We start from the raw sequence: 57671 nt of genomic DNA, 5'->3' as shown, positions 1-57671 counted from the left end.
ACTATCTACATTTGTGAAAGAAGATGAATTTGAGCGAGAAATAGACGTGGTTTTATCAACAAGTAAAGAAATCTGTCAACGTATTTTATCGAGTGATGTATTAAGTCGTGAATTAACAGATAAAGGAAAAAATCAATTTGAAAATATTGTAGAGTTATTTCATGTCGTCATGTTAGGGCATTTTCATGAGTTGCCAGACCATTGGAGTATAGAAAATGTAGAGCTTGCTTGTAAAGAGGTGCTGCCTAGTTTATTAGGGGAAGAGGAGCTTCAACTCGTTCCTGAAGTTTTGTCACATTACTTGAATATTGTAGGAGAAGCCGAAAAAAATTCTAATTATGAAATCATTGAGCAATGTGTTAGACGATGCTATTTATAAAAAAAAGATATCTTGCTTAGCAAGATATCTTTTTTTATTTTTTGGCATTTGGACGCTTGAAGATTAAAGATTGAATAATTGTCATAATTGATCCTGTTAAGAAATAAAGACCAAATGCAAATGGTGTTCCGATTGTAATAGAGAACATGGCAAATGGAAAATAGTAAGTCATAATTTTCATCATCATATTATTTGTTTGATTTTGTTGACCATTCATACTAGCAGCCATGCTCTTATTCATTAAACGTTGTGAATAAACTGTTAATCCCGCTACAACAAAGGCTAAGATATAATTTGGTACTGTTGCAGTAGCCCCTAAGTTGATTCCAAAGAATTCAGCAGCAGCAGCGTTATGAATGAGTGGATGACGAGAAATAGCTTGATAGAATGCTAAGAAAACTGGCATTTGTAAGAATGGAAGTAAGCATCCTGCCATTGGGTTATAATTATATTTTTTATAAAGCTCCATCATTTCTTGCTGCATTTTGACTTGTGAAGCTTGATCCTTTTTATTTTCATATTTCTTTTGAATGCGTTGCATTTGCGGCTGAATTTCTTGCATGACAGCCATTGATTTATTTGACTTTGCATAAAGTGGCATTAAGACTAAACGTACAATAGCTGTTGCTAAGATAATAGCGAATCCTAAGTTGTTAGATAATAACTTATAGAGTAAGGTAATAAAGCTAGCAAGCGGTAAGACGAATACCTTATCCCATAATCCCGATGCCGTTTCTGTTGTGATGGGTTCTGATGAGATAGCACACCCAGATAATAGTCCGGCGACTAGCACAAAACATAATACTAAACTTAACTTCTTTTTCAACGAAAATTCCTTCTTTCCCCTAATGTGTATTTTGTATATTGCTAAATAATAGACATATAAACAATATTATAAACCAAATAATGCTATAAAATACTAACAATAAGGGTATTATAAGTTAAAATAGAGTCTAATTCAATAAAAATTATGTGAAATTCAACTTAAAAGTGAAATTGCTTAAATTTAACATGATTCTCTACGTAATGACATATTATTTAAGTAGAAGGGGTTAAAATGGAAGTAGAGAGGATGATTTGTCATGGGGATTGCTACGAATTTTGAGTTACATAGATTGTACGAAGCGGCAATTGCTTTTAAGAAGTTGCAACCGTGGAAATGGATGTATGCCTCTCAAGTTTTTATCATTCATGATGACGAGAGAGATATAGATGGATTTTGTAGTATTATGGGAATGATGGGGGAATATTTTTCTTTATCAGTTTATTTAGGGGAGTCGGGGTATCAATCTTATCGTTATTTATACGATAAGGCTAGTCTTGCCTATATGGATCATATTTTTATGAAAGCAGAAGTTAAAAAAAACTGTTTAGTCGTTAATTTTGTCGATTACAGTGCATTAACGGAGCACGATGAGGAACAGGCAGAGTTTTTAGGCTATCAATTGAAAGGGGAGACGAAATGTCCTCAGTTTCGTTATCATCATCCGGGAATTTATTCCTGGTATTTAACCGATTCGTGGCAGTGTCGGTTTTTAACAAAGGCTTTAGAACAAGCAGTTGTTGTTGCTAGACTAGAGTTGACGAATAATTTACAAGTTCCAGAAGTTTATGATAGTAAGTATTATTTGAGATATTTTAGCGAAGATGAAGGTTGGAAAGGAACTTTTGTCGATTCTCATTTATATAAAAAATCACCGTCACCTAAAAAAACAATTTTTCAAAATGATTTATTAGCTTATCGTTTAAAGAAACTTCCGAAATTATTAATTACGTTGGAGGCCATTCAATTTTATTTACCTAATCCTGTTGTTGAAATTGGATCCGGTCAACCATTCTTTATGTTAGTCACCGCCTTAGTTGATTCTGAAGAGGGGCAATTGTTTTATTTAGACGTACAAGAGACGGCGGCTTTATATCTTTCGGATACGGTGACCGAGCTAGCTAAACAGTTTCTTGAATTGAAAATTCGTCCATGTGAAATTATAGCTGAAGATGAGGATACATACGCCCTATTAGAGGATATATGTAAACAAATTGATGTTAAGTTGTCGATTGACTCTCACGTTACGCGAGCCCATGAGTTTGCAGAATATATTTTTGAAGAATTACAAAATGCGACATCGTCTAATGTAAAGGTGATTGAGAGTGAACAAAGTGATATTGATAAATTAGTATCTTTTGCGGATCAAATTACCGATACGTTAACACTTCAAAATGCTTTAAATAATTTAAGTGAGCAAGCCCAGGCGCAGTATCGTTTAATTACACAGACATTTGTGTTAGCTATGTACACCATCCGGGATCAAATTCCGAGTGAATGGACGGGTGATGCTGTTAAAGATATTTGTCTAAATGTTCTGCCAGAACAGCTTGAACAACCCGTACTCTCTCAATGTAAACCGGTACTATCACATTTTTTAACGGCTTTAGGAGAAGATGATATTATTCCAAATTATCGATCATTGTTATTAGTTATTAATAATTGTTTGTAGGTTATTATCCTTATTATATATAAAAGAGGGACCGCTCCCTCTTTTTTTATATGCGTGTGTTTAGTTTTAAAAGATGTGATAAGATTATTTTTATTGCACCACGCGACTAACTTATGGAATACTACTATTATAAAAAAACAGCGTTCAAGAGAAAGGAAAGATTAAAATGAAGGAGATTTATCCGAAACTTATTTCATTTTTAGAAGGGGAACTCTCACAAGATACAAGTGGTCATAGTCTTGATCACGCACTGAGGGTGTACCATAATGCGAAAGCTATTTTAAGTGTGGAGGGCGGAGATGAACGAATCGTCCTTATTGCTGCACTTGTACACGATGTTATTGACCCAAAATTGTTTGACGATGTTGAAGAACAAGAGAAAAAGCTTATTGATGTTTTAAAGGCAATGGGTTGCGGTCAGGAGGAGATAGGATCTATTCAATATATTATTCAAAATATTTCTTTTAAAGGCGGACATGCGCAACCGCTAAAAAATCTTGAAGCAAAGATTGTTCAAGATGCGGATCGTCTTGATGCCATTGGGGCAATAGGTGTGGGAAGAACATTTATGTATGGTGGAGCAAAAGGAGCTAAGATGCATGATGATAAACTTCCGGTTATGACGTTTGAAAACGAATTGGAGTATCGTCGACACCAGGGGACGGTTATTAATCACTTTTATGAAAAATTATTTAAACTTAAAGACTTAATGAATACGGAAACGGCGAAGGAGATAGCTAATAATCGTCATCGTTTTATGGAGGTTTTTGTAGAACAATTTCTAAATGAATGGAATGGAGAAGCCTAAGTTTAGCCTCTCTTAGTTAAATGTCGTAAAAAGGTGAGATAGAAAATTTAAATTTCTACATGAATAGACATTGACTTTTATTACCTAATCTTCTATAATACTTGTGAAAGCTTTAATTCGGTCCCGTGAGGCTGAGAAGACACGTTTAAAAGATAATAGAATCTATTACCCAACTAGGGAATTCGTGTATCCTCTTTTAGCCTACCTAATAAAGCTAAGAGAGGATTTTTTTTGTTTTATTGAACGGTGAATCGAACAACTTTTTAGGCTTATCTAAGCGGGTATCTTAGGAGGTACGATAATGGAGAAGAAACTGATATTAGATGTTCATGAAAAGCCAAAGGTTGCACATTGGATTGCATTAAGTATTCAACATGTGTTGGCAATGTTTGGTTCAACGGTGCTCGTTCCAATGTTAACGGGATTACCGGTTAGTTTAGCATTAATTTCATCAGGAATTGGGACGATGTTTTACTTATTTGTGACAAAGGGGAAATCACCAGTTTATTTAGGATCATCCTTTGCGTATATTGCACCGATTACTTCTGCTTTGGCTCTAGGGGCTACTTTAAATGCACAAGGTGAAATGATAAGTGGTGCGAATTATGGGGCAGTTATGGGGGGGTTAATGATGGTTGGGATTGTCTATCTCGTCATTGCGATCATAATTAAATTTATTGGAACGGACTGGTTAAATAAGTTATTACCACCTGTTGTTATTGGACCTACCATTATGGTTATTGGGTTGAGTTTAGCTGGGACGGCAGTTAATATGGCGTCTGAACACATTTTAATTGCGTTAGTTACGTTATTAACCGCGGTTTTGGTTTCAGCCTATACAAAGGGATTGTTACAGTTGCTTCCTATTTTTAGCGGAATTGTTGTTGGGTATTTAGTAGCTATTATCTCAGGAGTGGTTGATTTTAGTGCTGTACATCAGGCGAATTTCTTTGAAATTCCATCGTTTGCCTTCTTACACTCAACACCCGTTTTTAATTTAGAAGTTGCATCAATTATGATTCCAGTAGCTATTGTAACAATCACAGAACATATTGGGGATCATTTAGTTTTAGGATCGATTGTCGGACGCGATTTAACAAAGAGCCCAGGATTACACCGAACACTGATTGGTGATGGAGTGGCTACATTCTGTGCCGGATTCATCGGTGGACCTGCTAATACAACGTATGGTGAGAATACAGGAGTGATTGGTTTAACTAAAGTTGCTTCAGTATGGGTGATTGGTGGAGCAGCGGTTACAGCCTTCTGTTTAGGATTTATCGGAAAGTTTACAGCGCTAGTACAAACTATTCCAGGTGCTGTCATGGGTGGGGTAAGTATCCTTCTATTTGGGGTTATTGCTTCATCTGGAGTTCGTGTGTTAATTAATAATCAAATCGATTTTGGCCGTCAACGAAACTTGATTATTGGGGCGGTCATCTTAATTGTAGGAATCGGTGGATTAACAATTAACATTGGAAAGATAACTTTATCTGGAATGGCACTAGCTGCAATTATCGGTGTTATCTTACATTTAATCTTACCAGATAAAGAAGCTTCTTACGGACAAAGTTCTTGTAAAACTGAATTAGAAGTAACTGATGAAGATTTAGTAAATCAGTTCACTAAACCGACGAAAAATGAAAAAGTGACATCTATTTAGGACAATATAAAAGGTCAGCTTTTATGCTGATTTTTTTATACCAAATTTCATAAAAAATATAGATAAATTTGTAAAAACAGGTGATGAAAGTGAAAGAAATTAAGCATTTAACACGGTTATCAGATCTTACAATTGATGAAATATTAGAGATTTTGCAGGTAGCAAATCGTTTAGCAAATGGTGAAACAACCTGTTCGTTAAGTGGTGGCGTAGTGGCTAACCTTTTCTTTGAGCCTAGCACACGAACACAGTATTCTTTCTTGATGGCTGAACAAAAATTAGGATTAAATACAATGGATTTTAGTGCACAAACTTCAAGTGTACAAAAGGGAGAGACATTGTACGATACAGTTAAGACATTTGAGGCTATAGGAGTTGACGCTGTCGTCATTCGTCATCCTCAAAACAATTACTTTGATGAATTGATTGGAAAAATCGACATTCCGATCCTTAATGGAGGAGATGGAAGTGGGAACCATCCAACTCAATCTCTGTTAGATTTACTAACAATCTATCAAGAATATGGACGCTTTGAGGGATTAAAGATTGCGATTGTTGGAGATATCGCGCATTCGCGTGTTGCGCATACGAATATTGAAGTAATGACACGTCTTGGGATGGATGTTCATCTGGTTGCTCCTGCACAATTTCAAGAGCCGGGATACGATTGGGAAGAATTAGATAAGGTATTAGAAGACATGGATATTGTGATGTTACTGCGAGTACAGCATGAACGCCATGATGGAATAATGGTCTTAACAAAGGATGAATATCATCAAAAATATGGTTTAACGGTAGAACGTGAAAAACGAATGAAAGAGGGAGCGATTATTATGCACCCAGCACCGTTTAATCGTGGGGTTGAGATTGCCGATGAAGTTGTTGAGTGTAATCGTAGTCGAATTTTCAAACAGATGAGTAATGGAGTATTCATTAGGATGGCTTGCTTACATCGATCATTAAAAAATAAGAAAAATTAGGATGAGAAATACGTTTTTAACTAATACTTATATGAAGGCCAATCGTATAAATTAATTTAACGGAGTAGGGAGTGTCATAGATGATTCTTTTAAAAAACGGATATTTTGTAAGTGAAGAAAATGATTTAATTAAGAGCGATTTTTTAATCAATGATGGAAAAATTTTAAAGATGGAAATAGGAATTGAATGCGACGAGGCAGAGGTTTATGATTTAGCGGGTGCCTTCGTCTCTCCGGGATTAGTGGATGTGCATGTTCATTTAAGGGAACCGGGGTATGAGAGAAAAGAAACGATTGAAACAGGGACATTAGCTGCAGCTAAAGGTGGATTTACAACCATTGCTGCGATGGCAAATACGATTCCTGTTCCAGATTCGGTTGAACATGTGACATACATTAACGATTTGTTAGATAAGTCGGCTAAAGTTAGGGTTTTTCCTTATGCAGCCATTACCATTGGTGAACGTGGTGAAGAAATTGTAGATGTTGAGACACTTGCTAACATGAATATTTTAGGATTTTCTGATGATGGACGTGGAATCCAAGAGGCTGGGGTGATGTATCAAGCAATGAAGCGAGCGAAAGAGGTGAACAAACCCATTGTCGCTCACTGTGAGGATGATAGTTTATTATTCGGTGGATACTTACACGACGGTGAATACGCCAAGGAAAACGGCCATAAAGGAATTTTATCGGTTAGTGAATCCGCGCAAATTGCTCGGGACATTATGTTAGCACAGGCGACAGGCGTTCATTATCATATTTGTCACATTAGTACAAAAGAGAGTGTGGAACTGGTTCGCTTTGCAAAACAACAAGGAATTCATGTAACCGCGGAAGTTTCGCCACATCATCTATTACTTTGTGACATGGATATCAAAAATGACGATACTAATTATAAAATGAATCCACCACTTCGCTCAGAACGCGATCGATTAGCGTGTGTTGAAGGATTACTCGATGGGACAATTGATGTGATTGCAACTGATCATGCCCCTCACCATGAAGATGAAAAAGCTAGAAATCTTTATGAAGCTCCATTTGGAATTGTTGGATTAGAAACAGCATTCCCACTCATGTACACGCATTTCGTTAAAACGGGAATCATGACCTTAAACCAGTTAGTTAATTGTATGAGTCGAAAGCCAGCAGATATCTTTAATTTACCTTACGGAAAGTTAGAAGTGGGTGCGATAGCTGACTTGACGATCATTGATTTGGAAAAAGAAATGAAAATTGATCCGCAACACTTTGTCTCTAAAGGAAAAAATACTCCATTTACGGGATATTGCGTATCAGGTTGGCCAGTGATGACATTAGTAGACGGAAAAATAGTTTATCAGGCGATGAATTTATAGGAGGGATAATTAATGTACAATCGTAAACTTGTTTTAGAAGACGGAACAGTATTTTTAGGAACGGCTTTCGGATGTTTAGACCCAGTAGCTGGAGAGGTAGTTTTTAATACCGGAATGACAGGTTATCAAGAGATTTTGTCTGATCCTTCATATTTTGGACAAATGGTGACGATGACATATCCACTAATCGGGAACTATGGAATCAATGATCAAGACTTTGAGTCATTTTCTCCATCGGCTTCAGCCTTGATTGTAAAAGAGTATTGCGAGGTTCCATCAAACTGGCGCGCATCAAAAACATTAGACGAGTTATTAAAAGCAAAGAAGGTTCCAGGTTTATGTAATGTAGATACGCGAGCGTTAACAATTAAGATTCGTGAGCATGGTGCGATTAGAGGGATGATTGCAGATATTAGCATGAGTGATGAAGAAGTATTAGAAAAATTGGCCACTATCCCAGTTTTAAACCGACATGTGGAACATGTTTCAACCAAAATGGTCTATTCAGCTCCAGGTAAAGGGCACCGCGTTGTTTTAGTTGATTTCGGGGTGAAAAAAGGAATTATCCGCGATTTAACGGCACGTGGATGTGAAGTGATCGTTGTTCCTTTTAATACAACGGCTTCACAAATTGACCAACTTAATCCAGATGGCGTTGTTTTAAGTAATGGACCTGGTGATCCAAAAGATGTGGTTGAGGCGTTACCAATGATTCGTGAAATCCAAGAAAAATATCCTTTAATGGGAATTTGCCTAGGGCACCAATTATTTGCTTTAGCAAATGGGGCGGATACGAAGAAGATGAAATTTGGGCATCGTGGATGTAACCACCCTGTTAAAGATCTAAAAACAAATAAAGTTCATATTACTTCGCAAAATCATGGATATGAGGTTTGTAAAGAGTCGATTGAAAATACACCATTAAATGTTACGCACGTAGCATTAAATGATAATACGGTTGAAGGTCTTGAACACAAACATTATAAAGCCTTTACGGTACAGTATCATCCGGAAGCATCTCCAGGACCAGATGATGCAAGTTATTTATTTGATCGTTTTATTGAAAATTTAAACTAGTTATTTTTACATAAAAAATGTTGTGACATCTAAGAGATAAGAGAGAATTAGGAGGAATCCCTATGCCAAAACGTACAGATATTCATCGTATTTTAGTTATCGGATCAGGTCCAATTATTATCGGACAAGCTGCAGAATTTGATTACGCTGGAACTCAAGCGTGCCAATCATTAAAAGAGGAAGGATATGAAGTTATTTTAGTAAACTCAAATCCAGCCACTATTATGACGGATACGGAAATTGCTGATAAGGTTTACATGGAACCTTTAACAAAAGAATTTTTAAGTAAGATTATTCGCAAAGAACGACCAGATGCGGTGTTACCATCGTTAGGTGGACAAACAGGGTTAAACTTAGTCGTGGAATTGGCTGAAGATGGAATTTTATCTGAATGTGGTGTTGAAATTTTAGGTACTGATTTAAAAGCAATTAAAAAGGCAGAGGATCGCGATATGTTCCGTGATTTGATGTATGAATTAAATCAACCGATTCCAGAATCAGTCATCGTTAATACGATTGATGAGGCGATTGATTTCGCTAACGAGATTGGTTATCCATTAATTGTTCGTCCAGCGTTTACGCTAGGAGGAACTGGAGGAGGAATTGTAGAAGATGAGGCCAGCCTACGTGCAACGGTTGAAAATGGATTAAATTTATCACCTGTGACACAATGTTTAATTGAAAAATCAATTGCTGGATATAAAGAGATTGAGTATGAAGTAATGCGCGATAAAAATGATAACGCGATTGTTGTTTGTAACATGGAAAACTTTGATCCAGTTGGAATTCATACGGGAGATTCAATCGTTGTAGCTCCTTCCCAAACATTAGCCGATCGTGAGTATCATATGCTCCGCCATGTTTCGTTAACTATTATTCGTGCATTAGGAATTGAGGGAGGATGTAACGTTCAGTTAGCATTAGATCCAAATAGCTTTAATTACTATGTAATCGAAGTAAATCCACGTGTTTCACGCTCATCAGCGTTAGCATCGAAGGCAACTGGTTATCCGATTGCAAAGATTGCGGCAAAGATTGCGGTGGGTCTGACATTAGATGAAATTATCAACCCTGTAACAGGAGTTTCTTACGCATGCTTTGAGCCTGCATTAGATTATGTTGTCGCTAAAATCCCACGTTGGCCATTTGATAAATTTAACTCAGCGAATCGTCGATTAGGAACACAGATGAAGGCGACAGGGGAAGTTATGGCAATTGGACGTAACTTCGAAGAGTCATTATTAAAAGCTGTACGTTCACTTGAAACAAAAGTTTATCACGTGGAATTACCAGCTTTAAAAAATGAAGAAAATGACGTATTATGGCAACGAACAAAGCATGCAGACGATGAGCGTTTATTCGTGATTAGCGAATTGATTCGCCGCAAAACATCAATTGAAGAGATTCATCAGGTAACAAAAATTGATTTATTTTTCTTAACGAAGTTAAAAGGAATTATCGATTTTGAAGCAATCATTAAAGAAAACGCATGGAATTTAGATATTTTACGTCAAGCTAAAAAAATGGGGTTTGCCGATATTACCATTGCAAATTACTGGAATACGCAAGAATTAAATGTTTATCAATTCCGTAAAGAAAATGGATTAATTCCAGTTTATAAAATGGTTGATACATGTAGTGCCGAGTTTGAATCAAAAACACCGTATTATTATGGAACCTATGAAACAGCAAATGAATCACATCGTACAGATAAACCAAGCGTAGTTGTTCTTGGATCAGGTCCTATTCGTATTGGACAAGGGGTTGAATTTGACTATGCAACGGTACACTGCGTGATGGCTATTCAACAAGCAGGTTATGAAGCAATTATTATTAATAACAATCCAGAAACGGTTTCAACTGATTTCTCAATTTCGGACAAATTATACTTTGAGCCATTAACAATTGAAGACGTAATGCATGTTATTGATTTAGAAAAACCAGAAGGGGTTATCGTTCAGTTTGGAGGACAAACAGCGATTAACTTAGCATCAAAATTACAAGAACGTGGAATTAAAATTTTAGGAACATCATTAGAAAATATTGATCGTGCGGAAGATCGTGATCAATTTGAAAAATTATTAAAGGATTTAGAGGTACCTCAACCGCTTGGAGCGACGTGTCAATCAGTAGAAGGCGCAAAAGAAATTGCGAATCGTATCGGATATCCTGTGTTACTTCGTCCGTCTTATGTATTAGGTGGACGTGCAATGGAAATCATTGATAATGATGTAGAAATTGAACGCTATATGAAAGAGGCATTAAAAGAAAACGGAGATAATCCAATTTTAATTGACCGATATTTAACTGGAAAAGAAGTCGAAGTTGACGCGATTTCTGACGGTGAAAATGTATATATTCCGGGGATTATGGAACATATTGAACGTGCGGGTGTCCATTCAGGTGACTCGATGGCCGTTTATCCACCTCAGACCTTATCAAAAGAAGTGATGGATAAACTCATCGACTATACGACAAGAATTGCACGTGGATTAACGATTATCGGACTTTTAAATATTCAGTTTGTTGTCACGAAAGACGAAGAGGTTTTTGTGTTAGAGGTCAACCCTCGTTCATCTCGTACCGTTCCGTTTTTAAGTAAGATTACAAATGTACCAATGGCAAATATTGCGACAAAGGCGATTTTAGGACAATCCTTAATTGAACAAGGATATGGAACAGGATACCATCCACATGCGGAAGGTGTTTATGTTAAGGCACCTGTCTTCTCATTCTCTAAATTGAGAAAAGTTGATATTTCATTAGGCCCTGAAATGAAATCAACAGGGGAGGCAATTGGAAAGGATCGTACGCTTGAAAAGGCACTTTACAAAGCGTTAGTGGCAGCGGGAATGAAGATGCCGACTCATGGACGCATTTTATTTACAATTGGAAATAAAGATAAGGAAGAGTCAGTTGAACTTGCTCGTCAATTAACTGAGATTGGTTACGAATTAATTTCTACAAAAGGAACATGTGAGTTCTTAAAGGAAAATGGAATTAAGGCTGTTTCTATCGCCAAAATAGGTGAAGAAGGAAAGACTGTACTTGATGTCATTCGTGGGCAACAGGTTCAATTTGTTATTAATACGTTCTCAGTAAGTAAGAAAGACAGAATTACAGATGGATTTTTAATTCGTCGCGAGGCTGTAGAAAATAACATTCCATGTTTAACGTCATTAGATACAGCACGCGCTGTATATAAAGTTCTTGAGTCAATGAGCTTCGCTATTGATGCCGCTATTTAATAGTCACAATCCAAATAATGTTTAAGTTTAAAAATGAGTATGCTTCACGCTCTAATCAAGCGTGGAGGATACTCATCTACGTATATACAGGTGAATGAAAGAGTATAGAAATGCACTTTTACATCGTCTTGTGTAGGAGATTAAGATAGATTTTTAACCGTAGGAGGCTACCCATGCGTAAAGTACAGAGGATGACGATTGTACGTCAAACATTAATTGCAAAAAATGTTTACGAGTTAGTATTGAGTGGTGAATTAGTTCAGGGAATGTTTCAGGCAGGGCAGTTCGTAAATATTAAGGTTAACGAAGTGGCCTATCCCTTATTACGCCGCCCTATTTCTATTTGTGAAATTAATCAAGATTTAAAGCAGGTAACCCTTATTTATCGTGCTGAAGGAGAAGGAACGAGGTTACTTTCTTTAAAACAATCAGGAGAGCAAGTAGATGTGTTAGGTCCGTTAGGAACTGGTTTTGATCTTTCAGAGGTTTTGGATGATGAAACAGTTGTGTTAGTAGGTGGTGGGATTGGAGTTCCACCGATGTATGAAACGGCCAAACGTTTGCATGCTAAAGGGAATAAAGTTATTGCCGTATTAGGATTTGCTTCAAAGCAAGACGTTTTTTACGAGGAACAATTTAGTCAATATGCCGATGTTCATATTGCAACAATGGATGGAAGTTATGGCTATCACGGTAATGTTGTGGAGTTAATTTTAAATAAAAATATAGCATTTGATCAGGTCTTTGGTTGCGGTCCTAAAGTGATGTTACAGGCGATTGATCGTCAGTTTGGGCAAACTAAAAAAGGATATTTATCATTTGAGGAACGAATGGCATGTGGGATCGGTGCATGTTATGCATGTGTATGTCAACTTAATAATGGCAAAATGGCACGTGTATGTAAAGAAGGTCCAGTCTTTAAACTTGGGGAGGTTGCATTATAATGAATCGTTTAGCCGTTGAATTACCGGGATTAAGTTTGAAAAACCCAGTCATCCCAGCGTCAGGATGTTTCGGATTTGGGCGAGAATTTGCTGAATACTATGATTTGTCACGTTTAGGATCAATTATGATCAAGGCGGCCACTGAAGAGGCCCGTGTTGGAAATCCAACGCCACGCGTCGCTGAGACACCGGGTGGAATGTTAAATGCGATTGGTTTGCAAAATCCAGGTGTGGATAAGATTATGGAGCATGAATTACCCTTTTTAGAACAATATGATCTACCGATTATCGCTAATGTGGCAGGAAAAACATTAGAAGAGTATGTGGCAGTCGCTAAGAAAATCTCGCGAGCTAAAAATGTTGCCGCTTTAGAAATTAATATTTCATGTCCGAATGTTAAAGAAGGTGGAATTGCTTTCGGAACCGATGCAACAGTTGCTGCACAGCTAACGAGAGCGATTAAAGAAGTTTCGACTGTTCCAGTTTATATTAAGTTATCCCCAAATGTCACGAATGTCGTAGAGATCGCAAAGGCCGTTGAGGAAGCGGGTGCCGATGGAATTACGATGATTAATACGTTACTTGGAATGCGCTTTGATATGAAGACAGGAAAACCTATTTTAGCAAATGGAACGGGTGGACTGTCAGGTCCAGCGATTAAACCGGTGGCCCTTCGTATGATTCATGACGTCTATAAAGCAGTGAATATCCCAATTATCGGGATGGGAGGGATTGAAACAGCAGAAGACGTCCTAGAATTTTTCTATGCCGGGGCAAGTGCGGTGGCTGTTGGAACGGCGAATTTTATCAATCCTTATGCTTGTGTGGATATTATCGATCGCCTACCAGAAGTATTAGATAAATATGGATTTGAAAAATTAAGCGATGCAACAGGATTTGCACATCAAGGATAAAATCTGAAGGGGCATGTTTTAAGAGAAGCGATTAAAATTACTTTATCGGGTGTTATTTTTTAAGCAATGAAATTAATGTTAATAAATAAATCAAAGAAAAAGAGTCTAAATAAAAGGCTCTTTTTTCTGGTTCTTTGTCAAATAGTGTTGCTGATTAATTTGTAACCTGTTACAACGAAAATTCAAATCGAAATCCTAGTAGCTATGCTGCTAGGATTTTCGTTTTAGGCTTTGTTAGATTTTGAACCATGAGAATACGAGATTTAAAGTGATAGAAACTACGATATCCAAAGGCAATACGCTTAATGACCTTAATTTTATTATTAATTCCTTCGATGGGACCATTTGTGTAATGAGTTGAGAGTGTATTTTTAATATAGGATTGATAAGTTTTAAAGGTTTGGAAAGCCGTTTGAAACTCAGGAGAAACAAGCGGATGTTCCGTTTCGAGTAAATGATTAAATCGTTTTAAGTTTTTTGTCTGAAGAGCGAAAAGTAACTCTTGATATAAATCATAGGTTGCTTTTAATTCAGGAGATAAATCAAGTAGAAAGTTTAAGATATCAATTTCACGCATGGGTTGTTTAAAGCAGTAAACTGATCGATAAGTGGTGGTATTAAGTAAAGCGTGAGATTTTAAAAATAAGCGCCAATAACGTTTGAATTTACGACCATGCTTTTTGAACTTTTTCATGAATCGGATTCGAGTTTTGTTCAGTGCACGAGAGAGATGTTGAACGAGATGAAATTTATCAATGATAATTTGGGCATGAGGAAAAAGATCCTTAATGAGGCTGATGTAAGGAGCGTACATATCAATCACAATATTTTTTACTCGATGACGTGCTTCCTTTGTGTATCGTTTAAAATAAGCTTGAAGGGAGTTTAAACGACGATCTTCAACGATATCGATGATTTGTTTTGAGTCAGCATCGCAAAAAATAAAAGACATATGCCCCTCAGCAGACTTAACGGATTTAAATTCATCAAAACAGAGATTTTCAGGTAAATAATTAAGGTTTAAGGTTTGAGATTCATAAAAGCTATGGATGATTCGATTGACGGTTGAATGAGAGACCTGATGGCGACGTGCGATATCACATTCAGAAATTTTATTTTGGGCCTCTAAAGCAATGGCGTGTTTCGTATGATAAGAAATGTAACAGTTCTTTTCAACAATTGAAGTACTTAGTGTAAAAGTAGACTGGCAATGCCCACAATAATAACGCTGTTTTTTTAGGTCTAAGTAGGTATCGTGAAGAGAGACTTTTGGAATGACAATTCGAGAGGTTTTAAATCCATGCTTCTTAAATTTTGAATCAAATAGGGTTCCGCATTTTTGACAATGAGTCGGTTGATACGTAAGAATACCTTTAAAGATAAAGCTAGTAATTCCGTTCAACTTCACTTCCTCAAGATAATCTTCTGAAAATGTAATATTTTTATCTTTAATATTTAAAAGTTTTCTAGTAAAATATGAGTGAGACATTAAATCTTATCCTTTCAATATTGTTTTAGTCGATAACATTGTAACAGGATTGAGACTTGAAGTCTCTTTTTTTTATCCTATGAAAAAAGTGCTGCTTAATCAGCAACACTAAATATTATAGAACCTTTTTTCTTTGCTCTTTATCTTCGCGATGGATTGAAGTGTTTCTTTTTTAAAACGGATGATTGCCTCTGCCAATGGATTGAACTGTTGTATCTCTTCCTTTTCGTTATAATCTATTGATCCTAAACTGAATGAGGAGCTTTCAATCAGAGTGGTATAGCACTTTTTATCTGATTTTATGGATATATCGGATTGTTGAAAAAAACTTCTGCCACAAAAATTTCTAAAATCAGAATATTTTCGACTATCGTATTTCAATTTTAGTGTTAGAGAGGATGAATTGTCTTCAATGATCGCAGTTGGAAATTTATAAACATCATTTAATATAATCATTTTTTATTTATAATAGGTCCCTCCCTATTTTAATTTTAATAACCCAATACTAACATTAAATGAAAAATTGGTGAAATCGGTATAGGTGAACTGTGAACTTATGTGGTAAATGTGATCGAAGTAGCGTTCAAATGATTTTTCAGATGTTTGATGGTTTAATATCTTGCAAGGTATTGACGTTATCGAAAATCAGTATAGAAAATACTAACATTTCGAGTGTGTCATATACTTCTCTACTGACCAGCATTTCATTTCACGAGTCATGGTCGATAAAGGGCGTCTAAGGCTCTTAGCAATTGTATTAGCGGATAAACCCACTTTAGTTAAAGCTTCTATCCATGTTCGACTTTATTATACTGAGGTTTTACTATATTTTTTATTTTACTAAGTGGTGTGTAAGGGGACAGAAGTTACTATCTATAAACGGAGTCTTTGAGTACTTACATTCTTCCTCCATCCATCGAGAAATGAATCAAACAAGATTTTTTTTATAAAAGTAATAAATTGATGAATAGAATTCAGGTAACTATCCAATACTAAGGTAATTCGTTAGGAGAAAGGGACGTGGAAGATATGAATCATATTTTATTTAGAATTGCAGAGTTAGAGGAAAAATTTCAAAGAAATTTAGAAGCCTGTGGACCCATCGATCGTCTTGTTAATGAAGCCCAATTAAAAACATTAAATATTTTTAAGTATCATCCAATTAGTAGCCAAGAAGAGGCGAATCAATTAATGCATAAAATGAATATTGTATTTGGTTTATAAAATAAATAGGAGAGAAGTCTAGTCAATAGGTTTCTCTTTTTTAATGGAGTTGTGGATAACGTAGAACAAATAGAAAGAGATAGTTATTGACACAAAAAGTCAAATATTTTATAATAATGAAGATAGCTTTAATTCGGTCCTGTGAGGCTGAGAAGAACACGTTAATAAAGAAGTAAACCATCATTTTATGGAATTCGTGTATCCTCTTTTAGCCTAGATGTAAAAGCTAAAAGAGGATTTTTTTGTTAGAAAGCCGTAAAAAGGCTTTGACTGTTCTTAGAATTAGAGTGATGATATGAGTTTGATATAAAGTTAATGTGATATCGGAAGTATGAGGAGGTCTATTAGATGGAGAAGGCAGTTATTATTGCATTAGATTTTAAAGATTTTGAGGAAACACGTCAATTTATTGAACAATTTGATGAATCTTTATATGTTAAAGTAGGGATGGAACTGTTTTATGCAGAGGGGCCTCAAATTATTAAATACTTAAAAGAAAAGAACCATAAAATTTTCTTAGACTTAAAGTTACATGATATCCCGAATACTGTTAAAAGTGCGATGAAAAATTTAGCTAAGCTTGGGGTTGACATGGTGAATGTTCATGCAGCCGGGACACTTCCGATGATGAAGGCGGCGGTTGAAGGTTTAAATGAAGGAACTGCTCCTGGTGCAAAACGACCACTATGTATTGCAGTCACTCAGTTAACATCGACCACAGAGGAAGTGATGCAACAACAAATCCTAATTAGTGAGACATTACCAAACACGGTTTTAAAATATGCTCAGTTAACAAAAGAGGCAGGATTAGACGGAATTGTCTGCTCTGCATTAGAAACAAAAGAAATCCATGATAAATTAGGTGAAGACTTTATTACTTGTACGCCAGGGATTCGTCAAGCAAGTGATAGTTTAGATGACCAAAAACGAGTTGTTACTCCAACAAAGGCTAAGGAACTTGGGTCAAACTACATTGTTGTTGGTCGTTCAATTACGAAATCTGTTCATCCAGTAGCTACGTATCGTCAAATTAAAGAGGAGTTCTTAGGATAAAGAGGAGCTCAAAGCATTAAATAAATTTAAATAATATAGGGCATTGCTTAGAGAAACTATCGGTATATTTTTATACAAAACATAGAGGAGAGATTATTTATGAAACGTACAATTGCGAAACATTTATTAGAAATTCACGCGGTATTATTGCGCCCAGAAACACCATTTACATGGACATCAGGAATTAAATCACCAATTTATTGTGATAATCGTTTAACTTTATCTTATCCACAAGTTCGTCGTGATATTGAAGCAGGCTTATGTGATCTTGTTAAACAATATTATCCAGATTGTGAAATGTTAATGGGAACGGCAACAGCAGGGATTCCACATGCGGCTATTATGGCAGATAAATTAGATTTACCAATGGGATATGTTCGTTCATCGGCTAAAAAGCACGGACGAGGAAATCAAGTTGAAGGGTTAGTTGAAAAGGGGATGAAAGTTGTTGTTGTTGAAGATTTAATTTCTACAGGAAAATCTTCAATTGAAGCGGTTGAGGTATTACGAGAATTAGGATGCGATGTTTTAGGAATCGTTTCAATCTTCTCATATGAGCTTGAAACTGGATTAAAAAATTTAGAGGCAGCAGCGTGTAAAAATGTTTCTCTTTGTAATTATCAAACATTAGTTGAAGTAGCGGTGGAAATGGGAGAAATCTCAAAAGAGTCAGTGGAAAAATTAACGGCATGGCGTCAAAATCCAAGTGATGAAAGCTGGCTAACAAAATAGTGTGTTAGGAATCGTATGCACGATTCCTTTTTTTCATCAAAGAAGTCTAGAATAATGATTGCAAATTTATGGAAACTATTGACAATAAATTCAAGGGAAGGCATGATAATAGTAGATAAATGATTATCTAGAGAATGAGAAAAATAAGGATAACCTTATCTCAAGAGGTGAAAAAAGGGTTATTGATTAAGAAAAGGGTGAATTCATGGGAGAACGTATTATGATTGCCTCGCAATCGGAAAAATTAGTTTCAAGTATTAGATCCCAGGTTACGAGTTCAGGATATGAAGTTGTCGGGATGGCATCAAATGGATATGATTTGATTCGTCGCTGCAAGGCATTAGCACCCGCAGTTGTGATTGTCGATGAAGAGTTACCAGGAATGAGTGTTATCTCACTCGTAGAGATTCTAATTCAACAACGTCAAGCCGTTTTATTAGTCGGTATGTCTTATCAGAAGTTTTATTACCGTCAAGATCCCTATTTTGAGTTTTGCGAGAAACCTGTACAGCCCGTTGTCCTTTTAACGATGTTACGTGTTTTAGTTAAGTATGGACAAACAGTAAGGCAATTAGAATCGAAGGTTAACCATCTAGAGAAACTTCAAAAAGAGGAAAAAACGATTCGTTTAGCCAAACGGGCTTTACAGCAAAATGAGCGGATGAGTGAAGATGAGGCCCATCGGTATATTCAAAAAAGGAGTATGGAACTTCGGATAAGTAAATTAGAGGTAGCAGAAATAATTTTAAAAAAAGTGAGAAAAAAGGTTGATTTTCGAGGATAACTTTCATATAATGGAAATATAGACAAGGGCGTCTTTAAGAAGTAGTAATCGAATAATAAGATGATGAACAATGGGGTTCGTTAAACGGTGCGTTTTTATAGGCACTAGTTTAGTGAACCCCTTTTTTGTTAGTTTTGATCAAAGTAGATAAGATTAACATCCTAGTCATTGGAAGTTCATTATCCGTCATGGGAAAACAAATGAAGTTGAGAGAATAATTATCATGAAAATGATGAGGAGGAGTTTTAAATGGCAACTTTAACAAAAGAAGAAATTTTGCGTATTGCAACTGAAGAGGGAGTTAACTTTATTCGCTTAATGTTTACAGACCTATTCGGAACGGTAAAGAATGTTGAAATTCCATTATCACAATTAGGGAAAGCGTTGAATAATCAAATGATGTTTGACGGTTCTTCGATTGAAGGATTTGCTCGAATCCAAGAAAGCGATATGTACTTACATCCAGATTTAAATACATGGTTAATTTTCCCTTGGACGCCAGGGGAAGCTAAAATTGCTCGTTTAATTTGTGATGTCTATAATGTTGACGGAACACCATTTGCAGGGGATCCCCGATCTAATTTACGTCGTGTGTTAGATGAGATGAAGGCATTAGGATTCGCCCAATTTAACTTAGGTCCAGAGGCAGAGTTCTTCTTATTCAAGTTAGATGAGAATGGATTACCAACTCGTGAGTTAAATGATAATGGTGGATATTTCGACTTTGCTCCATTAGATTTAGCTGAAAATTGCCGCCGAGATATCGTCATTGAACTTGAAAAATTAGGATTTGAAATTGAGGCCTCTCATCATGAGGTAGCGCCGGGACAACATGAGATTGATTTTAAATATGACGATGTTTTATCAGCATGTGATAAAATTCAAACATTTAAACTTGTTGTTAAGTCGATTGCCCGTAAACACGGACTATATGCGACATTTATGCCGAAACCAATTGCGGGAATTAATGGGTCAGGAATGCATTGTAACGTTTCTTTATTCCATGAAGATGGAACAAATGCTTTCTATAATCCAGAAGGTGAATTACAGTTAAGTGAAACAGCCTATCATTTTCTAGCCGGAATTTTAACGCATGTGCGTAACTTTACGGCTGTATCCAATCCGACGGTTAATTCGTACAAACGTTTAGTTCCAGGATATGAAGCACCTGTTTATGTGGCTTGGTCACCATCGAACCGTTCACCGTTAGTACGTGTACCTGCATCTCGAGGACTTGGAACTCGCTTAGAAGTTCGTTCAGTTGACCCATCGGCAAATCCATACTTAGCCCTAGCTGCAATTTTAGCTTCAGGATTAGACGGAGTTAAAAATAAATTAACACCACCAGCATCAGTGGAGGAAAATATTTTTGAAATGAACCAAGAGGAATTAGATGCACACCACATTACATCTTTACCAGGTTCATTATCTGAGGCTCTTCAATTATTAGAAGACGATGAAGTGGTTAAAGCTGCACTTGGTCATCATATTTTTGAAAAATTTGTTGCTGCTAAACATGCGGAGTATGACGAGTATCGTTTATCGGTTCATGAATGGGAATTACGTCGTTATATGAGCTTGTTATAATTTGTTTCAATTTTAAATGGTAAACATAGGGAGTTTTCATATAAGTTTTAGTCTTAATCCCTCCGGGGGGAAACGGAAGGATTAAGAAAAACAATGGAGTGGTTACTTAATGGTACCTACTTCATTGTTTTTTTTTTGACTCAATTGAAACTTCTTGTATATCCTTTTAGGGGTCATCAAAGTAAATAATTTTTTCTTTAGAAAAATTATTAGGAGAGAAATCGGTATACGTGATCTTATCCGAATCAAAAAGTTAGGGTGATCAGTTTAAATAAAAAATCTTTTTCTTCTTACTGTATAAGGGGAACCATCATTTAATCATTTATTGATGATAGGTCTAAGATTATCTATATGTTTAATCCGAAAGTGAGAGTTTTAGAAAAAAAGTGATTAGGGTCTGCATAAGAGAAGAATTTTAAAAACCATCCTCTATCTTATGAGCAGAAATTAACGTTAATTATCTGCATGAAGGCCGACAATCTAACGGAGATGTTAGATGTACTTTATCAGTATTAAATCTGTCAGGGCTAGAGAAACTATGGTATACTTGTATTAAAAAATTCGAGTGGTGATAGAGATGGCGATTTTAGAACAGTTAGAGCATCCACAGTTTAAAGTAACAAAATCAGATGGAATTTTAATAGATTATGTACGAAAAAATAAAGAAAAATTTGTTTTTAAATCTATTTCTGAAATTGCCAGGGAATCTGGAATTGCGGAGGCAACGGTAACGCGATTTGTAAAAAAGTTAGGATTTAACAACTTCCAATCCTTTAAAATAACATTTGCACAGGAATTGTCCACTTCTGAAGAAAAGGGGATTGTCCATTCTAATATCAGTTGTGATGAAAGTATATTTGACACTGCCTCAAATCTGTTGCATTCAACGATGGGAGTGTTACAAAAAACGATGGATGATTTGGATTCCGATGTGATGCTAAAATGTAAGAACGCCATTTTGGATGGTCGGAGAATATATATTATGGGAATTGGTCATTCAGGGGTTATTGCCATGGATTTTCACTATAAACTCATACGAATTGGATTGAATACCCTTTCCGTGAGTGATGGTCATATGATGTTAATGCTAGCTTCTATTATGGGGCCACAGGATGTTATTATTGCTATTTCCAACTCGGGTGAAACTGAAGAGTTGATTCAAACTATTCAACTGGCTAAAGAACAGGGGGTAACTATTATTTCTATTACTGCGGATGGGGACAACACGTTGAAAAGAATCTCACATATTAATTTAGAATATCATTCTACGGAAACCTTATTTGAAACTGGATCCATCACTTCTAAAATACCTCAAATTTTTATGTTAGATTTAATCTATACGGAGATTATTAAACAGACGTATAACGAGTCATTAAGCAGAAGGTTAAAAACGACGGATGCAATTATTAAGCATCGTAAAAATTAGTGCTCTAGATGAGATAAAACTTAAAGAAAATACCCTATCAGTTTGGATTAGTTGTTATAGTGTCAATAACATTTAACTGTCGCCTAATTAAAGAGCATATATAGGAATAAAGCAAGGAAACGTATCCTAGTGGAGATGGAATATTTTTCACTGAGTGTTAAAACAATCACTAGATATTCACATACATTTTAGGAGTGATAAAATGAAATTAATGTTTGCTTCGGATCTTCACGGATCTTATTATTGGACTCAAAAAGTCATTGACCGATTTAAGGATGAGCGAGCGGATTACCTCGTATTACTGGGGGATTTATTATATCATGGCCCACGTAATCCTCTTCCTAAAGAATATAATCCACAAAAGGTTATCGAACTATTAAATCAGATAAAACATCAGATTATAGCTATTCGAGGAAACTGTGATAGTGAGGTCGATCAAATGGTTTTACAGTTTCCGATGATGGCAGACTATAATTTTATTCCCTTAGAGGATAGAAAATTAATGATTACCCATGGACATCTCTATAGCGAGAACAAACTTTCTCAGTTTTTACAAAAAGGAGATGCACTAGTATTCGGACATATCCACATTCCCATTTTAAAAGAGAAGGAAGGAATTTATTATTTAAATCCTGGATCGGCTACTTTACCTAAGGAGAATCATCCACAGACTTATGCAATTTTAGAAGATAATCATTTTGAGGTCAAGACATTGGACGGCCAGATTTATCGACAACTTCAATTAACCTAAAACATCGCTGAAATGAGATGATTTAAGAGTTAGAAAATAAAGTTTGTCCATACTAAACATGAGGCTCTTAGTTTAGAAAGCCTTAAATTAATAGTTACGATTACACACCTCTTTGAAGAAACTAGCTTACGTTGTTAAGCTAGTTTCTTTTTTTAGTTGTTTCAGTATCAACTAAATAATGACATGTCTATTTGTCCTTTATAAGTGGGGGGGACTTCCTTTTTGGGGCGTAAGAATGACATAGAAAAATAGGGCGAATTAACCTAATTAATTTTATTAAATTCAACTAAAAGGGGATATTTTTAATCCCAAAAGAATAAACAGAAGAAGAAGGACCTTTTTTTATGTCTAAAAAAGAGATAAAATTCGAAAAAATTCTAATAAAAAAAGGTATTTATTGTCGAATTGTATTGGGATAACGTAAGTTTTATTAATTTTAATATAAATTATGTCCTGAAGACTATAAAACAATAAAATATCTTTCACAACTTAGGCTAAAGTTTGATATAATACAATAGGTATTCGTGTACAAACAGAAAGGAAGAGCGTCGATGGAAGTGATTAAAATAGAAGGAGGGCGCCCGTTAAAGGGAACAGTCCGAATTGATAGTGCTAAAAATAGTACAGTTGCTTTAATTCCTGCGGCCATTTTAGCGGATTCTTCAGTTATTTTAGAAGGTGTTCCACAGATTGTGGATGTTGAACATCTAGGAATGATGATTGAACAATTAAATGGTAAATATGAAATAGATAATGACGAATTAACGATAGATCCAACTCATTTGATCAATACACCGTTAGTAGAAGGTGCTGTAAATAAATTACGAGCTTCATATTATTTTATGGGAGCTTTACTTGGAAAGTTTAAAGAAGCTGTGATTGGGATGCCTGGAGGATGCTATTTGGGGCCACGTCCAATTGATTTGCATTTAAAAGGCTTTGAAGCATTAGGGGCGACAATCACGCAAGAAGCGGGATCTATCCATTTAAAAGCTGAAAAATTAACAGGTGCTAAAATATATTTAGACTTTGCATCAGTTGGGGCAACGATTAATATTATGTTGGCTGCTGTTAAAGCTGAGGGAATGACGGTAATTGAAAATGCCGCAAAAGAACCAGAAATTATTGACTTAGCCAACCTTTTAAATGGCATGGGAGCTAATATTAAAGGAGCTGGAACAGGTGAGATTCGAATTCAGGGTGTAACAGAACTTCATGGAACACGTCATGCTATTATTCCTGACCGAATCGAGGCAGGAACTTATATTACATTGGCGGCAGTTGCTGGAGATGAAGTTAAAATTGACAATATCATTCCCCATCATTTAGAGGCTTTAATTGCAAAATTACGTGAGATGGGTGTCGATATTGAAGTGCATACAGATCATGTTATTGTACGTGGACGTAAAGAAATGAAAGCTGTAGACTTCAAAACAAGTACATATCCGGGATTAGCGACTGATTTACAACAACCTTTAGTGACATTACTAACTCAAGCTACAGGGGTTGGGATGGTAACAGATACAATTTATTCCGACCGCTTTAAAAATTGTTTTGAGTTAAATAAAATGGGAGCTAATATTAAGGTTCAAGGAAATTCAGCTATTGTTCAGGGACCGTCTAAGTTATCGGGCGCTCGTGTAAAAGCGACTGATTTACGTGCAGGTGCGTCATTAGTGATTGCTGGACTGATTGCTGATGGTGTGACAGAAATCGGAAACACTTACCATATCGATCGTGGTTATTCAAATATCGAGGATAAGTTAAATAATATTGGAGCCAAGGTTTGGCGAGAAGATGTTACAGAATAATAAATCTGTATGAATTGTCTAATTTTATAACAATTGTTAAATTTTAATTTGAGAAAACATAAAAAATTTTATTGCGTCTATTCCTTAAATTTAGTATAATTCTATTGTTATATAGACTTTCTCTGATTAAAGAATTAATCAGGGCCGAAGGAGTGAACTAGAATGAAACAAGGAATTCATCCACAATACAACCGTATTAATGTCGTATGTACAACTTGCGGGAACGAGTTCGAAAGCGGATCTGTTAAGAAAGAAATTCGTGTTGACACTTGCTCAAACTGTCATCCATTCTACACAGGACGTCAAAAATTCGCTCAAGCTGATGGACGTATCGAACGTTTCAACAAAAAATACGGAATCAATGCAAAATAGTTTTGATTTTAAAACACCACCTTATGTGTGGTGTTTTTTTTATTTATTTTTAATAAAATACAGTTGACATTCACGTTACGTCAACCCATATGATAGGTTTAGGAAGGAGATGATTTTGATGGAATATAGTATTCGTCAACTTGCCGATCTAGCTGGAATTAGTACACGAACACTTCGCTATTATGATGAGGTGAAGTTGTTATCTCCTAGTCGGATCAGTCCAACAGGATACCGGATTTATTCAGAGGCAGAGGTAGATAGGCTACAACAAATTTTATTCTATCGAGCGTTGGGGATAAGTATACATGAGATTAAATCCATCTTACTCGATCCGAATTATGATGAACTTAAAGCGCTGGAAAATCATTATCATAAGCTTCTCGAACAAAAAGATGAACTGGAGTTAATGATTGAAAATATTGTATCAACATTAGCTGCTAAAAAAGGAGAGATTAAAATGTCAGATGGTGAAAAATTTAAAGGACTAAAAAGACAACTATTAGAGGAAAATGAACAACAGTATGGAAAAGAAATTCGTCAAACATACGGTGAGGATGTAATTAATCAATCGTACCAAAAATTTAATAACTTAGATGAAAAATCATTTCATCAAATGAAGGACTTAGAGGAAGAGATTTTAGATAAGTTAGCTCACGCCATGGAATCGGGGAATCCTTGTGGACAACAAGGGTTAGAAGTCGCCCAACTTCATCGTCAATGGTTGGAGTATACGTGGTCAAGTTATAGTAAAGAGGCGCATGCTGGATTAGCAATGATGTATTTAGCGGATGAGCGATTTATTGCTTATTATGATCAGGCAGTTAAACAGGGAGCGACGACCTTTTTATCCGAGGCCATTCGATGTTATACTGGGCAACTAGAGCATAAATAATTTTTAATATGAGCGTAAAGTAGAAAATACAGCGGATATTTTCTACTTTTTTTATGTGGATAAAAGGATTATTTGGGTGTAATGTTTTGAAGGCTTCATTCATATAATGGAGTATCTTATCATAGATAAGGGGGATTTAGGATGTATCAAAAAGTAAAAGAAATGGTTGATACCATTTACCCACAACTTGTGGCTATTCGTCGTGATTTACATCAACATCCTGAACTAGGTTTGGAAGAATATCGAACTTCACAGATCGTCTTAGACTATTTGAATGAGTGGGGAATTACAGTTTCCCAATTGATTGGTGAAACTGCTATCGTGGGATTGATCGAAGGTGAATATGGGGATAAAACAATTGGATTAAGGGCAGATATGGATGCATTACCGATTGATGAAAAAACGGGGGCCTCATATGCTTCTTTAGTTCCTGGTAAAATGCATGCGTGTGGTCACGATGTGCATACGACTATTTTACTAGGAGCAGCCTATATTCTGAAACAATTACAACATGATTTTAAAGGGAATGTTAAATTATTTTTTCAACCTGCGGAGGAGACAGTAGGCGGTGCGAAACAGATGATTCAAGCGGGGTGCTTAGAACATCCACATGTGAATCACGTTCTCGGACTTCATGTTCGCCCAACTTTGAATGTTGGTGAGGTAGGCTTTCATTATGGGAAATGTCATGCGGCGAGCGATACGATTTTTTTAAACATTCATGGTAAACAGGCACATGGGGCTTACCCACAGGATGGAATTGACGCTATTTTAATTGCATCTCATGTTGTAACTGCATTACAGAGTTTAGTTAGTCGCAATCTTTCACCATTTGAGTCTGCAGTTTTAAGCTTAGGAATGATAGAAGGAGGAACAGCGGGGAATGTTGTTTGTGATCAAGTTAAAATTAGGGGGACATTAAGAACGCTTGATCAAACGACGCGTGCCTTCATGAAAAAACGTTTGACAGAAGTTGCGATTCATACCGCAGAGGCATTCGGAGGAATAGCTGATGTTTACTTAGAGGAAGGATACGCACCGCTTATTAATGCACATGCAATCACGGATGCAGTTGCTCATGTTGCTAAACAGGTCGTAGGGGACGACAATGTTATCATGATGGAACATCCGAGTCTAGGTGTCGAGGATTTTGCTTATTTTGCTGAGGCCGTCCCATCGTGTTTTTATAATTTAGGAACTGCAAATCCACAAAAGGGAATCCAGGGGATGTTACATGAAAATACATTTGATATTGATGAGGATGCAATCAAAGTAGGGGTTTGTTTGCAGGTTTTAGCGACACTTCATCTATTATCATAGTTAATAATTGGGGGAGAAAAGATGATTGAACCAAAACCATTAAAAAAGGGTGGAACGATAGCGATTGTGGCTCCAGCTGGGCCGCTTGATTCAGACATTATTTTTCAGGGGGAAGAATTGTTACAACGAATGGGGTTTGAAGTTATTGTGACTCCAAGTTGCTTTGAGCGAATTAATTATTTGGCGGGCCATTCAGATAAGGAGCGTGCTGAAGATATTATGATGATGTTCGCTGACGATGGAGTTGACGCTATTTTGTGTATGAGAGGTGGTTACGGATCAGCCCGAATTGTTCCGTATTTTAAAGACTTTAAATTTGAAAATTATCCAAAACCATTTATCGGATATAGCGATGTGACGTATTTACATCTATTCTTTAATCAATCTCACCAACTCATGACTTATCACGGACCGATGATTAAAGACCTACTTTTAAATGACGAATTGACAACCTGTCACTGTTTGGAAACAATTATGGGTGAGACAACTTTTGATATTATCGATGTTCCTTACTACAATGAGACCTTACGTCCTGTTTCTGGGACACTAGTGGGTGGAAATTTAACAATGATTTGTACGACATTGGGGACCCCCTATGAAATTGAAACGCGAGGGAAAATTTTATTTATCGAGGAAGTTGATGAACCGACCTATTCGGTGGATCGGCTATTAACGCAGTTAAGCCAGAGTGGGAAGTTGGAGGAAGCAGAAGGGATTATTTTAGGTGACTTTAACGTTCATGATAAAGAAGAAACACAACAATTACTTGAGCGCACCTTTAAAGATTATAAAAAGCCGGTGGCTCATCATATACCGAGTGGCCATTGTCGACCAATGATCACTTTACCAATGGGGGCTGAGGTGACCTTAATTCCTCACTTAAATCGCATCGCTATCCGTGGAAAAAAAACGTGTTTATAAGAGAACGAGATAAAATCTTCGTTGATTTTATCTCTTTTTTAATACCCGGGAAATAATTTGAAAATTAAAGGGACATCTTGAATCTTAAAGGCGAGGTTTGATATAATGGACAAGTTGCTTTAAAAGGAAGATGAAAGGTGGTTTTGATAAAATGTATGATATCAGACAGGAAGGCTGGGTAGAAGCCATTTGTGGTAGCATGTATGCTGGAAAGACTGAGGAGTTAATCCGTCGTTTAAAGCGTTTAGACTTTGCGCGACGTTCATATTGTTTATTTAAACCAGTTATTGATAATCGTTATAGTGATGATGAAGTCGTTTCACATAGTGGATTGAAAATGCCGTCAATTGCGATTGAGCATCCAATTGAGATTTTTGATTATATTAAAGAAGATACCTATGCTGTTGCTATTGATGAGGTTCAATTTTTCGGGGAAAATATTGTGGAGGTTATTGAACACTTAGCTGATCGTGGAATTCGTGTCATTGTAGCGGGATTAGATAAAGATTTCCGAGGGGAACCGTTTGGAAATATGCCAGCTTTATTAACGAAGGCTGAGTTTGTTACTAAATTAACTTCAATTTGTAGTGTATGTGGGGCATCAGCGACAAGATCACAACGATTAATCGATGGAAAACCTGCTTCGTACTTTGATCCTATTATTCAAGTAGGTGCGAAAGAGGCTTATGAACCTCGTTGTCGCCATTGCCATGAAGTAAAAGATCGCCCAACGACATTAAATTTAAAATAATAAAAAAAGTTTAGATAAAATGTTGACAATATGATTGTACGCATGTATAATTAATATTGTTGATACGGAGGAATACCCAAGTCCGGCTGAAGGGATCGGTCTTGAAAACCGACAGGGCGTGAAAGCGTCGCGGGGGTTCGAATCCCTCTTCCTCCGCCATAAAAAGATAATAATTCACACAAGTGTGTGATTTTTTTTTATTCTTTGTCGCAAACTATAAACGCTTAGTAGTAGGGTAAAAAAACCTTCACAATTAATTGTGAAGGTTTTTTGTTTAGAAAAATGAGCTAGACCATACAATAAGGGGGAATTTGCACGGTAAACTGACGATTTATGGAAAACATCAGGCATCGAGTCAATGGTAGGTAAAGTTGTCGTTTATAATTAGTTATAGGGAGGAAATTTATTTGGTTACAGCATTTTTTCCAACGATTATTTTATTGATAGGATACTTATTCTTTCTTGTCATGACGAAGAAGTATAAGAGTTATTCAAGACAAAAGCTAACACGGTTAACTCTTTTTGTTTGTTATGTGATTGCGCTGATTGGAATTGTATTTTTCCCATTTCCAATTCAGCGAGAATTAATTGAGGATAGTATTCGATATGGGATGGAGCAGTATCATAATTTCATTCCGTTTAGCACACTCCTTCGTTCGTTTAACGAAATGGGTGACATAGGAATTTTATCCCTGATGCATCTATTCTTAAATGTTTTATTATTTATCCCCCTTGGCTTTCTCGTCCCCATTATCTGGAGTAAAAAAATGAGCGTTCAATCTGTTGTTTGGTGCGGATTCTTCACGTCCTTGTGTGTTGAAGCGGTTCAATTTTTATTAAGTTTATCCTTAGGTTATGTCTATCGAAGTGCAGACGTGGATGATTTGATTTTAAATACTTTGGGAACATTTATGGGCTATCTGTTATTTAAATTCACCTATTATAAAAAAAGAAATCGATCGTGTCTATAAAGAGGAAACAAAAAGCCTTCTCGAAATCTGGAGAAGGCTTTTTGTTTATTTACGACAATTTGATATCTTTTTGCAACCGTTGCATCCGCAACCACATCCACCAGATGTCTGATTACGAATGAGCTTTTTAATAATTAAAAGGAAAATAACGAGTAAAATCAAGGAAATGACTAAGGTAGCTAAAGAAATTTGATGTCTTAATAAGAAAATTCCCCCTTGATAAATAATGAATGAAACAACATAAGCTAGACCAGTCTGATATAAAATAGCTGTTAATGTCCATTTCCACGACATCATTTCTCGTTTAATAGCGCCGATAGCAGCAAAACATGGAGCGGCTAGGAGTGTAAAGGCCATAAATGAGTAGGCGCTTAAGGGAGTGAAAAGAGTAGGTAAACTGTTTATTAATTCAGTCGACTCTTCCGTCATCGCATCACCAAGGCCAAATAAAATTCCGAAGGTAGCAACTACATTTTCTTTTGCTAAAAATCCTGTCATTGTTGCAACTGTTGCTTGCCAATTACCAAATCCAAGTGGAGCAAAAATAGGGGCAATTGCGTGACCGATAGAGGCTAAAATACTATCTCTTGCATCAACCATCTCGAATGACCAGTTAAAGGATTGTAAGAACCAAACGAAACCTGAGGCAACAAAAATAACAGTCCCAGCTTTATAGATAAATCCTTTTGCTCGATCCCACATATGTAACAACACATTTTTTAGTGCTGGCAGGTGATAAGGTGGCAGTTCCATCAGAAATGGAGTTGGATTCCCTTTGAATAAAGGAGTTTGTTTTAAAAGGATTCCTGAGAAAATAATCATTGCTATTCCTAAAAAGTACATCGATGGAGCAATCCAAGACTTCGTTGGGAAAAAGGCCCCGGCGATAAGGGCGAAAACAGGCAACTTAGCCCCACAAGGAATGAATGGGGTTAAGATAATTGTCATTCGGCGATCTTTTTCATTTTCAATCGTACGGCTCGCCATAATTGCAGGAACGCTACATCCTGATCCAATTAACATAGGAATGAATGATTTTCCAGATAACCCGAATTTTCTAAAAAGGCGATCCATAATAAAGGCAACGCGGGCCATATATCCACAGTCTTCTAGAATAGAAATAAGGAGAAATAAAATTATAATTTGAGGGACGAAGCCTAAAACAGCGCCTACTCCGCCAACCATTCCATCGACAATAAGACCGATTAACCAATCGGCAGTATTGATACTTTTTAAAAAGTAAGAGAGGTTTCCTTGAACGAGCTCTCCGAAGAAAACATCATTAATCCAATCGGTGGCGATAGAACCGAGGGAAGTGACCGAAATATAATAAATTCCCCACATAATTAGAGCGAATATAGGAAATGCAAGCCATCGATTAGTTAAAATAGAATCAACTTTATGGGAAATGGTTAGTTGAGAATCTTTTGCTTTTTTAACACATTCTTGAACGATACTTTCAATAAATTCATAGCGTGCATTCGTTAGGATACTTTCACTGTCATCCTCTAATGAAGATTCATGTGTTGAGATAATCGTTTCAATTTTTTGATGAATATCTGTGGATAATTCTAACTGCTTCATCATATGAACATCTCGTTCAAATAATTTGATACTGTAAAATCGTTGGAGTGGTTCTTCGGTTATATTTTTTAATTCATTCTGAATTTCTTTTAGGGAAGATTCCAAATTTGTATCAAAAAGAGGCATTTTAGGTGGCATCTTTGTTATTTCTATTGCCTCTATTAACTCAGTTAGTCCTGTTTGTTTTAACGCAGATGTTTCAATAATAGGACACCCTAATGTGTGGATAAGTTTTGAAATATTAATTTGAGTCCCTTGTTTTTTTACCAAATCCATCATGTTTAAAGAGATGACGACTGGAATGTTTAACTCCATCAGTTGTGTTGTTAAATAAAGATTACGCTCAATATTAGACGCATCGATGATATTTAAAATAACATCCGGATGTCCATTCAATAAAAAATTTCGAGTAATAATTTCCTCGGGTGTATAAGGAGATAGAGAGTAAATTCCGGGTAAATCAACAATTTTAATTTTTTTGTTATCTCGTACTCTTCCTTCCTTTTTTTCTACAGTAACTCCGGGCCAGTTTCCAACATATTGGTTGCTTCCAGTCAAAGCATTAAAGATCGTTGTTTTTCCGCAGTTTGGATTCCCGATTAAAGCAATTGTCAATGACATAAAAATTCCCCCTTTTTTAATGGCTATTAACTATTTAACGATAATATTTTCGGCATCTTCCTTACGTAAAGATAGTTCATACCCTCGAACAGTGACCTCGATGGGATCTCCTAGTGGAGCTACTTTTCTTAAATAAATAGAGGTTCCCTTTGTAATTCCCATATCCATAATTCGACGTCGAAGGGCTCCCATACCATTTAATTTTGTTACAATGGCTGTCTCACCTATTTTTACATCCTTTAAAGTTTTCATTTTCATTCCTCCTAAAATACTTTTTGGGGTCCACGTGAATTAGAAGTTAATGTTAGTCTAAGTATTCATACCTAATCATTAAGAAGAAAATCTTTTCTTACAGTGGACACAAAATGATTGAAAAGATTTTAACCTGTGCATAAACAGAATTTATCTGTTAATACGCACTTCTCGTTTTTACGAGTTAGACAGTGTTAACCGAGCTCTTTTCTTTTATGTTAACATAATTAGGAAATGGTTAGCAAGTGCTAACTGAGATAATTCAGTATATGTCGAGTAATAATGATATATTCCATTACCTATTCATCTGATAAGAAGTATAAAAGTTGAAGAAATGAGGAATATTATGCTAAGATTATAACGATATTTAGATTTTATTAATTAGGGGGGCATATGAAATTACAAGAATCGGGTGAAAATTATTTAGAAACTATTTACCTATTAAATGAAAAAAATGGCTTTGTTCGTTCAATCGATGTAGCTAATGAATTGAATTTTTCTAAACCGAGTATTAGTCGGGCAATGCGAATCTTAAAGGAAGCAGGATTTATCTTGATTGAAAGAAATGGTCAAATTCGTTTAACCGAAGCGGGTTATCATCGAGCCAAAGCGATTTATGAACGTCATTGTTTGATTAAAGATTTTTTAATAAAGACCCTTCAGATTAGTGATGATCTAGCTGATAAGGATGCCTGTCGAATTGAACATGTTATAAGTGATGAAACATTTGAGCAGATGAAACGTCTATTTCAAAAAGAATAATTAAAAAGAGCAAGAATGATGGAACGGTCATTCTTGCTCTTTTGATATTAAAGTATCATTGATTTTACTCTACTTCCCCACGAAGTGAGAGCTCAAACCTAGTAACGAAAGTGTAAAAATAAGTTTAGCGAACGGTATAACCGAGATGATTAAAAGCATCTAAAATATATTTAGGCGATCCAATCCCCTCATTGTAATGAACAGAAATTAATTTTAAAGATAAATTAATATCTAATTTTTCCACCCCGTCTAAATTAGTTTCAAAATAATCTCTAATTTTTTTTTCATCCTCATTCGAACTTAAGTTATCCACGTTTAACATAAAAGTTTTAGCCATCATCCTCACCTCAGACTTTCTTTATCACTTAGTCTTGATAACCTCTTTATTTTATCATAGAATAAATTAAAAAAGAACTAATAACGGGTGATTATATGGAGCATCTTGAGTTTATGCAACAGGCAATTGAAGAATCAAAGAAAGCGCAAACCATTGGAGAGGTACCAATTGGTGCGGTTATTGTCAAAGATGATAAAATTATAGCGCGAGCGCATAATCTACGTGAAACAAGTCAGTTATCTACAGCCCATGCTGAATTATTGGCAATCCATGAAGCGAATAAAGCTTTAGGGTCATGGCGGTTGGAAGAATGTACACTTTATGTGACATTGGAACCTTGCCCCATGTGTGCGGGGGCAATTGTTCAATCGAGAATTCCGAAAGTTGTTTATGGCGCAAAGGATCCGAAAGGTGGATGCTGTGGGACTATTTATAATTTGTTAGAAGAGCAGCAGTTCAATCATCAGTGTGAAGTAATTTCTGGTGTAATGGAAGAGGAGTGCGGTCAGTTACTCACGACTTTTTTTAAAGAATTAAGACAGAAAAAAAAACGAAATAAGATTGACAAGCAAGAGACTAATTGATATACTAAATGTGTATCAATTGAAACTCTCTTTTGGTACCCTTATTCAATAGGACGGTGTGAACCAGGTCAGGACAGGAATGTAGCAGCCTTAAGCATTTAGTTTTATGTGGGTGAGGGTACCAAAGGAGAGTTTTTTTTATTAGCTCAACCTTGGTATCTTAACAGAATTTTAACAAACCGTTCGTTGGGTGTATGATAGAATAAAGGGAAGAAATGAACCTTGGAGGTATGCGTGATGGGAAAAAGGGTATTAGTAGTGGAGGACGAACTTTCTATTCAGAGAATTTTACAATACGATTTAATGCAGTCAGGTTTTATAGTTGATTTAGCATCAGATGGAGAAGAGGGGCTACAAAAGGCACGTCGAAATTCCTATGATGTGATGATATTAGATGTTATGCTACCTAAACGGGATGGTTTCTCAGTATGCAAGGAATTAAGAAAAGAGGAAAATCCAGTCTATATTGTCATGTTATCTGCACGCGATGATGAATTTGATCGGGTAATGGGACTTGATGTTGGAGCCGATGACTATATGACTAAGCCCTTTTCGTCTCGTGAGGTAGTTTCAAAGGTAAAAGCTATTATGCGCAGAAAGGGAATGCATCATCAGAAGGCGTGTACAGAACGTTTAAGTTATCAACAACTAATCTTAGACCAACGCCGTTTTGAAGTCTTAATCAATGAAGAGGTTATCGATTTTACGCTTAAAGAGTACGAATTGTTAGAATTTTTAATTCACCATCAGGGGCAAGCTTTATCACGTAATTTATTATTAGACCGACTTTGGGGATATGAGTATGATGGAGATACACGTATTGTTGATGTTCACATCTTTAAAATTAGGGAAAAATTAAAACCTTATGGGATTAAAATTAAAACCATACGTGGAATTGGATATATGCTAGAGGATGAGAAAAATGATTAAGACTCGCCATGAATTACTTTCATTTTATTTATTGTGTACAATTTTGCTTTTTGTAAATATTGGAACGTCTAATGATGGACAGATTACCTTTGTCTTTTTAATGATGTTACTGATTGTTATGATTTCCCAATATCGTCGTTCGATGATTTATTTAAAGCAATTGAAGCGATATGATGAGGTGGCGTTATTAGTTCAGGAGAAGAATGATTATAGTAGTATTCGTCCTCTTGTGATTGAGCAACAGGAGGTTGTCGGTGTTCAATATAATCAATTGATGCGGTTTATTCATCAACAAGAATTCAGAAATAAAAGGAATATGCAAATTCTGAATATTATTACTAATAATATTCAAGATCCCATTGTTATTTTAAATATTCATGGGGAGTTAGAGTACGCGAACAATCAATTTAAGGAATGGGTTCATATGACTGCGTTAAAGAAACTGTCGTTTTATGATGTAAAAAATGAGCCTATTCGAAAAATTCTCGAGGATGCGCTTATTTGTGAAAAAACTCGAAAAAAGCAACTTAAGATTCATAATAAGTACTATAGTTCAGTCGCACATCCAATCTTTGATGAACAAGGGGATTTTAATGGGGTTGTTGTTTTATTCTATGATATTTCTGATTTGAAAAAATACGAAAATTTACAAAAGGAATTCTTTAGTAACGTTTCGCATGAATTAAAGACTCCGATTAGCGCTATTAAAGGGTGTAGTGAAATTCTTTTAAATGGTGGGTTAAAAGATCAAGCAATTTGTGAAGAGTTTTTAACCATTATTCAAAATGAAAATTTGCGAATTGAACGATTAGTTAAAGATCTTCTATTAATTAACCGATATGAACACGATCAAATTAAACATCAAACACAGCGTTTAGAAGTAAACTATCTATTAAATGATTGCATCCAAAATGTACAAACAATAGCTAATCTTAAGCATCAGACGATTGATTTTGTTGAGGAAAAAAAATATTGGGTCGAGGGGGATTATACGAAGCTACAGCATTGCTTTTTAAACCTTTTAACGAATGCCATTCATTATTCTCCTGATGAGACGCAAATACAAATTAAGGTATCCGAAAAGTCAACCTTTATAGAGATAAGCGTGATTGACCATGGAATTGGTATTCCACCGGAGGATCTTCCGCATATTTTTGAACGTTTTTATCGTGTGGATAAAGCAAGGTCTCGCCATACAGGCGGGACAGGACTTGGCCTGTCTATTGTGGCGTCCATTATCGAAGCCCATCATGGAGCGATTCAAGTGCAGAGTGAATTAAATAAGGGAAGTTGTTTTACGGTTCAGTTACCTAAACTTTTGAAGTAACCTTTACGGTTTTTTTCTGATAAATCTTTATTTAACAGGGAAAAGTCGACCAATGGAGGTTGCTTTTTTTTGTTCATGGAGTTTTAACGAACTCTTAACAGAAAATTAATATTTCACATGTTTATTTATATTACAATGGATCTATCAAAAGAGATGTAAATGGAGGCGTGATGAATTTGAAAAAATTATTATCTTTAGTTGCGGTTGCAACGGTATCTTTAACAGTAGTTGCTTGCGAGGGGCAAAAACCTGCCGAATTAGTTGAAACACCAGCATTGAAGGAAGGGGCAATTGATGTCGTTAGTCGTGAGGCGGGGTCAGGAACGCGTCAGGCTTTCGAAGAAATTATCGGCTTTAATGGCGAAGGTCAGACACCGTTAACGAAAAGTGCAACAATTAAGGATGGAAATGGAGTTGTTGCAACATATGTATCAGAAAATGAGCAATCACTAGGATATATTTCCTTTGTTACCTTACAAGAAAATGAAGGAAAGATTGAAGGATTAACAGTGGATGGGGTAGAGGCGACGCCGGAAAATGTTTTAAGTGGAGCATATGCGGTAGCTAGACCTTTTGAAATGGTGTATATGGATCAAAATTTAACAGAAGTGGAACGTGCATTTATTGAGTTTGCTGCTTCACAAGAGGGACTAGAAATTTTAGATGCTAATGGAACTATTGTGGATAAATCAGCGGCAGAGGCTTTTGATATGACAAAATACAATCAATTATCTGGAAATTTAATGATGGGGGGATCAACGTCGACGGAGGCTGTTGTTAAAGCATTGGCAGATGAGTTTTGTGCCTTATTTCCAAAAGTGACCTATGAATACAACGCAACGGGTTCAAGTGCTGGGGTAAAAAATGCCATTGATGGAACTTATAAATTAGGATTTGCTTCACGTGAAATTAAAGATTCAGAGTTAGAATCAGGAATTCAAACAACAACTTTATGTATGGATGGAATTGCATTAGTTGTAAATCCAGAAAATGATGTAGAAGATATTTCAACGGAGCAAATTAAAGACGTGTATACAGGAACGATTACAGAGTGGTCGGTATTAACAAAATAATTAAAAAAGGAATTACTCAGCGAGGGGTAATTCCTTTTTTGTAGAAATAATCCAGGGGTTATTTGTTAACTAGAAATGTTAAGGAATTGTTAACAAGCGTTAACTTTATGTTAACAAAATAAGAAAAATAGAAGGATGATGTTACAATGTCCGTGTAGAGAAAAAGCGTTAAATTTTAATTTAACTGGGTGGAGGCGTTGAAACGTGAAAAAGGATATGAGTTTAAATAGGCGAAGAGTGTTCGTTGAAAAATTCTTCCATGGGTTGTTTTTACTGGCGGCACTGATTGCTGTATTGAGCGTCGCATTAATTATTATATTTATTTTTGGGAAGGGGTTGGCTCCATTCTTTAGTGGGAATGAATATGGAACCTACTCATTTATTGATTTTATAAGGGGGCTTAAATGGACGCCGCAAAGTGGAGAATACGGCATTGGATATATGATTGTTAACTCTATTTTTGCGACTTTCGGTGCCATTTTACTAGGAGTACCTATTGCCTTATTAACGGCTGTTTTTATTGCTGAAATTGCTCCTAAACGTATTGCGGGAATGGTGCGACCAGCGATTGAGTTATTGGCAGCTATCCCATCGGTATTATATGGGGTGTTTGGTTTTGCAGTGATCACACCACTTGTAAAACAGATTTCACCATATCCAACAGGAGATTCTCTAATAGCCGTTATTATTGTTTTGACAATTATGATTTTGCCAACGATTGTGGCAGTCGTTGAGACGGCGATTCGAGCGGTTCCTAAAAGTTATAAAGAAGGATCATTAGCGCTAGGTGCATCAAAAATACAAACCATTTTTAAGGTAACATTACCCGCTGCGCGATCAGGAATTTTAACGGGGATCATTTTAGGAGTAGGACGTGCGATTGGGGAAACAATGGCGGTTATTTTAGTCGCGGGAAATCCTGAGTCGGGAATTGCGACAACCATTTTTGACCGCGTCCGTTTATTGACAACAAATATTGCTTTAGAGCAAGGTTATGCGGCGAAGCTTCATGAACAAATGTTATTTTCAACCGCGGTTGTTTTATTTATCTTTATCATGATTATCAATTTAGTTTTAGCGCGTATTCAAAAAAAAGGAGGTGATTGCTAATGTCTCGAAAAATAAAGGATCAGTTATGCACAATGCTTATTTGGCTAGCGGCTACTTTTTCAGTAGGGGTCTTAGTCTTAGTGGTTGGTTTTATTTTCTCTAAAGGTTGGTCTAAGATTTCGGTAGATTTCTTATTTAATGACTATGAGTCAAAGACTCAGTACGTTAATCTTGAAAGTAATCAGGTATATATCGCTCCATCTTCCCTTTCAGCGGATGCACTGTTTTTAGAAAACTTAGGGGCAGCACTTGAATTAAATGGCGATCATTACGAGGTTGTTTGGATTGATAAGGAATCACCATTAAAAGAGGCAACTAATAATGCGGATGAGAAGGTGAGAATTAATAAGGGAGACCACATCCAACAAATTAAGGTTCCGGGAAAAAGCTTAACATTAGATGAGACGGTGGATAAGGAAGAGGTTATTCAATTTTTGGGCGATGCTAATACGTTGGTGATGAAAGTCATGTCTACCGGGGGTGGAATTTTCCCAATGATTATTTCAACCTTACTTTTAGTGTTCGTAGCCCTCCTTTTCTCTGCACCCATTGGAATTTTAGCAGCGATTTATTTAGTGGAGTATGCAAAACCAGGAAGGTTAGTGAATACCATTCGATTTGCAACTGAGATCTTAGCAGGAATTCCGTCGGTTGTTTATGGATTGTTTGGAATGCTTATGTTTGTAAATACCCTGAATTTAGGTATGTCCATTTTAGCGGGAGGGTTAACCCTTACAATTTTATTATTACCGACGATGATGAGGACAACAGAAGAGGCTTTAAAGGTTGTGCCAATGAGTTATCGTGAGGCTTCTTACGGACTAGGAGCGAATAAAATTCAAACCTTATCTAAAGTTGTTTTACCGAGTGCAATTCCGGGAATCTTGGTTGGGATTATTTTATCAATTGGTCGAATTATCGGGGAATCTGCGGCCTTATTATTTACAATTGGGACATTTGCAAAGTTACCGGTAAATCCTTCAACTGGAAGCTTCTCGCTGTTTGAAACAGGGACTTCACTCACTGTTCGTGCGTATATCGAAGTCAAGGAATCTGGAAATGTCGAAATGGCAGCAGCCATTGGAATTGTTATTCTTATTGTTGTGTTTACCCTTAATATACTGTCGAGATTAGTTGCGAAGAAATTTAGTAAAGTTAATGACTAGGAGTGTGAAGAAAGATGAAGCCAAAATTCAGTGTATCGGATTTAAATTTATTTTATGGAAACTTTCAGGCCTTACATCAAATTAATATAGAAATTCCCTCAAACCAGGTAACGGCCCTAATTGGTCCTTCAGGTTGTGGGAAGTCAACCTTTTTAAGAACATTAAATCGAATGAACGATCTTGTAGACACGGCGAAAATTACTGGGGAGATTCAATTAGATGGAGAAAATATTTATTCAGATATTGATGTGATGAAGTTAAGAACGCGTGTGGGGATGGTTTTTCAAAAGCCAAACCCGTTTCCAATGAGTATTTATGATAATATTGCGTATGGTCCACGATGCCAAGGGGTTAAGGATAAAAATCGACTTGATGAAATCGTTGAGAAGTCTTTACGTGGGGCTGCGCTATGGGACGAGGTTAAGGATAGGCTAAACAAATCAGCAATGGGATTGTCTGGGGGACAACAACAACGTCTTTGCATCGCGCGAGCGATTGCAATGGAGCCAGAAGTAATTCTAATGGATGAGCCGACATCGGCGCTGGACCCGATTGCAACCAAAAAGGTAGAGGAGTTAATGGAACAATTAAAAGAGAAGTATACGATTGTTATTGTCACTCACTCTATGCAACAAGCGGCACGTATTTCAGATAAGACGGCATTTTTCCTGATGGGGGAACTAATTGAATTTGATGATACGAATAAAGTTTTTACAAATCCACAGGATAAGCGAACAGAAGATTATATTACTGGACGTTTTGGATAAGAGGGGGAATTTGGAATGAAAAAGACAAGACTTGAGACAGATTACGAGGTACTACTGCAAGAGGTGAATCAATTATCACAGTTGACTATTCAGGCTTATGAACAAACACTATTAGCTTTAAAGACATTAGACCTAGAAATCGCCCTGACGATTCTTAAAAAGGATCAAAAGATTGATAATTTATCAGAAGAAATCGTGGAAGAGGCCACGATTGTTATTATTCGTCAACAGCCTGTAGCCAGTGATTTACGAAAAATCTTAATGATTATGAGATTAGCGACTGAATATGAGAGAATTGCAGACTATACGAAAAATTTAGCAGAATACATTATTTTAATTAAACAAAAGGAATCATTAGAACATTACGAAAAAAATGTGGATAAACTTGTTTATATGATAGAATTGGTAATTAAAATGTTAACGCTCGTTATTGAAGGATTAAAAGAAGAAAATAAAACAAAAGTCAAGGAAGCGGCGGATTTAGATAAAAAGGTGGATGAGGTTTATAATGAGTTGATGGCTTCGTTGATTACTCATATTCAAGTGGTCGACGGAAAAGTATTCGGAACTGCGTATGCTATTTTAATCAATAAATATATTGAGCGTGCGGGGGACCATGTGACCAATATTGCTGAAGAAGTTTTATATGCGCTTAAGGGGCATCGTTACCATCTGAACTAAATAATGAAAGGCAGTTCAATTAAATTGAACTGCCTTTCATTATGGAGACGACGGAGATTTTCATCATAATATTTTGGCGAATATATAATAAAGGATTGTTTCATCTTAGAAAACTACGTGTCAAATATTCAACCTAAACACGGGGAGAGGTATTAGTAGATTAAATGTTTGCATCGGGGTTAAGGAGAATTTATCAGAAGGATGTTAAAGTTTATCAAGGAGGGGCTTTATTGACTTTAAATTATTTCACTTTATGTCATTTAGGAGAATATCCGGGAATTTTCTTGTTTACCGGTTCGACTTTGGAGGGACATCTACGGAGACATTAAATTCCTAAGGGGAGTTGATTGATGAGGAGTAAAGAGCACTTGAAACTCATCACGATAATAAAGGTTATCAGTGCGCTGTCTCTTTTCTTTTGAGGGGTTTGATTATACATGAAATAAAGAAAAATAAGTGAGAATAGATCAAATGCTAGCTGTAAAAAGTGTGTTTGTGAACGGATAAAGAGAGGCATTAAAGAGAGCGTCTCTAAGAGTAATCCTGATAGATAGAGTGCATTTATAAGGGCTGAGTATTTAATGTCTAATTTTCCGATAAACACGAGTTGAGCCCCAAAATAGCAAAGAATACTAATAAAGCTCCAAAAAATAAGCTGGTTAGGATAAAATATCCCGATAGTAAAAAATAAACTGAGGTAATAAGACAAATTCATAAAGAGTAGATAGAGAAGCACATGGGTTCCGGCTTGTAACCTATCTCTACTCAAATAAATAATCACGCAAACGGAAGTAATCCAAAATCCCCCACAATTAACAATGTCAGATAAACTCCAAAATGTATTTGGTGAAAATGGCCTCAGATAGGCAGTAAGAACTCCGATTAAAGCTCCGAGAATACAGTAAGTTATCAATTTCATCTAAAAGGAACTCCTTTTCTATTAAATGTATAACTAGTATAGCACCAAGTTGTGGATAAATCTTTACTTTATTTTTAGAAAAGTGCAACAAGTGCTCAGACATTGTTAATAATGTATGATATAATCAAAATTATTTTTAAACTAGAAAGTTAGGAGTCTTTTTATGTCATATCATGCCCTATATCGTGCTTACCGCCCACAAAAGTTTAGCGACGTTGTGGGGCAGAAGCATATTGTTAGAACGATTCAAAATGCTTTAAAACATAATCGATTATCACATGCTTATTTATTTTGCGGTCCACGGGGAACGGGAAAGACATCGATTGCGAAAGTTATTGCCAAGGCGGTCAATTGTATCCACTTTCCAACGGATGAACCTTGTAATGAGTGTGCAAATTGTCAGACGATTACGAATGGATCCAATGCTGACGTTTTTGAAATTGACGCCGCGAGTAACAATGGTGTGGATGAAATTCGTGAAATTAGAGACAAGGTGAAATATGCGCCGACAACGGGGCGTTATAAAGTATATATTATTGACGAAGTTCACATGCTATCCACAGGGGCATTTAATGCACTACTAAAGACGTTAGAGGAGCCTCCAAAACATGTCATCTTTATTTTAGCGACAACTGAACCACATAAAATTCCACCAACGATTATTTCACGATGCCAACGTTTTGATTTTAAACAAATCTCCATTCAAGAAATTACAGATCACTTGATTGAAATTACTAAACAGCAAAACATGGATTACGACGAAGAGGCTATTAAATTAATTGCCCAATTATCTGAGGGGGGAATGCGAGATGCCCTTAGTCTGTTAGACCAGGTTATTTCTTATTCGAATCAAAAGATTTTATTAGAAGATGTCCATGCGCTTAGCGGGACGATCTCTAATCATCAATTATTGCAACTTATTCACGCTATCTATGAACGTGATTTTTCGTCGGCGATTGACTTGATAAAAGAACTGATCGAGGTTGGAAAAGAACCAAGTCGTATTATTGATGGGATGATTATGGTTTATCGGGATATCCTTGTTTATCAAAAGTCACAAAAGAGTGTTTCAGACAGTTTAGTCAATCACTCTACGTTTACACAACTTGCAAATCAGTTGATTTCAACTCATATCGTAGAATACCTATTTAAATTAAATAAAATTCAGTCAGAATTGAAGTACTCTAATCATCCTGAACTGATTCTTGAAATTGGGCTACTTGGTTTAGCAGATGAGGAGCCTTCATCGGATGTAGATAACAAGAATGAATATCAGATTCAAATTGAAGAATTAAAAGCTGAGATTAAAACTTTAAAAAATTTAATTAAAAAGGTGGAATCAACCGGAGGTAGTGGATTAAGGGAACCGCGGATTAATAAAAATGAATCACAATTTAAGATGGACTTATTTAATAAATCAGAACCTATTGAAATTCATCTTCCAAAAGAACCGGATCCCATCATTTTACCTGAACATGTGCCACAAACGATGCTAACCATTGAGCGAGTTTTATCCAAAGCCACTCGGGAAGCAAGGGATCATGTGTTACAAAAGTGGACTCAACTAAATCCATTAATTATGCCAGAACACCGGGATGTCATTGTACTTTTAAAGGATGGTCACGTTGTTGCGGCATCCGAAGAAGGGTTTATTTTAACCTATAAGCATGAACCTGGCTGTAAGAGGTTGTTGAGGGAAGATAATAAGAAGGTGGCGGAGCAAATCGTCGCTTATCTTTTTGGACACCCCTATTCATTTAGTGTCATGCCAGAATCATTTTGGTTAGAACAAAGACAAAGCTATATTGAACAGAAAAAAAGCGGGATTGAGCCGAGCTTAAAACAATATAGTCAGGACCTAAAAAATGTGATAAATTATAATAATGAAGAACAAACTAAAGATGATAGCTTAGTAGATAACATGATTCAAATGTTTGGAGCCGATTTAGTTAATATAATTGATGGATAGGAGTAGTGAAGAGTATGAACCCAATGATGATGAAGAAAATTCAAAAAATGCAACGTGATATGATGAAGGCACAACAAGAGATTGAACAATCAGTGTTTACAGGAAGTGCAGCGGGTGGAATGGTGACGGTTGAAGCGACGGGAACAAAGCAAATTAATAAAATTAATATTAATCCATCTGTTGTTGATCCTGAAGATGTAGAGATGTTAGAAGATGTCATCTTATTAGCTTTAAATGATGCATTACGCCAAGTTGATGAGAAAACGGAATCAACAATGGGACAATTTACAAAAGGAATGAATATTCCTGGATTATTCTAAGGAGAAATCATGCAATATCCACAACCCATTACAAAATTAATTGAAAGTTTTAGTAAGTTACCTGGTATAGGAAATAAAACGGCTGAAAGATTAGCATTCCATGTCATTAGTACGATGAAAGAAGATGATGCGACAACTTTTGCGAAGGCCCTTATAGATAGCAAACGCCAACTATTTAAATGTTCTGTATGTGGCCATATTACAGACACAGATCCATGCATTATTTGCTCGGATACTCACCGCGATCGATCAGTTATTGCGGTCGTTCAGGATCCAAAAGATGTGATTGCCATCGAAAGAATGCGTGGATTTAAGGGTCTTTATCACGTATTAAATGGTGTACTGTCACCGTTAGATGGGATGGGTCCAGAAGACATTGGAATCCCGGCCCTTATAGAACGCCTAAAAGATGAAAGTGTTAAGGAATTGATTTTAGCGTTAAGTGCAACCCTAGAAGGTGATGCTACGTCACAGTATATCGCACGGTTATTAAAAAATACTGATGTCAAAGTAACACGTATTGCCCGTGGTCTTGAAATGGGACGTTCAATTGAATATGCAGATGAAGTAACGTTAATTCGAGCTTTAGAAGGTCGAAGGGAACTGTTTTAAGAAGAGTTGTCTCTCCATGATTAGAAATGAATGGTCACGGGGGACAACTCCTTTTTTATAGAGGTTCTTTGTCAAATAGTGTTGCTGATTAATTTGTAACCTGTTACAACGAAAATTCAAATCGAAATCCTAGTAGCTATGCTGCTAGGATTTTCGTTTTAGGCTTTGTTAGATTTTGAACCATGAGAATACGAGATTTAAAGTGATAGAAACTACGATATCCAAAGGCAATACGCTTAATGACCTTAATTTTATTATTAATTCCTTCGATGGGACCATTTGTGTAATGAGTTGAGAGTGTATTTTTAATATAGGATTGATAAGTTTTAAAGGTTTGGAAAGCCGTTTGAAACTCAGGAGAAACAAGCGGATGTTCCGTTTCGAGTAAATGATTAAATCGTTTTAAGTTTTTTGTCTGAAGAGCGAAAAGTAACTCTTGATATAAATCATAGGTTGCTTTTAATTCAGGAGATAAATCAAGTAGAAAGTTTAAGATATCAATTTCACGCATGGGTTGTTTAAAGCAGTAAACTGATCGATAAGTGGTGGTATTAAGTAAAGCGTGAGATTTTAAAAATAAGCGCCAATAACGTTTGAATTTACGACCATGCTTTTTGAACTTTTTCATGAATCGGATTCGAGTTTTGTTCAGTGTACGAGAGAGATGTTGAACGAGATGAAATTTATCAATGATAATTTGGGCATGAGGAAAAAGATCCTTAATGAGGCTGATGTAAGGAGCGTACATATCAATCACAATATTTTTTACTCGATGACGTGCTTCCTTTGTGTATCGTTTAAAATAAGCTTGAAGGGAGTTTAAACGACGATCTTCAACGATATCGATGATTTGTTTTGAGTCAGCATCGCAAAAAATAAAAGACATATGCCCCTCAGCAGACTTAACGGATTTAAATTCATCAAAACAGAGATTTTCAGGTAAATAATTAAGGTTTAAGGTTTGAGATTCATAAAAGCTATGGATGATTCGATTGACGGTTGAATGAGAGACCTGATGGCGACGTGCGATATCACATTCAGAAATTTTATTTTGGGCCTCTAAAGCAATGGCGTGTTTCGTATGATAAGAAATGTAACAGTTCTTTTCAACAATTGAAGTACTTAGTGTAAAAGTAGACTGGCAATGCCCACAATAATAACGCTGTTTTTTTAGGTCTAAGTAGGTATCGTGAAGAGAGACTTTTGGAATGACAATTCGAGAGGTTTTAAATCCATGCTTCTTAAATTTTGAATCAAATAGGGTTCCGCATTTTTGACAATGAGTCGGTTGATACGTAAGAATACCTTTAAAGATAAAGCTAGTAATTCCGTTCAATTTTACTTTCTCAAGATAATCTTTTGAAAATGTAATATTTTTATCTTTAATATTTAAAAGTTTTCTAGTGAAATATGAGTGAGACATCAAATCTTATCCTTTCAATATTGTTTTAGTCGATAACATTGTGACAGGATTGAGACTTGAGGTCTCTTTTTTTCATACTATAAAAGTGCTGCTTAATCAGCAACACTAAATATTATAGAACCTTTATAGATAAGTCATATATAGGACAGCGAATTTAATAATAAAACATAATACGAATCTTAACCGGAATCTAGATTCACCTAATGTGTATGTCTAACCTATAAATATCCTATGATATTGATGAAAGCCTCTTTGCATACAACCATGGAATAGTAAAGATATAAATGATCTAATGAAAAAAATAAATAGATAGGTTATATCACTCTTTAAGGAGACATAAAATGGACAATATGAAGGGAGGTGACTTGTTATAAGGTCAAAGGGCTTTATAACATACATATGAAAATTATGGGCTGGCTTATTAAACGATTTATCATAGGGGTATTTGCACTATATCTATTTAACATCGTCGGGGTATATTTTAGTGTATCTGTTCCTCTCAATTACATTACATCATTTATAACAGGAACACTCGGAATTCCAGGATTTATCTTAGTTTATGTTTTAACAAAAATTGTTTTAATTTGAGAGGTCGAAGACCTCTTTTTTTTACAACCAAAATTTGATTGTTCATATCTATCCATTATGATGGTATAATCAGTAGGTGAATTAAGGAGCATGGGGGATTTAGATAGTTATTCTTTTGACAACGATGAAAATTCAAAAAAAAATGTATAAAAAAGAATAATTATTTTTAAAACCACTTGAAAAAAGTATGACTATGGGGTAAAATATCTAACGGTACATTTTCTTTATTTTCACAAGAAAATTCGAGCCCCAGCGAATTTTCAATATGAAAAATAATTATAGCGAAAGAAGTAGGAGGCAGGACAATGCGTACAACATTTATGCAAAAATCTCATGAAGTAGATCGTAAATGGTATGTTGTTGACGCTGCAGATAAAACTTTAGGGCGTTTATCTACAGAAGTTGCAACACTTTTACGTGGAAAACATAAACCAACATTCACACCACATGTAGACTGTGGAGATTATGTAATCATCATCAATGCTGATAAAATCACATTATCAGGAAATAAATTAGAAAACAAATTATACTACCGTCATTCAGGATATCAAGGTGGATTAACAGTGCGTACTGCAAAAGAAATGCGCGAGAAAACACCTGAGCGTATGTTAGAATTATCTGTAAAAGGTATGTTACCAAAAGGACGTTTAGGACGTGCAATGGGTAAAAAATTATTTGTTTATGCTGGATCTGAGCATCCACATGCAGCACAAAAACCTGAAGTTTACGAACTTCGTGGATAATCAAGAGGGAGGTAACACTATATGACAGTACAATACTTAGGAACTGGTCGTCGTAAAAGTTCAGTTGCACGTGTACGTTTAGTACCTGGAACTGGTAAAGTAATTATCAACGGTCGCGAATTTGAAGATTATATTCCTTCTGCAGCAACTCGTTTAGATATCATGCAACCATTAACATTAACTGAAACTACTAATCAATATGATGTTTTAGTAAATGTTAACGGTGGAGGATTAACAGGACAAGCAGGAGCTATCCGTTTAGGGATTTCACGTGCATTATTACAAGTTGATGCTGAATACCGTGGAACATTAAAACCAATCGGATTATTAACTCGTGATTCACGCGCTAAAGAACGTAAAAAATACGGACTTAAAGCAGCTCGTCGTGCACCACAGTTCTCAAAACGTTAATTATTATTATATTTATTGGAGTCACTTCATGTGGCTCCTTTTTTAATATAGAGTGTTACTAAAAGTCTAAGTGGATATCCTAAATAAAAAGCAGTATATGTCATATCTTCTGCTCCTATGCTTATATCGTATCGAGGAGACCGATATAGATCCGTAAGAGATAAAGAATAGATGATATGATGAGTTTACGCAGATGAAATTTAAAAGAAGAAAGAGCATTGGAAAAAAAGATACAGGTATTTTTTTTAGTTAGTAGATTTAGTTTTAAACAGCGGTTGTTTTTCTTTTACCAGCACCTTTAATAGTGCATAAAAGTCTTTCTATTGTTCCTATACCTTAAGGACTCCAAAAGGTTAAAATAAATGCCCGCAGTACCCATTTATAGAAGCATGTAAAGATTTATCAGTAGTCATATTTCTAGTTAATAAAAAAATATAAATCTTTCTATGGAATTGGAATAAATTATAGATTAGGGGGGGGCGTACCATTTTATAGGAGAAAGTAAATGTTTAAAAAATGTATCTAATAGCTATCTAGAGACAAAATGAAAAGATTAACTATTAAAAACTTTTAACTACTTAATCCAATAACTGTGATAAAGTGTTTTATAACGCAACGGGAGGATTATGGTGGGATTAAATAGATTTTTATGTAAAAGGAGGCGAAGGGATAAGAGTGATAATTAGAGTGTTAGATCGTCATTTTAAAAAATAAGTAGGAGAGATGAGAAAGCGAATTTATAATCAACGCTAATCTAACCAATAGTTGTTGATTAGGGGGAGGAAGGTTGTTTAATAATAACAATAAAAGTTGTTGACATGACTTGTTTTAAATGTTATTATTATTGAGTCGCAAAAACTGTGATAAAAAATAAGCAAAAAATGTTTGACCTAATAAGTTAAACATGATATACTAAAAAAGTCGCCAAAAGGGCGATGGAAAAGAAAACAAAAAAAGTTAAAAAGTGTTTGACAGAAACGGTTGAACATGATAAACTAGAAAAGTCGCCAAGAGAGGCAGACAAGAAATCTTACAAAAAAGATAAAAAATGTTTGACAGAAAAAGTCGAATGTGGTAAGATAAAGAAGTCGCCAAAAGGCGAGAGAAGTTCTTTGAAAACTAAACAGAACGTCAAGAATCATGAGCGAAAGAAATTTCGCAAGCTAAGGAAACAAACAATTATGGAGAGTTTGATCCTGGCTCAGGATGAACGCTGGCGGCGTGCCTAATACATGCAAGTCGAGCGAACCACTTCGGTGGGAAGCGGCGAACGGGTGAGTAACACGTAGGTGATCTGCCCATCAGACGGGGACAACGATTGGAAACGATCGCTAATACCGGATAGGACGAAAGTTTAAAGATGCTCCTGGCATCACTGATGGATGAGCCTGCGGCGCATTAGCTAGTTGGTGGGGTAAAGGCCTACCAAGGCGACGATGCGTAGCCGACCTGAGAGGGTGAACGGCCACACTGGGACTGAGACACGGCCCAGACTCCTACGGGAGGCAGCAGTAGGGAATCTTCGGCAATGGGCGAAAGCCTGACCGAGCAACGCCGCGTGAATGAAGAAAGCCTTCGGGTTGTAAAATTCTGTTATAAGGGAAGAAAGGTGATAGGAGGAAATGACTATCAATTGACGGTACCTTATGAGAAAGCCACGGCTAACTACGTGCCAGCAGCCGCGGTAATACGTAGGTGGCAAGCGTTATCCGGAATTATTGGGCGTAAAGAGCGCGCAGGTGGTTAATTAAGTCTGATGTGAAAGCCCACGGCTTAACCGTGGAGGGTCATTGGAAACTGGTTGACTTGAGTGCAGAAGAGGGAAGTGGAATTCCATGTGTAGCGGTGAAATGCGTAGAGATATGGAGGAACACCAGTGGCGAAGGCGGCTTCCTGGTCTGCAACTGACACTGAGGCGCGAAAGCGTGGGGAGCAAACAGGATTAGATACCCTGGTAGTCCACGCCGTAAACGATGAGTGCTAAGTGTTGGGGGTCGAACCTCAGTGCTGAAGTTAACGCATTAAGCACTCCGCCTGGGGAGTACGGTCGCAAGACTGAAACTCAAAGGAATTGACGGGGACCCGCACAAGCGGTGGAGCATGTGGTTTAATTCGAAGCAACGCGAAGAACCTTACCAGGTCTTGACATACCATTGACGCCTCTAGAGATAGAGGGTTTCCTTCGGGGACAATGGATACAGGTGGTGCATGGTTGTCGTCAGCTCGTGTCGTGAGATGTTGGGTTAAGTCCCGCAACGAGCGCAACCCCTGTCGTTAGTTGCCAGCAGTAAGATGGGGACTCTAACGAGACTGCCAGTGACAAACTGGAGGAAGGTGGGGATGACGTCAAATCATCATGCCCCTTATGACCTGGGCTACACACGTGCTACAATGGTTGGTACAAAGAGAAGCGAAGCGGTGACGTGGAGCAAACCTCATAAAGCCAATCTCAGTTCGGATTGTAGGCTGCAACTCGCCTACATGAAGTTGGAATCGCTAGTAATCGCGAATCAGAATGTCGCGGTGAATACGTTCCCGGGTCTTGTACACACCGCCCGTCACACCACGAGAGTTTACAACACCCGAAGTCAGTGGCCTAACCGCAAGGAGGGAGCTGCCTAAGGTGGGGTAGATGATTGGGGTGAAGTCGTAACAAGGTATCCCTACCGGAAGGTGGGGATGGATCACCTCCTTTCTATGGAGAAAGAGACGTTCTGTTTAGTTTTGGGAGAATTTCGATTTTCCTAGAATTGATCTTTGAAAACTAGATATCTTCTGAAGAAGAAAAGTTAAGTAATAAAGGGCGCACGGAGGATGCCTAGGCACTAGGAGTCGAAGAAGGACGCGACAAACGGCGAAACGCCTCGGGGAGCTGTAAGTAAGCAAAGAGCCGGGGATATCCGAATGGGGAAACCCGCTAGTGGTCATACGCTAGCACCGTATGGTGAATCAATAGCCATAGAGGAGACAGACCCAGGGAACTGAAACATCTAAGTACCTGGAGGAAAAGAAAGAAACATCGATTCCCCAAGTAGCGGCGAGCGAACAGGGAGGAGCCCAAACCGGAGTAATCCGGGGTAGAAGGACCTTCAGAAATGACTGAACATGATAGCCGAATGGTCTGGGAAGGCCAACCGGAGGGGGTGAGAGTCCCGTAGGTGAAATTGTGTGAAGCAGGGAAGGGATCCTGAGTACGGCGGGACACGAGAAATCCCGTCGGAAGCAACGAGGACCATCTCGTAAGGCTAAATACTACCTAGTGACCGATAGTGAACCAGTACCGTGAGGGAAAGGTGAAAAGAACCCCGGAAGGGGAGTGAAAGAGAACCTGAAACCGTGTGCCTACAACTAGTCAGAGCCCGTTAAAGGGTGATGGCGTGCCTTTTGTAGAATGAACCGGCGAGTTACGATATCGTGCAAGGTTAAGTTGAAGAGACGGAGCCGAAGCGAAAGCGAGTCTGAATAGGGCGAGGAGTACGATGTTGTAGACCCGAAACCGTGTGAGCTAGCCATGAGCAGGCTGAAGGTCAGGTAACACTGACTGGAGGGCCGAACCAGGGCACGTTGAAAAGTGCTTGGATGACTTGTGGCTAGGGGTGAAATTCCAATCGAACACGGATATAGCTGGTTCTCTCCGAAATAGCTTTAGGGCTAGCCTCGATAAGAGTCTACTGGAGGTAGAGCACTGAATGGGTGACTGCCCCCACCTCGGGGTACTGATCTCAATCAAACTCCGAATGCCAGATAGATATGATCGGGAGTCAGACTGTGGGTGATAAGGTCCATGGTCAAAAGGGAAAGAGCCCAGACCGCCAGCTAAGGCCCCCAAGTGTCCGTTAAGTGGAAAAGGATGTGGAGATGCACAGACAACTAGGAGGTTGGCTTAGAAGCAGCCATCCTTTAAAGAGTGCGTAATAGCTCACTAGTCGAGTGACTCTGCGCCGAAAATGTACCGGGGCTAAACGGACCGCCGAAGCTGCGGATTGACACGAAGTGTCAGTGGTAGGAGAGCGTTCTAACAGCGGAGAAGCAGTACCGGAAGGAGCTGTGGAGCGGTTAGAAGTGAGAATGCCGGTGTGAGTAGCGAAAGATAGGTGAGAATCCTATCCATCGAAAGCCTAAGGTTTCCAGGGGAAGGCTCGTCCGCCCTGGGTAAGTCGGGACCTAAGGTGAGGCCGAAAGGCGTAGCCGATGGACAACAGGTAGAGATTCCTGTACCACTTAATAAACTGAAGGAGTGACGGAGAAGGCTAAGTTGAGCGTGTGAATGGATTCACGTGTAAGCAGTGAGGTGGTCATGTAGGCAAATCCGCATGGCGAAACATTGAGCTGTGATGCCGAAAGCCCGAAAGGGTGAAGTCAGCTGATGTCACGCTTCCAAGAAAAGCTTCTAGGGATAATTTATTAGGTGCCCGTACCGATAACCGACACAGGTAGGCGAGGAGAGAATCCTAAGATGAGCGAGAGAACTCTTGTTAAGGAACTCGGCAAAATGACCCCGTAACTTCGGGAGAAGGGGTGCTTGTGAAAGCAAGCCGCAGTGAAAAGGCCCAGGCGACTGTTTATCAAAAACACAGGTCTCTGCTAAACCGCAAGGTGATGTATAGGGGCTGACGCCTGCCCGGTGCTGGAAGGTTAAGAGGAGAGGTTAGCGCAAGCGAAGCTTTGAATTGAAGCCCCAGTAAACGGCGGCCGTAACTATAACGGTCCTAAGGTAGCGAAATTCCTTGTCGGGTAAGTTCCGACCCGCACGAAAGGCGTAACGATCTGGGCGCTGTCTCAACAAGAGACTCGGTGAAATCATAGTACCTGTGAAGATGCAGGTTACCCGCGACAGGACGGAAAGACCCCGTGGAGCTTTACTGTAGCTTGATATTGAGCACTGGTGACACATGTACAGGATAGGTAGGAGACGAAGAGACCAGGACGCCAGTCTTGGAGGAGTCGCTGTTGGGATACTACCCTTGTGTTACTGGGGTTCTAACCCGTGGCCATGAGCTGGTCAGGGGACAGTGTCAGGTGGGCAGTTTGACTGGGGCGGTCGCCTCCCAAAGAGTAACGGAGGCGCCCAAAGGTTCCCTCAGAATGGTTGGAAATCATTCGAAGAGTGTAAAGGCAGAAGGGAGCTTGACTGCGAGACCAACAAGTCGAGCAGGGACGAAAGTCGGGCTTAGTGATCCGGCGGTACCGAATGGAAGGGCCGTCGCTCAACGGATAAAAGCTACCCCGGGGATAACAGGCTGATCTCCCCCAAGAGTTCACATCGACGGGGAGGTTTGGCACCTCGATGTCGGCTCATCGCATCCTGGGGCTGTAGTCGGTCCCAAGGGTTGGGCTGTTCGCCCATTAAAGCGGTACGCGAGCTGGGTTCAGAACGTCGTGAGACAGTTCGGTCCCTATCCGTCGTGGGCGTAGGAAATTTGAGAGGAGCTGTCCTTAGTACGAGAGGACCGGGATGGACACACCGCTGGTGTACCAGTTGTTCTGCCAGGAGCATAGCTGGGTAGCTACGTGTGGAAGGGATAAACGCTGAAAGCATCTAAGCGTGAAGCCCCCCTCAAGATGAGATTTCCCATTCGAAAGAAGTAAGATCCCTTGAAGACGACGAGGTAGATAGGTCAGGAGTGGAAGTTTGGTGACAGATGAAGCGGACTGATACTAATCGATCGAGGACTTAACTAAATAGGAAAGGCAAAAACGAGCGATTATCACAGGCAGAAAGTGAAAAGAACTGAGGAATCACGAAGGTGATGAACAGTTATTGAACTTTACCACTGTGATGCGAGAGTTGCCGGACAAGAAGAAGTAAGCAGAAGATATCTAGTTTTGTGAGATTGATGAAATCTGACAGAAGGTCTAGTGATAAGGGCAAGGAGGGCACACCTGTTCCCATACCGAACACAGAAGTTAAGCTCCTTAGCGCCGAGGGTAGTACGCAAGTGCGAGAGTAGGACGTCGCTAGGCCATAAATAAAAAGCCTCAATAGCTCAGTTGGTTAGAGCACTTGACTGTTAATCAAGGGGTCCTAGGTTCGAGTCCTAGTTGGGGCGCCATTAAAAAATGGCCCGTTGGTGAAGCGGTTTAACACACATGCCTTTCACGCATGCATACACGGGTTCGAATCCCGTACGGGTCACCATTAAAAATAAAAGTGGAGGATTAGCTCAGCTGGGAGAGCATCTGCCTTACAAGCAGAGGGTCGGCGGTTCGAGCCCGTCATCCTCCACCATAAAGAGCCGGAATAGCTCAATTGGTAGAGCAACTGACTTGTAATCAGTAGGTTGCGGGTTCAAGTCCTGCTTCCGGCACCATATAACAAAAGAATACGGTGGGGTAGCGAAGTGGCTAAACGCGGCGGACTGTAAATCCGCTCTCTGAGAGTTCGGCGGTTCGAATCCGTCCCCCACCACCACTTAAGAATGGGCTATAGCCAAGCGGTAAGGCAACGGACTTTGACTCCGTCATGCGCTGGTTCGAATCCAGCTAGCCCAGCCAATGATGTCCTGCTAGCTCAGTTGGTAGAGCATCTGACTTTTAATCAGAGGGTCAGAGGTTCGAGTCCTCTGCAGGACACCATTTTGAAAAAGGCGCGTGCCTGAAATAACGATATGCCTGGGTGGCGGAACTGGTAGACGCACAGGACTTAAAATCCTGCGGGTGGTGACACCCGTGCCGGTTCGATTCCGGCCCTAGGCACCAACTAAATAGCGCCCATAGCTCAATTGGATAGAGCGTTTGACTACGGATCAAAAGGTTAGGGGTTCGACTCCTCTTGGGCGCGCCATAAAAAACGGGAAGTGGCTCAGCTTGGTAGAGCACCTGGTTTGGGACCAGGGGGTCGCAGGTTCGAATCCTGTCTTCCCGACCATTAAAAAAGAAAAAGAGAATGGGGACTTAGCTCAGCTGGGAGAGCGCCTGCCTTGCACGCAGGAGGTCAGGGGTTCGATCCCCCTAGTCTCCACCAATTAAATAAGTATCATGTTAGTATCATGGCGGAGTAGCTCAACTGGCTAGAGCGTACGGTTCATACCCGTGAGGTTGGGGGTTCGAGTCCCTCCTCCGCTACCAAAAATAGGACCGGACCCTTAGCTCAGTTGGTTAGAGCTATCGGCTCATAACCGATCGGTCGTAGGTTCGAGTCCTACAGGGTCCACCACTTTTCATACATTATTCGGAGGAATACCCAAGTCCGGCTGAAGGGATCGGTCTTGAAAACCGACAGGGCGTGAAAGCGTCGCGGGGGTTCGAATCCCTCTTCCTCCGCCATATTAAAATAAATAAACATCGCGGGGTGGAGCAGTTGGTAGCTCGTCGGGCTCATAACCCGAAGGTCGCAGGTTCAAGTCCTGTCCCCGCAACCAAAAGGTCCAGTGGTGTAGCGGTTAACATGCCTGCCTGTCACGCAGGAGATCGCGGGTTCGATTCCCGTCTGGACCGCCATTTAAATAATAAATAAAAGGCTTGGTAGCTCAGTCGGTAGAGCAAAGGACTGAAAATCCTTGTGTCGGCGGTTCGATTCCGTCCCAAGCCACCATGATGGAGGATTAGCTCAGCTGGGAGAGCATCTGCCTTACAAGCAGAGGGTCGGCGGTTCGAGCCCGTCATCCTCCACCATAAAAGTCCTGCTAGCTCAGTTGGTAGAGCATCTGACTTTTAATCAGAGGGTCAGAGGTTCGAGTCCTCTGCAGGACACCATTCATAATGCGGGTGTGGCGGAATTGGCAGACGCGCTAGATTTAGGCTCTAGTACCTTTGGTGTGCAGGTTCAACTCCTGTCACCCGCACCATTATAGTAAAATAAGGTAATCTTTATTATAGTATTATCTTTTTTTATTTTAGAGAATAAATACCATTGCATATAAAAGAAACTGGTTATAAACCAGTTTTTTTTATATGCTTTTTTAGTATATATCATCATGGTTTAACTCTAGTAAATAGAAATCACAATCTATACTGTGAATAAAGGAGGCTGCCTTATATAAAAAAGGGTTCTTTGTCAAATAGTGTGGGTGAATAAAATCTATACATATAATCGGGAGGAATTAGGCTATTCTTTAGATGGTTTGATTCCTCTTCTTTTTTTGTTCAAAAGTGTATTTATGAATAATCAAAATTCTTGCTTTGAAATGGTAGAAACTACGGTATCCAAAAGCGATTCGCTTAATGACTTTGATATTGTTGTTAATTCCTTCGAGTACTCCATTGGTATAAGGAGTTTCAATTGTATTTTTGACATAGTCTTGATAATGAGTGAGTGTTTTTAAAGCTGTTTTCATTTCGTGTGAAAGCAGATCAGAGGGGTGTTGAATGGCATGATGAAATATTTCAAGGTTACGAAGTTTAATAGCCTGTTGGACAGTTTGGTAGAAATCATAAGTCTCCTTTAGTTCAGGGTCTAGGGCTAATAAAAAGTCAATAATTTCTTGTTGAGAGATCATCTTTTTGAAGCAGTTGGAATAGAAGTAATGAGTGGCATTAAGATCTTCTTGGGCTTTTAAGAGAAGTCGCCAATAATGTTTGAATTTATTATAAAACTCTTTATTTTGATTCATGAAACGAATGCGTGTTTTATTAAGAGCACGAGAGACTAGTTGAACGATATGAAATTTATCTAAAACAATCTTAGCCTTAGGGAATACCTCTTTAATGAGTGTCATATAAGGGGCGTACATGTCAATGACGACGTGGGTTACACCTTCACGAGCTGCTTTAGAAAATCGCATAAAATAAGTCCTTAGTGTACTTAAGCGACGGTCTTCAACGATATCAATTAGCTTTCCATTGGACGCATCACAAAAAATGAAGGACATTGCTCCGTTCCCTACCAATGGAGGATACATGCTTCGCATGGCAGGTGACCCTTGGCCGATTTAACCGACTTAAACTCGTCAAAACAAAGAACTTTTGGGAGAGAATTAAAGGGAAGCGGCTGTTCTTCATAGGAAGAATGAATGACGCGGTTAACGGTTGAATGAGAAACGTTAAGCTCACGTGCAATATCTGTTTCGGATTTCTTATGACTAGCTTCTAAAAAGATGGCTTGTTTTACGGGAGTGGAAATAAAACAATTAGGGTTAACAAGAGATGTTTCTAGGGTAAATGTTCGGTCACAATGACGGCATTTATAACGTTGTTTTTTTAAGTCTAGATAAGCATCAAATCCGGAAATTTTGACTAGCTTAATACGTGAAGTTTTGAAGCCGTGTTTAATGATATTTGAGTCAAAAGAATGACCACAGTGGTAGCAATGAGTCGGTTGAAAAGAAAGAGTCCCTAAAATAAGTTTAGAACGAACATTCTTAATCTGAGTTTCCTGGATACAATTTTCTGAAAAAGTAATATTTTTATCTTTTAAATCAAGTAAAGTTGAGATACAATTAGTATGAGACATAAAACCAATCCTTTCGTGTTGTTTTAGCCGATTACATTGTATAGGATTTTGGGGACTATGTCTCTTTTTTTTGTCTCAATATTTATGGCAATCAAAAAGGTGTGAGTAATCCCACCCACACCAAAAATTATAGAACCTAAAAAAGATAAGT

48 protein-coding genes, 21 tRNA genes, 3 rRNA genes and 1 other RNA gene (1 of these 73 only partly in view) are annotated in these 57671 nt (G+C 37.7%); 64 read left to right on the top strand and 9 right to left on the bottom strand.

Translation table 11 applies throughout. The annotated features are described in order from the left end of the window. Positions 1-379, top strand: the 3' portion of a protein-coding gene (locus tag AACH31_RS10490) for a DUF7309 domain-containing protein (RefSeq protein ID WP_161832252.1). The gene continues 959 nt to the left of window position 1, outside the view; the window shows 379 of its 1338 coding nt (coding positions 960-1338); the start codon falls outside the window, past its left edge; its stop codon occupies positions 377-379. 34 nt (positions 380-413) lie between these two features. Here the strand turns inward: AACH31_RS10490 and AACH31_RS10485 are convergent, their stop codons facing one another. After that, the gene (locus AACH31_RS10485) at positions 414-1205 is read right to left on the bottom strand and encodes a YidC/Oxa1 family membrane protein insertase (protein ID WP_161832253.1); all 792 of its coding nucleotides are present in this window, start codon (positions 1203-1205) and stop codon (positions 414-416) included. Positions 1206-1461: 256 nt separating this feature from the next. On the opposite strand from AACH31_RS10485, the gene AACH31_RS10480 reads away from it, so the two are divergent. The 9 genes from AACH31_RS10480 to AACH31_RS10440 all read left to right on the top strand — a co-directional run bounded on the left by AACH31_RS10480 (position 1462) and on the right by AACH31_RS10440 (position 13866). After that, a complete protein-coding gene (locus AACH31_RS10480; protein ID WP_161832254.1) occupies positions 1462-2874 on the top strand; it encodes a DUF7309 domain-containing protein in 1413 nt (470 codons plus the stop codon). 166 nt (positions 2875-3040) lie between these two features. Continuing rightward, positions 3041-3682, top strand: a complete 642-nt coding sequence (locus tag AACH31_RS10475) for an HD domain-containing protein (RefSeq protein WP_262953865.1) — start codon at positions 3041-3043, stop codon at positions 3680-3682. A gap of 301 nt (positions 3683-3983) precedes the next feature. Further along, positions 3984-5345, top strand: a complete 1362-nt coding sequence (locus AACH31_RS10470) for a solute carrier family 23 protein (RefSeq protein WP_262950867.1) — start codon at positions 3984-3986, stop codon at positions 5343-5345. 89 nt (positions 5346-5434) lie between these two features. Next, the gene (locus AACH31_RS10465) at positions 5435-6325 is read left to right on the top strand and encodes an aspartate carbamoyltransferase catalytic subunit (RefSeq protein WP_317453427.1); all 891 of its coding nucleotides are present in this window, start codon (positions 5435-5437) and stop codon (positions 6323-6325) included. A gap of 80 nt (positions 6326-6405) precedes the next feature. After that, on the top strand, positions 6406-7683 hold the full coding sequence (locus AACH31_RS10460) for a dihydroorotase (protein WP_262953866.1): 1278 nt from the start codon (positions 6406-6408) through the stop codon (positions 7681-7683). A gap of 12 nt (positions 7684-7695) precedes the next feature. Then, positions 7696-8760, top strand: a complete 1065-nt coding sequence (locus tag AACH31_RS10455) for a carbamoyl phosphate synthase small subunit (RefSeq protein WP_161832259.1) — start codon at positions 7696-7698, stop codon at positions 8758-8760. Positions 8761-8822: 62 nt separating this feature from the next. After that, the gene (gene carB / locus AACH31_RS10450; protein WP_161832260.1) at positions 8823-12008 is read left to right on the top strand and encodes a carbamoyl-phosphate synthase large subunit; all 3186 of its coding nucleotides are present in this window, start codon (positions 8823-8825) and stop codon (positions 12006-12008) included. 149 nt (positions 12009-12157) lie between these two features. Next, positions 12158-12952, top strand: a complete 795-nt coding sequence (locus AACH31_RS10445; protein ID WP_432766974.1) for a dihydroorotate dehydrogenase electron transfer subunit — start codon at positions 12158-12160, stop codon at positions 12950-12952. Beyond that, the gene (locus AACH31_RS10440) at positions 12952-13866 is read left to right on the top strand and encodes a dihydroorotate dehydrogenase (protein WP_161832262.1); all 915 of its coding nucleotides are present in this window, start codon (positions 12952-12954) and stop codon (positions 13864-13866) included. The genes AACH31_RS10445 and AACH31_RS10440 overlap by 1 nt, the downstream gene beginning before the upstream one ends. Before the next feature lie 202 nt (positions 13867-14068). On the opposite strand, the gene AACH31_RS10435 is transcribed toward AACH31_RS10440, so the two are convergent. Next, positions 14069-15355 carry an ISL3 family transposase gene (locus AACH31_RS10435; protein WP_289461271.1) on the bottom strand — a complete coding sequence of 429 codons (1287 nt, stop codon included), beginning with the start codon at positions 15353-15355 and terminating at the stop codon, positions 14069-14071. Between the two features lie 1020 nt (positions 15356-16375). Between AACH31_RS10435 and AACH31_RS10430 the strand changes: the two genes are divergently transcribed. The 15 genes from AACH31_RS10430 (at position 16376) to AACH31_RS10360 (ending at position 29950) form a co-directional block, all read left to right on the top strand. Next, complete coding sequence (locus AACH31_RS10430; protein ID WP_161832263.1) at positions 16376-16579, top strand: hypothetical protein; 204 nt, start codon at positions 16376-16378, stop codon at positions 16577-16579. Between the two features lie 348 nt (positions 16580-16927). Further along, positions 16928-17632: an orotidine-5'-phosphate decarboxylase gene (pyrF, locus tag AACH31_RS10425; RefSeq protein WP_161832397.1), complete on the top strand. Its 705-nt coding sequence runs from the start codon at positions 16928-16930 to the stop codon at positions 17630-17632. Positions 17633-17731: 99 nt separating this feature from the next. Continuing rightward, on the top strand, positions 17732-18364 hold the full coding sequence (pyrE, locus tag AACH31_RS10420) for an orotate phosphoribosyltransferase (RefSeq protein ID WP_161832396.1): 633 nt from the start codon (positions 17732-17734) through the stop codon (positions 18362-18364). A gap of 205 nt (positions 18365-18569) precedes the next feature. Next, positions 18570-19148 carry an ANTAR domain-containing response regulator gene (locus tag AACH31_RS10415; RefSeq protein WP_338506717.1) on the top strand — a complete coding sequence of 193 codons (579 nt, stop codon included), beginning with the start codon at positions 18570-18572 and terminating at the stop codon, positions 19146-19148. 249 nt (positions 19149-19397) lie between these two features. Beyond that, positions 19398-20735: a type I glutamate--ammonia ligase gene (glnA, locus tag AACH31_RS10410; protein WP_161832394.1), complete on the top strand. Its 1338-nt coding sequence runs from the start codon at positions 19398-19400 to the stop codon at positions 20733-20735. A 577-nt stretch (positions 20736-21312) separates the two neighbouring features. Beyond that, positions 21313-22161, top strand: a complete 849-nt coding sequence (locus AACH31_RS10405) for a MurR/RpiR family transcriptional regulator (protein ID WP_161832393.1) — start codon at positions 21313-21315, stop codon at positions 22159-22161. A gap of 202 nt (positions 22162-22363) precedes the next feature. Further along, positions 22364-22912 (top strand): phosphodiesterase, encoded by a 549-nt coding sequence (yfcE, locus tag AACH31_RS10400; protein WP_161832392.1) that lies wholly within the window; start codon positions 22364-22366, stop codon positions 22910-22912. Between the two features lie 551 nt (positions 22913-23463). Beyond that, positions 23464-24723, top strand: coding sequence for a UDP-N-acetylglucosamine 1-carboxyvinyltransferase (locus AACH31_RS10395; RefSeq protein WP_262951104.1), 1260 nt, complete (start codon positions 23464-23466; stop codon positions 24721-24723). Positions 24724-24885: 162 nt separating this feature from the next. Continuing rightward, the gene (gene rpmE / locus AACH31_RS10390) at positions 24886-25095 is read left to right on the top strand and encodes a 50S ribosomal protein L31 (protein ID WP_161832390.1); all 210 of its coding nucleotides are present in this window, start codon (positions 24886-24888) and stop codon (positions 25093-25095) included. Between the two features lie 118 nt (positions 25096-25213). Further along, positions 25214-25987, top strand: a complete 774-nt coding sequence (locus tag AACH31_RS10385; RefSeq protein WP_262951105.1) for a MerR family transcriptional regulator — start codon at positions 25214-25216, stop codon at positions 25985-25987. Between the two features lie 141 nt (positions 25988-26128). Beyond that, entirely contained in the window at positions 26129-27307 is a 1179-nt protein-coding gene (locus tag AACH31_RS10380; protein WP_338506728.1) for a M20 metallopeptidase family protein, read from the top strand. 21 nt (positions 27308-27328) lie between these two features. Continuing rightward, the gene (locus tag AACH31_RS10375) at positions 27329-28228 is read left to right on the top strand and encodes a S66 peptidase family protein (RefSeq protein ID WP_262951107.1); all 900 of its coding nucleotides are present in this window, start codon (positions 27329-27331) and stop codon (positions 28226-28228) included. Positions 28229-28379: 151 nt separating this feature from the next. Further along, positions 28380-28979, top strand: coding sequence for a thymidine kinase (locus AACH31_RS10370; protein WP_161832386.1), 600 nt, complete (start codon positions 28380-28382; stop codon positions 28977-28979). A 66-nt stretch (positions 28980-29045) separates the two neighbouring features. Beyond that, positions 29046-29138: transfer RNA gene (locus AACH31_RS10365), tRNA-Ser, on the top strand. Positions 29139-29386: 248 nt separating this feature from the next. Then, a complete protein-coding gene (locus AACH31_RS10360; protein ID WP_161832385.1) occupies positions 29387-29950 on the top strand; it encodes a VanZ family protein in 564 nt (187 codons plus the stop codon). Positions 29951-29995: 45 nt separating this feature from the next. On the opposite strand, the gene feoB is transcribed toward AACH31_RS10360, so the two are convergent. Next, positions 29996-32155: a ferrous iron transport protein B gene (feoB, locus tag AACH31_RS10355; protein ID WP_262951110.1), complete on the bottom strand. Its 2160-nt coding sequence runs from the start codon at positions 32153-32155 to the stop codon at positions 29996-29998. Between the two features lie 30 nt (positions 32156-32185). Continuing rightward, the gene (locus tag AACH31_RS10350; protein ID WP_262950982.1) at positions 32186-32407 is read right to left on the bottom strand and encodes a FeoA family protein; all 222 of its coding nucleotides are present in this window, start codon (positions 32405-32407) and stop codon (positions 32186-32188) included. A 393-nt stretch (positions 32408-32800) separates the two neighbouring features. Between AACH31_RS10350 and AACH31_RS10345 the strand changes: the two genes are divergently transcribed. Beyond that, positions 32801-33169 carry a metal-dependent transcriptional regulator gene (locus AACH31_RS10345; RefSeq protein WP_262950980.1) on the top strand — a complete coding sequence of 123 codons (369 nt, stop codon included), beginning with the start codon at positions 32801-32803 and terminating at the stop codon, positions 33167-33169. Positions 33170-33293: 124 nt separating this feature from the next. Here AACH31_RS10345 and AACH31_RS10340 read toward each other — a convergent pair whose 3' ends face one another. Beyond that, a complete protein-coding gene (locus tag AACH31_RS10340) occupies positions 33294-33506 on the bottom strand; it encodes a heavy-metal-associated domain-containing protein (protein WP_161832381.1) in 213 nt (70 codons plus the stop codon). A gap of 95 nt (positions 33507-33601) precedes the next feature. Between AACH31_RS10340 and tadA the strand changes: the two genes are divergently transcribed. From tadA to phoU, 9 genes are all read left to right on the top strand, one after another. Continuing rightward, a complete protein-coding gene (gene tadA / locus AACH31_RS10335) occupies positions 33602-34090 on the top strand; it encodes a tRNA adenosine(34) deaminase TadA (RefSeq protein WP_262950978.1) in 489 nt (162 codons plus the stop codon). A 32-nt stretch (positions 34091-34122) separates the two neighbouring features. Next, an RNA gene (gene ffs, locus AACH31_RS10330) (signal recognition particle sRNA small type) lies at positions 34123-34218 on the top strand. A gap of 109 nt (positions 34219-34327) precedes the next feature. Beyond that, entirely contained in the window at positions 34328-35020 is a 693-nt protein-coding gene (locus AACH31_RS10325) for a response regulator transcription factor (protein WP_161832379.1), read from the top strand. Continuing rightward, positions 35013-36347: a sensor histidine kinase gene (locus AACH31_RS10320; protein WP_262950974.1), complete on the top strand. Its 1335-nt coding sequence runs from the start codon at positions 35013-35015 to the stop codon at positions 36345-36347. Before AACH31_RS10325 ends, AACH31_RS10320 begins: the two co-directional genes overlap by 8 nt. Positions 36348-36517: 170 nt before the next feature. Next, positions 36518-37420, top strand: coding sequence for a substrate-binding domain-containing protein (locus tag AACH31_RS10315; protein WP_262953846.1), 903 nt, complete (start codon positions 36518-36520; stop codon positions 37418-37420). A gap of 204 nt (positions 37421-37624) precedes the next feature. Then, the gene (pstC, locus tag AACH31_RS10310; RefSeq protein ID WP_161832377.1) at positions 37625-38530 is read left to right on the top strand and encodes a phosphate ABC transporter permease subunit PstC; all 906 of its coding nucleotides are present in this window, start codon (positions 37625-37627) and stop codon (positions 38528-38530) included. Then, complete coding sequence (gene pstA / locus AACH31_RS10305) at positions 38530-39696, top strand: phosphate ABC transporter permease PstA (RefSeq protein WP_262950971.1); 1167 nt, start codon at positions 38530-38532, stop codon at positions 39694-39696. Before pstC ends, pstA begins: the two co-directional genes overlap by 1 nt. A gap of 14 nt (positions 39697-39710) precedes the next feature. Next, positions 39711-40463, top strand: coding sequence for a phosphate ABC transporter ATP-binding protein PstB (gene pstB, locus AACH31_RS10300; protein WP_161832375.1), 753 nt, complete (start codon positions 39711-39713; stop codon positions 40461-40463). A 15-nt stretch (positions 40464-40478) separates the two neighbouring features. Next, a complete protein-coding gene (gene phoU / locus AACH31_RS10295; protein ID WP_161832374.1) occupies positions 40479-41144 on the top strand; it encodes a phosphate signaling complex protein PhoU in 666 nt (221 codons plus the stop codon). A gap of 325 nt (positions 41145-41469) precedes the next feature. Here phoU and AACH31_RS10290 read toward each other — a convergent pair whose 3' ends face one another. Further along, a complete protein-coding gene (locus AACH31_RS10290; protein ID WP_161832373.1) occupies positions 41470-42063 on the bottom strand; it encodes a hypothetical protein in 594 nt (197 codons plus the stop codon). Positions 42064-42226: 163 nt separating this feature from the next. Here AACH31_RS10290 and dnaX point away from each other — a divergent pair, with 163 nt between their 5' ends. Genes dnaX through recR form a run of 3 tightly spaced genes read left to right on the top strand, consistent with a single transcriptional unit; the run spans position 42227 to position 44964 of the window. Next, positions 42227-44032, top strand: coding sequence for a DNA polymerase III subunit gamma/tau (gene dnaX, locus AACH31_RS10285; RefSeq protein WP_161832372.1), 1806 nt, complete (start codon positions 42227-42229; stop codon positions 44030-44032). A gap of 14 nt (positions 44033-44046) precedes the next feature. Further along, the gene (locus AACH31_RS10280; RefSeq protein ID WP_161832371.1) at positions 44047-44352 is read left to right on the top strand and encodes a YbaB/EbfC family nucleoid-associated protein; all 306 of its coding nucleotides are present in this window, start codon (positions 44047-44049) and stop codon (positions 44350-44352) included. 9 nt (positions 44353-44361) lie between these two features. Next, a complete protein-coding gene (gene recR / locus AACH31_RS10275) occupies positions 44362-44964 on the top strand; it encodes a recombination mediator RecR (RefSeq protein ID WP_161832370.1) in 603 nt (200 codons plus the stop codon). A 136-nt stretch (positions 44965-45100) separates the two neighbouring features. Here the strand turns inward: recR and AACH31_RS10270 are convergent, their stop codons facing one another. Next, positions 45101-46387 carry an ISL3 family transposase gene (locus tag AACH31_RS10270; RefSeq protein WP_338617587.1) on the bottom strand — a complete coding sequence of 429 codons (1287 nt, stop codon included), beginning with the start codon at positions 46385-46387 and terminating at the stop codon, positions 45101-45103. A 360-nt stretch (positions 46388-46747) separates the two neighbouring features. Between AACH31_RS10270 and AACH31_RS11810 the strand changes: the two genes are divergently transcribed. From AACH31_RS11810 to AACH31_RS10145, 26 genes are all read left to right on the top strand, one after another. Further along, positions 46748-46975, top strand: coding sequence for a pro-sigmaK processing inhibitor BofA family protein (locus AACH31_RS11810; RefSeq protein ID WP_411040343.1), 228 nt, complete (start codon positions 46748-46750; stop codon positions 46973-46975). A 305-nt stretch (positions 46976-47280) separates the two neighbouring features. Beyond that, positions 47281-47718, top strand: coding sequence for a 50S ribosomal protein L13 (gene rplM, locus AACH31_RS10265; RefSeq protein WP_161832930.1), 438 nt, complete (start codon positions 47281-47283; stop codon positions 47716-47718). Between the two features lie 21 nt (positions 47719-47739). Continuing rightward, on the top strand, positions 47740-48129 hold the full coding sequence (gene rpsI / locus AACH31_RS10260; RefSeq protein WP_055244296.1) for a 30S ribosomal protein S9: 390 nt from the start codon (positions 47740-47742) through the stop codon (positions 48127-48129). Positions 48130-49307: 1178 nt separating this feature from the next. Then, positions 49308-50824, top strand: a 16S ribosomal RNA gene (locus AACH31_RS10255). Positions 50825-50916: 92 nt separating this feature from the next. Next, a 23S ribosomal RNA gene (locus AACH31_RS10250) occupies positions 50917-53811 on the top strand. A 173-nt stretch (positions 53812-53984) separates the two neighbouring features. After that, positions 53985-54093 (top strand): 5S ribosomal RNA (gene rrf, locus AACH31_RS10245). The 16S, 23S and 5S rRNA genes sit together here with 20 tRNA genes alongside, the layout of an rRNA operon. A gap of 12 nt (positions 54094-54105) precedes the next feature. Continuing rightward, a tRNA-Asn gene (locus tag AACH31_RS10240) sits at positions 54106-54182 on the top strand. A 9-nt stretch (positions 54183-54191) separates the two neighbouring features. Further along, positions 54192-54268 (top strand) — tRNA-Glu (locus AACH31_RS10235). A 14-nt stretch (positions 54269-54282) separates the two neighbouring features. After that, positions 54283-54358 (top strand) — tRNA-Val (locus AACH31_RS10230). A 6-nt stretch (positions 54359-54364) separates the two neighbouring features. After that, a tRNA-Thr gene (locus tag AACH31_RS10225) sits at positions 54365-54440 on the top strand. A gap of 16 nt (positions 54441-54456) precedes the next feature. Continuing rightward, positions 54457-54541, top strand: a tRNA-Tyr gene (locus AACH31_RS10220). Between the two features lie 8 nt (positions 54542-54549). After that, positions 54550-54624: transfer RNA gene (locus AACH31_RS10215), tRNA-Gln, on the top strand. A gap of 5 nt (positions 54625-54629) precedes the next feature. Beyond that, positions 54630-54705, top strand: a tRNA-Lys gene (locus AACH31_RS10210). Between the two features lie 34 nt (positions 54706-54739). Further along, a tRNA-Leu gene (locus AACH31_RS10205) sits at positions 54740-54828 on the top strand. Between the two features lie 8 nt (positions 54829-54836). After that, positions 54837-54913: transfer RNA gene (locus AACH31_RS10200), tRNA-Arg, on the top strand. A gap of 7 nt (positions 54914-54920) precedes the next feature. Beyond that, positions 54921-54997: transfer RNA gene (locus tag AACH31_RS10195), tRNA-Pro, on the top strand. Positions 54998-55017: 20 nt separating this feature from the next. After that, positions 55018-55093, top strand: a tRNA-Ala gene (locus tag AACH31_RS10190). Between the two features lie 27 nt (positions 55094-55120). Next, positions 55121-55197 (top strand) — tRNA-Met (locus AACH31_RS10185). Between the two features lie 11 nt (positions 55198-55208). Continuing rightward, positions 55209-55285: transfer RNA gene (locus tag AACH31_RS10180), tRNA-Ile, on the top strand. 17 nt (positions 55286-55302) lie between these two features. Continuing rightward, positions 55303-55395 (top strand) — tRNA-Ser (locus AACH31_RS10175). A gap of 19 nt (positions 55396-55414) precedes the next feature. Then, positions 55415-55490, top strand: a tRNA-Met gene (locus AACH31_RS10170). Between the two features lie 3 nt (positions 55491-55493). After that, positions 55494-55569, top strand: a tRNA-Asp gene (locus AACH31_RS10165). An 18-nt stretch (positions 55570-55587) separates the two neighbouring features. After that, a tRNA-Phe gene (locus AACH31_RS10160) sits at positions 55588-55663 on the top strand. 4 nt (positions 55664-55667) lie between these two features. Further along, positions 55668-55743: transfer RNA gene (locus AACH31_RS10155), tRNA-Val, on the top strand. Between the two features lie 5 nt (positions 55744-55748). Then, positions 55749-55824, top strand: a tRNA-Lys gene (locus AACH31_RS10150). Positions 55825-55832: 8 nt separating this feature from the next. Next, positions 55833-55916: transfer RNA gene (locus tag AACH31_RS10145), tRNA-Leu, on the top strand. 267 nt (positions 55917-56183) lie between these two features. Here the strand turns inward: AACH31_RS10145 and AACH31_RS10140 are convergent. Then, complete coding sequence (locus tag AACH31_RS10140) at positions 56184-56939, bottom strand: ISL3 family transposase (protein WP_338617586.1); 756 nt, start codon at positions 56937-56939, stop codon at positions 56184-56186. A gap of 11 nt (positions 56940-56950) precedes the next feature. Beyond that, on the bottom strand, positions 56951-57520 hold the full coding sequence (locus tag AACH31_RS10135) for a transposase family protein (RefSeq protein WP_338617584.1): 570 nt from the start codon (positions 57518-57520) through the stop codon (positions 56951-56953). Positions 57521-57671 lie beyond the last annotated feature (151 nt).

This window comes from Turicibacter faecis (genome assembly GCF_037076425.1).
Taxonomy (GTDB): Bacteria; Bacillota_I; Bacilli_A; order MOL361; family Turicibacteraceae; genus Turicibacter; species Turicibacter faecis.
This window is presented reverse-complemented; position numbering and strand designations above follow the sequence as displayed.

Coding starts and splice junctions, on each gene's coding strand:
- AACH31_RS10370 (WP_161832386.1), top strand. CDS start 28,380: ATGTATGATATCAGACAGGAAGGCTGGGTAGAAGCCATTTGTGGTAGC.
- pstA (WP_262950971.1), top strand. CDS start 38,530: ATGTCTCGAAAAATAAAGGATCAGTTATGCACAATGCTTATTTGGCTA.
- pstB (WP_161832375.1), top strand. CDS start 39,711: ATGAAGCCAAAATTCAGTGTATCGGATTTAAATTTATTTTATGGAAAC.
- rpsI (WP_055244296.1), top strand. CDS start 47,740: ATGACAGTACAATACTTAGGAACTGGTCGTCGTAAAAGTTCAGTTGCA.
- glnA (WP_161832394.1), top strand. CDS start 19,398: ATGGCAACTTTAACAAAAGAAGAAATTTTGCGTATTGCAACTGAAGAG.
- phoU (WP_161832374.1), top strand. CDS start 40,479: ATGAAAAAGACAAGACTTGAGACAGATTACGAGGTACTACTGCAAGAG.
- AACH31_RS10470 (WP_262950867.1), top strand. CDS start 3,984: ATGGAGAAGAAACTGATATTAGATGTTCATGAAAAGCCAAAGGTTGCA.
- AACH31_RS10135 (WP_338617584.1), bottom strand. CDS start 57,520: ATGTCTCATACTAATTGTATCTCAACTTTACTTGATTTAAAAGATAAA.
- AACH31_RS10350 (WP_262950982.1), bottom strand. CDS start 32,407: ATGAAAACTTTAAAGGATGTAAAAATAGGTGAGACAGCCATTGTAACA.
- tadA (WP_262950978.1), top strand. CDS start 33,602: ATGGAGCATCTTGAGTTTATGCAACAGGCAATTGAAGAATCAAAGAAA.
- AACH31_RS10290 (WP_161832373.1), bottom strand. CDS start 42,063: ATGAAATTGATAACTTACTGTATTCTCGGAGCTTTAATCGGAGTTCTT.
- AACH31_RS10475 (WP_262953865.1), top strand. CDS start 3,041: ATGAAGGAGATTTATCCGAAACTTATTTCATTTTTAGAAGGGGAACTC.
- AACH31_RS10455 (WP_161832259.1), top strand. CDS start 7,696: ATGTACAATCGTAAACTTGTTTTAGAAGACGGAACAGTATTTTTAGGA.
- yfcE (WP_161832392.1), top strand. CDS start 22,364: ATGAAATTAATGTTTGCTTCGGATCTTCACGGATCTTATTATTGGACT.
- AACH31_RS10460 (WP_262953866.1), top strand. CDS start 6,406: ATGATTCTTTTAAAAAACGGATATTTTGTAAGTGAAGAAAATGATTTA.
- AACH31_RS10140 (WP_338617586.1), bottom strand. CDS start 56,939: ATGTCCTTCATTTTTTGTGATGCGTCCAATGGAAAGCTAATTGATATC.
- pyrE (WP_161832396.1), top strand. CDS start 17,732: ATGAAACGTACAATTGCGAAACATTTATTAGAAATTCACGCGGTATTA.
- AACH31_RS10270 (WP_338617587.1), bottom strand. CDS start 46,387: ATGTCTCACTCATATTTCACTAGAAAACTTTTAAATATTAAAGATAAA.
- AACH31_RS10480 (WP_161832254.1), top strand. CDS start 1,462: ATGGGGATTGCTACGAATTTTGAGTTACATAGATTGTACGAAGCGGCA.
- pyrF (WP_161832397.1), top strand. CDS start 16,928: ATGGAGAAGGCAGTTATTATTGCATTAGATTTTAAAGATTTTGAGGAA.
- AACH31_RS10345 (WP_262950980.1), top strand. CDS start 32,801: ATGAAATTACAAGAATCGGGTGAAAATTATTTAGAAACTATTTACCTA.
- AACH31_RS10320 (WP_262950974.1), top strand. CDS start 35,013: ATGATTAAGACTCGCCATGAATTACTTTCATTTTATTTATTGTGTACA.
- AACH31_RS10435 (WP_289461271.1), bottom strand. CDS start 15,355: ATGTCTCACTCATATTTTACTAGAAAACTTTTAAATATTAAAGATAAA.
- AACH31_RS10280 (WP_161832371.1), top strand. CDS start 44,047: ATGAACCCAATGATGATGAAGAAAATTCAAAAAATGCAACGTGATATG.
- AACH31_RS10375 (WP_262951107.1), top strand. CDS start 27,329: ATGATTGAACCAAAACCATTAAAAAAGGGTGGAACGATAGCGATTGTG.
- AACH31_RS10405 (WP_161832393.1), top strand. CDS start 21,313: ATGGCGATTTTAGAACAGTTAGAGCATCCACAGTTTAAAGTAACAAAA.
- AACH31_RS10340 (WP_161832381.1), bottom strand. CDS start 33,506: ATGGCTAAAACTTTTATGTTAAACGTGGATAACTTAAGTTCGAATGAG.
- carB (WP_161832260.1), top strand. CDS start 8,823: ATGCCAAAACGTACAGATATTCATCGTATTTTAGTTATCGGATCAGGT.
- AACH31_RS10380 (WP_338506728.1), top strand. CDS start 26,129: ATGTATCAAAAAGTAAAAGAAATGGTTGATACCATTTACCCACAACTT.
- rpmE (WP_161832390.1), top strand. CDS start 24,886: ATGAAACAAGGAATTCATCCACAATACAACCGTATTAATGTCGTATGT.
- AACH31_RS10440 (WP_161832262.1), top strand. CDS start 12,952: ATGAATCGTTTAGCCGTTGAATTACCGGGATTAAGTTTGAAAAACCCA.
- recR (WP_161832370.1), top strand. CDS start 44,362: ATGCAATATCCACAACCCATTACAAAATTAATTGAAAGTTTTAGTAAG.
- feoB (WP_262951110.1), bottom strand. CDS start 32,155: ATGTCATTGACAATTGCTTTAATCGGGAATCCAAACTGCGGAAAAACA.
- AACH31_RS10325 (WP_161832379.1), top strand. CDS start 34,328: ATGGGAAAAAGGGTATTAGTAGTGGAGGACGAACTTTCTATTCAGAGA.
- AACH31_RS10385 (WP_262951105.1), top strand. CDS start 25,214: ATGGAATATAGTATTCGTCAACTTGCCGATCTAGCTGGAATTAGTACA.
- dnaX (WP_161832372.1), top strand. CDS start 42,227: ATGTCATATCATGCCCTATATCGTGCTTACCGCCCACAAAAGTTTAGC.
- AACH31_RS10395 (WP_262951104.1), top strand. CDS start 23,464: ATGGAAGTGATTAAAATAGAAGGAGGGCGCCCGTTAAAGGGAACAGTC.
- AACH31_RS10415 (WP_338506717.1), top strand. CDS start 18,570: ATGGGAGAACGTATTATGATTGCCTCGCAATCGGAAAAATTAGTTTCA.
- rplM (WP_161832930.1), top strand. CDS start 47,281: ATGCGTACAACATTTATGCAAAAATCTCATGAAGTAGATCGTAAATGG.
- AACH31_RS10315 (WP_262953846.1), top strand. CDS start 36,518: ATGAATTTGAAAAAATTATTATCTTTAGTTGCGGTTGCAACGGTATCT.